The sequence below is a fragment of the Bacillus sp. BACIII genome (assembly GCF_057836745.1).
Window position 1 is genome coordinate 1,054,238 of sequence record NZ_CM174437.1, and the last position, 57,671, is coordinate 1,111,908.

Consider the following 57,671-nt stretch of genomic DNA (forward strand, 5'->3'; position numbering starts at 1 on the left):
CTTCCGCAGAAGACATCAGAGCCTTTTGCAAAGAACATATCGCCCGCTACAAGGTCCCCCGGTATGTGTTATTCACAGATAAATATCCAATGACAGCCTCAGGAAAAATTCAGAAATTCAAGCTGCGGGAAAAAACGATTGAAGAGCTCAAGTTAACTTAATGAAAAAGGAGTGCTTCACATTTGTTTACAAAAATCCTGATTGCCAATAGAGGAGAAATCGCCTTACGAATTATCCGCACCTGCAAACGTCTCGGCATCCCCTCGGCAGCTGTCTATTCAGAAGCCGATCAGAATGCGCTCCATGTAAAAGCGGCAGATGAGGCTTATCCGATCGGAAAATCGAGAGTAAATGAAAGCTATTTACATATCGACAGAATTATAGAAGCCGCTAAAGCCGCCGGAGCGGACGCCATTCACCCCGGCTACGGACTGCTGTCGGAAAACAGTTCGTTCGCCGAACGCTGCCGGAAGGAACAAATCACATTTATCGGCCCGCCCGCTGACATCATCGCCAAGATGGGCAGCAAGATAGAAGCCCGAAAAACGATGCAAAAAGCAATGGTCCCGATCGTTCCCGGTGTTTCAGAACCGTTGCCCGATGTACACTCGGCCTTAGCCGAGGCGCGCGCCATCGGCTTTCCGGTCATGCTGAAAGCGTCCGCTGGAGGCGGCGGAATCGGCATGCAGATCGTACATTCAGAAGAAGAGCTGGCCAAAGCGTTTGAAGGCAATCAAAAGCGGGCCGCATCCTTTTTCGGAGACGGCGCGATGTATATGGAAAAAGTCATTGAAAACGCCCGTCATATTGAAATTCAGATTCTCGCAGATTCTTTCGGCAATACCGTTCATCTGCTTGAACGTGACTGTTCAGTGCAAAGGCGCCATCAAAAAGTGATAGAAGAAGCGCCGTCCCCGTTTGTTGATGATGAATTAAGACAAAGACTCGGCGAAACCGCCGTTAAAGCCGCTAAATCAATCGGCTACCAAAATGCGGGCACCATAGAGTTTCTCGTCGACCAAAAGAAACAAATCTATTTCTTAGAAATGAATACAAGACTGCAGGTAGAGCATCCGGTGACAGAAGAAATTACAGGACTGGATCTTGTGGAAGAGCAGCTGAAAATTGCCGCGGGGCAGCCGCTGACTTTCTCACAGAAAGACATCACACATCACGGGCATGCGATCGAAGTGCGGATTTATGCGGAAGATCCGGTCACCTTTTATCCGTCACCCGGCACCATCTCGTCTTTCTCCGTATTACGGCATCCGTCAGTGAGACACGAATGCGCCGTTGAAAAGGGAAGCACCATTTCTCCGTTTTACGATCCGATGATTGCCAAAATGATCGTCACGGCGAATACGAGAAAACAAGCCATTGAACAACTGAAAACCGCTCTTCGCGAATACCATGTAGAAGGGATTAAAACCAATATTCCGCTGCTGTCAAAGATTGCCCATTCAGAAGCGTTTGAAAAGGGTGAAGCGACAACCGGATTTTTACAAACCATGAACGGGGAGGCGTCCAAATGAGCGAGATAAAAATTCAGATGGCGGGAAATCTGTGGAAAATTCATGTGAAACCGGGCGATGTCATCGAAGAAGGACAGGAAGTAGCTGTCTTGGAATCAATGAAAATGGAAATTCCGATTATTGCTGGAGTATCCGGAACGGTGAAAGAAGTGAAAAAAGCAGAAGGCGATTTCACCGATGAAGGAGAGGTCCTGATTGAGCTCCAATAAAACGGGAGGTGCAGCATGAACTGTCCGAAGCATGTCCGCATCAACGAAGTAGGGCCTCGTGACGGCCTGCAGAATGAGTCCGCATGGGTGGATACAGAAGATAAGATTGAGTGGATCAATATGCTGTCAAAAACAGGACTTTCCTATATCGAAGTGACTTCATTCGTGAATCCGAGGTGGATTCCGGCGCTGCGTGACAGTCTGGACGTTGCAAAGGGAATTACCAGAACAGAACATACAGTATACGCAGCTCTCGTTCCAAACCTCATCGGGCTGGAGCATGCGGCAGAAGGCAGAATTGATCAAGCCTGTGTGTTTTTATCAGCGAGCGAAACCCATAACCAAAAAAACGTCAACAAACCGATTGACCGGACCGTTCAAGAGCTCAGGCAGGTCATTTCTGAAGCAAAAGCTGAAAACATGGCAACGAGAGCTTATCTTTCCACTGTATTCGGATGCCCTTACGAACAAAACGTACCGATCGAACAAGTCATCCGGCTCACAGACACGCTTTTTGAAATAGGTGTTGATGAATTATCGCTCGGCGACACAATCGGCGCGGCGAACCCCTTGCAGGTCATAGCCGTGCTTGAAGCTCTTTTGCCGAGAATTCCCGCCTCAAAAATAGCACTCCATTTCCATGATACAAGAGGCATGGCTCTTGCAAATATCATTCCCGCCCTTGATATGGGGATTACATCCTTTGATACCTCCTCAGGCGGGCTTGGCGGCTGTCCGTATGCCCCGGGATCAGCAGGAAACGCCGCCACAGAAGACGTCATTTATATGCTTGAACAAATGGGGATTGATACCGGGACGGACATGAATAAACTACTTGAAGCCGCCGGATGGATCGGGGATAAAATCGGCAAAGACCTGCCAAGCAGAAACCTGCAGGTCTTCAGAACGAAATGAGAGAGAGGAGAAGCCATGGGAGATTGCGTATTGTTTTCCGTCTGTCAAGAAACAATCGGCCTGATCACGCTGAACCGCCCGCATGCGGCCAACTCACTGTCATCAGAAATGATTGATGATTTACAGCGTGTGATTACAGACATCAAAAATTCGCCATCCATTCGCTGTGTCATTCTCACCGGCTTCGGAAACACATTCTGCGCCGGTGCTGATTTAAAAGAAAGAGCGGGGATGAATCATGAACAAGTCAAACAAAGCGTCAGGCGTATCGGTGAAACCGCCGCCTCAATTGAAGCACTCCCGCAGCCGGTCATTGCAGCGCTGAATGGAACGGCAGTCGGCGGCGGACTTGAACTCGCCCTCGCTTGCGATATCAGAATCGCCGCCAGCCGGGCGGGCCTCGGCCTCCCTGAAACAGGCCTTGCGATTATACCCGGGGCGGGCGGAACACAGAGACTGCCTAGGCTTATCGGACCCGGTGCGGCAAAAGAGTTGATCTACACCGGCCGGAGGCTCACGGCCCAAGAGGGAAAAGACATAAAGCTGGTCGAGCATGTATGTGAAACCGAAGAACTTATGGAAAAAGCAAAAGCACTGGCCGGCCGCATCGCCGCCAACGGACCGATCGCCGTCAGACAAGCAAAATTCGCGATAAACAAGGGGCTGGAGACAGACCTCAATACAGGGCTCGAAATCGAACGAAAAGCATATGAACAAGTCATCCCGACACTTGACAGAGAAGAGGGGCTGCGCGCCTTTAAAGAAAAAAGACCCCCTGAATACAAAGGAAAATAAAACTTGGAGGGACTCGGATGGATTACGAAAAAGAACGGCAGACACGCAGTAAAACGATTGAAAAGGGAGGAGCGGCTAAATATCACGCAAGCAACGAAAAAAAGGGAAAACTTTTTGTAAGAGACAGGCTGAAGCTTCTATTCGATGACGGCATATCCGTTGAAGACGCTTTTTTCGCCGAATGCATGTCAGACGGACTGCCGGCTGACGGGGTTGTCACCGGGATCGGAACCATCAGCGGCAGAACCGTTTGTGTGATGGCAAACGACTCAACCGTAAAGGCGGGCTCATGGGGCGCGAAAACGGTGGAAAAAATCATCCGCATTCAGGAAACGGCTGAAAAGCTGCAGTGTCCGCTTCTGTACTTAGTCGATTCAGCAGGTGCAAGAATTACCGATCAGGTCGACATGTTCCCGGGCAGAAGGGGAGCCGGCCGCATTTTTTATAATCAAGTAAAGCTGTCGGGACGCATACCGCAAATCTGTTTATTGTTCGGCCCTTCCGCTGCGGGAGGCGCTTACATTCCGGCCTTTTGCGACATTGTCATTATGGTTGAAGGCAATGCATCCATGTACTTAGGCTCACCGCGCATGGCGGAAATGGTAATCGGTGAGAAAGTTTCGCTTGAAGAAATGGGCGGCGCCCGTATGCATTGTTCCGTATCAGGCTGCGGTGATCTCCTCGCCCGGACGGAACAAGAAGCAATCACGATGGCGCGGACATATCTCAGCTACTTTCCGGCAAATTATACGGAAAAAGCGCCTGTCAGCGAATCCAAGAACCCGAAAGAATTTGAAAAACCGCTCTCAGATGTCATTCCGGCACATCAAAACGCACCGTTTGACATGCTGGATTTAATTGAACGTGTCATCGATGAAGACTCTTTTTTTGAGATTAAACCGTTATTTGCGCAGGAATTAATAACGGGACTTGCGCGGATTCACGGACAGCCGGTCGGCATTATCGCCAACCAGCCGCGTGTCAAAGGCGGGGTTTTATTTCTCGATTCGGCGGATAAAGCCGCAAAATTCATCGCTTTGTGCGATGCATTTCATATTCCGCTTCTGTTTTTGGCAGACATCCCCGGATTTATGATCGGAACGAAGGTTGAGCAGGCGGGCATCATCAGGCATGGCGCAAAAATGATCTCCGCAATGGCGGAAGCGACTGTTCCGAAGCTTTCCGTTATTGTCAGAAAAGCCTACGGTGCGGGATTATATGCGATGGCGGGCCCGGCTTTTGAACCGGACTGCTGCTTAGCGCTTCCGACTGCGCAAATTGCCGTAATGGGGCCAGAAGCAGCGGTAAATGCGGTCTACGCAAACAAAATCAGCGAACTCGCTCCAGAAGAAAGGCCGGCTTTTATTCAGGAAAAGCGAGATGAATACAAGGAAGACATTAACCTTTACCGTCTTGCCTCTGAAATGGTGATTGACGGCATCGTTCCCGCTGATTCCTTGCGGGACGAACTCAATAAACGCCTCACTGCTTACATGTCTAAACAACTGACTTTCACACACCGGAAACATCCCGTATACCCGGTATAAATAAAAAAGACCGCATAGATCCGGCCCGCGGCCGTTCTTCTATGCAGTCTTTTTTTCATAGTCTTGATCTCATCTTTTTCACGACAAAATAAACAACAATAAATACAAGAGCCAATATAATGATCGGAGTCGTATACATTCCGGCATAGCTGTCTACATCTTTCCACTGTCCGCCGAGCTGATACCCGAGATAAACGAAAATGACAGACCACGGAATAATCGCAAGCGTCGTCAGGGTGAGAAACTTGGAAAGCGGCATTTTCGCGAGGCCGGCCGGGATGGAAATCGCGTGTCTGACGACCGGGATAAACCGGGCTGAGAATACTACACCCGCGCCGTAACGGCGAAACCAGTTTTCGGCAACATCAATATGATGCTTTTTCAGCAGTAAGTACTTGCCGTACTTGTCCAAAAACGGCCGCCCCCCATAACGGGCGATCCAGTAAATAAAGCACTGCGCGATCGTTCCCCCGATCACGCCGGCGATAACGGCGCCGATAAAACCGATCGTGCCTTCTGACACCATATAGCCTCCATAGGCCAAAACGATTTCACTCGGAATGATTTCGATCATTAATCCGAGCGCAATCCCTAAATAGCCCATACTTGTCAGCCAGGATAATATTTCACTAATAAAATTGCCCACACTGTTCACAACCTCTTTATCTTTTTACCCAATTATATGACTGATTGACAAGCAAAATGGTTACAAATTATTTTTTAACGCACGTTTTCTTCAGATTCTCTTTTTAATACCTCTTCTAAATAAGCTAAGAGTTTCGGTCTCATTTCCTTCCGCAGCAGCCCGATCTCCGTGCCGGCCTTAAAACAGCCGAGCTTGTCGCCTATATCAAACCGTCTTCCTTCAAGCTCCCGCGCGTAGATACTTTGGGTGCGGCACGCTTCGCGCAGCGCGTCTGTCAATTGGATTTCGTTGCCTGCGCCTCTTTCGATCGTCTTCAGCGCTTTAAAAATGGCAGGGGTTAATATGTAACGGCCCATCACGGCGATGTGAGAGGGCGCCTTTTCAACAGCCGGCTTTTCAATCAGATCCTCAACTTGGTACACATGACCGTTGTGCCGCCCTGTCTGTATAATACCATATTTGCTGACATCGGCGGGATCGACGGGCTGTACGCCGATCGTTTCTGTGCCGTGTTGGTTATAGACGTCTATGAGCTGCGAGAGCGCGGGAGTGTCAGATACCATAATATCATCACCTAGGAGAACGGCAAAAGGCTCTTCTCCGATAAAATGCTCCGCACACAGCACCGCATGGCCTAAGCCGAGCGGCTCTTTTTGTCGGATGTAATGAATATTGGCCAATTCGGCAATCTGCTGCATTTCCTTCAGCATCTCCGTCTTGCCTTTTTCCCGCAGATTGAATTCCAATTCCGCCGACCGGTCAAAATGATCTTCAATCGAGCGCTTGTTTCTTCCTGTAATAATCAGAATATCTTCAATCCCTGACTCGGCGGCCTCTTCTACGATATATTGGATTGCCGGTTTGTCCACGATCGGCAGCATTTCTTTCGGCTGCGCCTTTGTCGCCGGCAGAAATCTCGTTCCTAAACCCGCTGCGGGAATGACCGCTTTTCTCACTTTTTTTCTCATTCATCTTCACTCCTGATCCTGTATGTTTTTCAGCGTGTCTCCGAATACCCAGAGTCGGTTTCCGATAAAATTCATCATCATTCCGCCGATAGTGGCGGCGAGCTTACTCACCAAAAGCGAACAGCCGCTTTTTTGAAACGCGTACAGCAGCAAAAAGGTGATCCCCGACGCAGCAAGATTAATGATGAGAAAGCGCACGATCTCTTTCCCGTCAGCCTTGCGCTTTACACGAAACGTCCAATTCCGGTTCCACACATAGCTGTTGATGATTCCAGCCGAATAGGAGCAGATCTGTGCCGGCAGATAAAGGACATGGCAGGCGGTAAGCAGAAAGAAAACACCAAAATCGATCAGCGTATTTCCGGCCCCGACCGTGCAGAAACGGCCTAACGTCTTTATTTTTCCTTTCAGCATAACGGTGACCTCCCCTCATAATAAGATGCGGATGGCTGTCATATTTGTTGATATCGATTACTTTAGCGGACAGCGTTGAAAAAACAATGACTAAAATATGAACAAAACATGAAAACGTTAAGTTAACATATTGATAGTTTAGGTTGACATATTTCGAGAGGGACACTAATATTCTGTATAAGTGTTAACCTTTAATTATTTTGGTTAACATTATCTTTCGAGGTAAGAGAAAGGAGGGAAAAAGATTGGAGGAAGAAACCTATTACAGCGTCAGAATGAGAGCTTCCCGAAACGCCCCTCATGAACAGGGCGGGAAACACATTTCCGGCGGAGAACGGCTTATCACTTACAGCGGAATACAGGAAGCGGTGAATGGCTTATTACATAAAGGCTTCTCGCATTCAAGAGGGACACCTGATTTCATGCAGATCCAGCTTGAAAGCGTCAATGAACCGATCAAAACGATCCGCCCTTTGCCGATTACTGTACATCAAACAGATACGGCAGAGAAAGGACAAGCAATCGCCCGGACGCTTTTGCAAAAAGCAGGAATTCCTCCGCGCATGATAGAGAAAGCCTATCAAAGCATCGCGGAATATGCAGAAGCAAGAGGAGCGGTCCTGTTTGACATCCGGACAGGAAAACGTATTGATGGCAGAAGGGAAAGAGGTGTGCGGGTATCCCGAGTGGATTGGCCGGCACACGATTTTCAAAAATGGGCTTTTGAGCACAACATGCCGGAAAATTCACGAATCAAAGAAGCACATGCCATCGCGGCAAAGGTTTGCGCGCATCCGGGAATCATAGCTGAAGTGTGCTGGTCAGATGACCCTGATTACATAACGGGCTACGTTGCCGCAAAAAAGCTGGGCTATCAGCGGATTACCAAGATGAAGAATGACGGCGATGAGAGCGGCTGCCGGATTTTCTTTTCAGATGGAATCACAGATACAGAGAGCTGTATCCATTTTTTAGAGAAACAGCCTGTGTTCATTCAGCGGGAGGGGAACATATGAAACAATCCATGATTGAAAAAAGCAAAAAGCATCTTTGGCTGCCTTTCACACAAATGAAAGATTACGATGAAGATCCGTTAATCATTGAAAGCGGAAACGGAATCATGCTGAAAGACACAAGCGGCAAAGAATACTATGACGGCTTTTCCTCAGTATGGCTCAATGTACACGGCCACCGCAAAAAAGAAATGGATGAGGCGATTCAAAAACAGCTTAAAAAAATCGCTCATTCGACCTTGCTGGGCATGACAAATGTTCCCGCAACAGAACTTGCCGAGATGCTGACGGGCATTGCACCTGAAAATCTGACACGTGTTTTTTACTCTGACAGCGGAGCCGAAGCAATGGAAATCGCTCTGAAAATGGCCTTTCAATACTGGAAAAACATAGGGAGACCCAAAAAGCAGACATTCATTTCGATGCAGAACGGCTATCACGGCGATACGATCGGAGCCGTCAGCGTCGGTTCTATTGAACTCTTTCACCATGTATACGGCCCGCTGATGTTTGAAAGCTACAAAGCGCCTATTCCTTATGTATACAGATCTGAAAGCGGCGACCCCGTACAGTGCCGGGATGAATGTCTGAATGCGCTCGAACAGCTGCTTGCAAAGCATCACGAAGAGATTGCCGCACTTACGATTGAATCGATGGTGCAAGGCGCATCCGGCATGATCGTCATGCCTGAAGGCTTTCTGGCAGGCGTACGAAAGCTGTGTACGGCATATGATGTGTTAATGATCGTTGACGAAGTGGCGACGGGGTTCGGCCGCACCGGAAAAATGTTTGCCTGTGAGCATGAAAATGTCCAGCCGGACTTGATGGCCGCAGGGAAAGGAATTACGGGAGGCTATTTGCCGATCGCCGTGACGTTTGCCGCAGAAGCGATTTATGAAGCTTTTTATGACGACTATGAAAATATGAAAACATTTTTCCACGGCCACTCCTATACAGGAAATCAGCTGGGCTGTGCCGCGGCAATTGAAAATCTTCGTTTATTTGAATCAGAGCGCATCGTTGAACAAGTTGCCGAAAAATCAAAAACGGCAGCGATGCTTCTTCATGATCTGAAGCAGCTTCCTCATGTCGGCGATGTCCGCCAGCTCGGTTTCATGTGCGGCATAGAGCTCGTACAGGATAAGGGGACAAAACAGCCTTATCCGCCTGAAAAGCGTGTTGGATATAAGGTGTCTTTGAAAATGAGAGAGCTCGGTATGCTGACGAGGCCGCTCGGAGACGTCATCGCCTTTCTTCCGCCGCTCGCCAGCACGACTGATCAGTTAAAAGCCATGATCTCCATTATGAAAGAAGCGATAGCCGAGGTAACCGGCCGTGGATTTTGACGGATGGCTCTTCGAAAGGCTCGATGCGGTGAAAAGAGACGGGCTGTATCGGACGCTGCGGAAACAGGAAACCGCTCTCAAAAACGAGAGGGGAAAGATCTGGGCATCCAATGACTATTTAGGCCTGTCAAAAGATGAACGGCTGATCACAGCTGCGCAAACGGCGCTAAGCTGCTTCGGAGCGGGAAGCAGCGGTTCCCGGTTAACGACAGGAAATACTTTTTGGCATGAAACACTTGAACAAACAATCGCGGATTTTAAACAGACGGAAGCTGCTTTATTGTTTTCCAGCGGTTACTTGGCAAATATGGGCGTGCTTGCTTCACTGCCGCAAAAAGGCGATGTCATTTTAAGCGATCAATTGAACCATGCGAGCATTGTTGACGGCTGCCGTTTATCGAAAGCGGAAACCATCGTGTACCGCCATATTGATATGGCTGATCTTGAGGAAAAACTTGCCTCCGTTCAGTCCAGGAACCGCCGCTTTATCGTCACGGACGGTGTCTTCAGCATGGACGGCACCATTGCGCCTCTTGACCGCATAATGGCGCTTGCAAAGCAGTATCAGGCATTTGTGATAGCAGATGACGCGCATGCAACCGGTGTGCTCGGGGAAAACGGCGGGGGAACCAGTGACTATTTTGGTGTTTGTCCTGATGTTGTCATCGGCACGTTAAGTAAAGCGGTCGGAACGGAAGGAGGTTTTGCCGCGGGGTCAAACATTTTCATTGATTTTTTGCTGAATCATGCGCGGACGTTTATTTTTCAGACGGCCCTTCCGCCGTCAATTTGTGCGGCTTCCCATAAGGCATTTGACATCATATCAGATATGTATGAGACGCGCCGTGAGCTGCTGTCGTCTGTCAAAACGATCAAAACCCGTCTGGCCGATATGGGTTTTACCGTAAGAGGCGGAGATACACCAATCATTGCCGTCATCATCGGTGATGCAAAAACAGCGGTTTCAGTTGCTGCACTGCTGGAGAAAAAGGGAATCTGCGCCCCGGCCATCCGCCCGCCATCCGTTCCTGACGGTGAAAGCAGAATCAGGCTGACCGTCACGGCGGATCGCAGCTTACAGGACATAGACGAGCTGACAGAAGCATTTGATTCCATTAGAAAAGAGCTGAATATAAACAAATGAGAAGTTTTTTTGTCACAGGAACAGATACGGGCGTCGGAAAAACCATCGTCTCTTGCGGACTAGCCGCGGCATTCAGGCAGAAACGTGCGGATGTCGGAGTGTTTAAGCCGTTTTTAAGCGGGGTGCCGCGGACTCATCCGGACAGTGACACCTCGCTGTTGAAAAACATGTCACAAACCGCACTGTCTCATGAAGAGATTACGCCATTTGAATGGAAAGAGCCGCTTGCACCGTACACGGCCGCCATGCTTGAAGGAAAATCCGTGAGCATGGAGGAGGTCACGGCCCGCTGGAGAAAGATCAAAAATCGTCATGAGTGTTTCATCGTCGAAGGGGCAGGCGGCATTTCCGTCCCGCTTGGTGAAAATTATTTAGTCAGTGATCTGATAAAGGCCTTGGAATTGCCGGCAGTGATTGTGGCCAGGCCTGATCTCGGAACCATCAACCACACATATTTAACCGTTGAATATGCGAAAAACATGGGGATAGAGGTTCTCGGCATCATTATCAACGGCGTAAAGAGCCGGCCGGGTCTGGATGAAAAGACAAACCCGAGCATGATTGAAAGATTATGCAAAGTTCCGATTTTGGGAATGACACCGAAGCTGGATTACGTTTCAGCAGAAAACATTCAACACATGATTGAGAAACATGTAGACGTTTCCTCTTTCATGAATCTGACACAAATGGGGAGATAAACATGAATCAATGGATGAATCTTGCAGAAAGAGTGCTGGACGGGGCGGAAGTAACGAACCAGGAAGCGCTTGCCATTTTAAATTGCCCTGATGAGGATCTTTTATTGCTGATGCATGCCGCTTTTCATATCAGAAAACGATTTTACGGAAAAAAGGTAAAGCTGAATATGATTATGAATGCAAAGTCAGGCCTGTGTCCCGAAAATTGCGGGTACTGTTCACAATCTTCAATATCAAAAGCGCCGATCGAGTCTTATCGGATGGTGGATAAGCATATATTGCTTAAAGGGGCAAAACGCGCCCATGACCTGAATATAGGGACATACTGTATCGTCGCCAGCGGCCGGGGACCGTCAAACAGAGAAGTAGACCAAGTGGTTGATGCTGTCAAAGAAATAAAAGAAACGTACGGTTTAAAAATCTGCGCATGCCTCGGTCTGTTGAAGCCGGAACAGGCGGAGCGGCTGAAACAGGCAGGAGTCGACCGATACAATCATAACATCAATACATCACAAAGGAATCACGCAAACATTACGACCTCACACACGTATGACGACAGGGTCAATACAGTGGAAACGGCGAAACAATCGGGGATGTCACCTTGTTCGGGTGTCATCGTCGGCATGAAAGAGACGAAACAGGACGTCATTGATATGGCGAACAGCTTGAAAGCGCTTGATGCCGACAGCATCCCGGTTAATTTTCTGCATGCGATTGACGGAACTCCGTTAGAAGGAGTAAGCGAATTAAGTCCGGTGTACTGCCTGAAAGTGCTCGCCTTGTTCCGTTTTATCAATCCGGCAAAAGAAATCCGTATCTCAGGAGGCCGGGAAGTCAACCTGCGTTCGCTGCAGCCGCTCGGCCTGTACGCGGCAAACTCTATATTCGTCGGCGATTACTTAACAACCTCAGGACAGCATGAAACAGAGGATCATCAAATGCTCCATGATCTAGGTTTTGAAGTTGAATCCGTCGAAGAAATGAAAGCCGGCTTACAATCCGCCTGCAAAACGGAGGTATAAGATGACGGCGGGCGTATCAATTTCACATCCGTCCCTCCAGGCGGATTCGGATTTTTGGAATGACCCTTACCCGTTTTATGACAACCTGCGGGCCATTGATCCTGTTTATAAAGGAACCGTATTAAAATATCCGGGCTGGTATGTCACCGGGTATAAAGAGGCGGCAGCGATTCTGAAAGACACCCGGTTTAAAAACCGAGTTCCTCTTCCGGAAACATCAACGAAATATCAAAATCTATCGCATATCCAGCACGATATGCTGTTATTTAAAAATCAATCAGACCATAAGCGGATGCGGATGGTTATAGGGAAAGAATTCACCGCAAAGACTGCGGAATCACTCCGCCCCTGTATAAAAGAAACGGTGCATGACTTATTGGATCAAGTCCAGAACAAAAAAACCGCAGACCTTGTTTCAGAGTTTGCCTTTCCATTGGCAAGCCTCATCATTGCGAAGATACTCGGAGTGCCGAAAGAGGAGAGATATCAATTCAGACAATGGACAGCAGACGTCATTCAGGCCATTGATTTTACCCGGTCAAGAAAAACGTTAGTCAGAGCAAGCGACACCCAAGGCAGGATGACGTCATATTTCAGAGATTTGATTCACAAGCGGGAAATCCAGCCTCAGGAAGACTTGATCAGCAGGTTTATTGTGGAAGAACAGCTTTCAAAAGACGAAGTACTCGCGACATGTGTATTACTTATCATAGCCGGACACGAGACGACGGTAAACCTCATAAGCAACGGTGTGTATACTTTATTGAAACACCCTGAACAGCTTAGCGCACTGAGAGAAAACCCCTCGCTTATTGAAACTGCAGTCGAGGAATGTTTGCGTTACGACAGCCCTACACAGCTGACGGCCCGCACCGCTTCAGAAGACTGCGAAATAAATGGAAAGATCATAAAAAAAGGAGAGCAGGTATATATCCTTTTAGGTGCAGCCAATCGTGATCCAAGCATATTCGATCAGCCTCACAAAATGGACATTGAAAGAAAACCGAATCCGCATCTTGCATTCGGAAAGAATGCCCATTTTTGCGTGGGTTCACGATTAGCGCGCATTGAAGCACAAATAGCCATTCTCGCGCTGTTAGAGCGGTTGCCTAAGCTTCGGCTGGCCGCACCTAAGCTTGAATACCGCAAGCTCATTGGTTTTAGATCGCTCACAGAGCTTCCGGTTGTCGTCGGCTGAATGACCATGCAGGAGGGCCGGATTTTTCCGGTTCCTCTTGCAGGAAATAAATGAAAGAAAAAAGAATACATATTTATAAAGCAAAAATCCTCTCTCTCATATCCAAAAAAACTCACCGCTCAGCCATTCAATATAACGTAACAAGGGCTTCCTTTTCTTTCCGCCAAAACGGAAACTTCCGATTGTCCAGAATTCATTCGTCTTTTTTCGAAAAAACGAAGCATGATGTAAGCTTGGCATGGTTGTTGCATTTTCTTCCTTCGAATCAATTTGTAAGCGTTTGCTATCATGAAGCAGAAAAGAGGGGGATTTGTGGACATTATCATTATTTTATTGGCATTATGCTTGCTGATGTTTGCGGCTTATCGAGGCTTTTCAGTCATTTTATTTGCCCCGATTTGCGCGCTGTTTGCTGTGCTTCTGACAGATCCGAGCTTCGTACTTCCTTTCTTCTCGAATATATTTATGGAGAAGATGGCTGGCTTTATTAAGCTGTATTTTCCCGTATTTCTTTTGGGGGCTGTTTTTGGCAAGGTTGTTGAAATATCCGGGCTCGCCGAGTCGATCGCAAAAACAATCGTCAGGCTTGTGGGAGCAAAAAGAGCCATTCTCGCCATCGTCTTAATGGGTGCGATTTTAACATACAGCGGCGTCAGTCTCTTCGTAGCGGTGTTTGCCGTCTATCCGTTTGCTAAAAACCTATTTATGAAAGCTGATATTCCCAAACGTCTGATACCCGGAACGATTGCATTGGGCGCTTTTACATTTACAATGGATGCGCTTCCCGGCACACCGCAAATTCAAAATGTCATTCCGGCGGCATTTTTTAAAACAAACATTTATGCCGCTCCCTGGCTCGGAATGATTGGTGCAGCGTTTGTGCTTACGGCCGGGATGCTTTATTTAGAATTCCGGCGCAAGAAAGCGGCCGATGCAGGAGAAGGCTATGCTGGGTTTCCGTCTGAAGTTTCCGCTGCAAAGGAATCCTCAGGTCTGGCTTATGAAAAAAACACGCCTGATTTACCGCAGGAGGCAGAACCCCGTACCGCGCGGCAAGTACTCGCCTTTATTCCGCTTATCCTTGTCGGGGTATTGAACAAATGCTTCACGATGTGGCTCCCGGATTGGTATCCCGACGGATTTGATTTTGCGCCGCTCGGCTTAGAAGCGTTCGGAAAGATTGATCTTTCCTCCGTCACTGCGATCTGGTCAGTAGAGCTCGCACTGTTCATCGGTATCATGACAACGATTTTGTTCGATTGGAAAAAAGTGCTCTTCAATTTGAAGGAAGGACTGAATGAGGGCATCGGGGGCGCCTTGCTGGCGTCAATGAATACAGGAGCCGAATACGGATTTGGCGGCATCATTGCAGCGCTTCCCGGCTTCAAAGCAGTCAGCAGCGGCATATCGCAGACGTTTACTGATCCGCTTGTCAATGGAGCGGTGACGACCACTGCGCTTGCCGGGATTACAGGGTCGGCCTCAGGAGGAATGGGCATCGCTTTAAGTACGATGTCCGCAGCGTATACAGAAGCAATCCATACATTTCACATCCCGCCGGAAGTCATGCACCGGGTGATCTCGATGGCCTCCGGCGGGATGGACACTCTTCCGCATAATGGCGCCGTCATTACGCTGCTCGCGGTCACAGGGTTGACTCACCGCCAATCCTACAGAGATATCTTTGCCATTACCGTCATTAAAACATCCGCTGTGTTTGTCATCATCGGTATTTACAGTCTGACGGGCCTTGTGTAGCCAAAACAGAAAGGGGAAGCGAATATGGGAAAAGGGAAAATCATGGATTCGTTTAAAGAAGCTGCTGAACTGATCAAAGACGGAGACACCCTCATCGCTGGAGGATTCGGCCTGTGCGGCATTCCGGAACAATTAATTCTCGCGATCAGGGACAGCGGCGTGAAAAACCTCACCGTTGTCAGTAATAACTGCGGTGTTGATGACTGGGGACTGGGCCTCTTGCTTGCAAATCGGCAGATCAAAAAAATGGTCGCATCCTATGTGGGAGAAAACAAAACATTTGAACGGCAGTTTTTAAGCGGGGAGCTGGAAGTCGAATTGGTTCCCCAAGGAACGCTCGCAGAACGAATTCGCGCGGGAGGGGCGGGCATCCCGGGTTTTTATACATCTGCGGGCGTCGGGACATCAGTAGCCGAAGGAAAAGAACAGAAGATATTTGAAGGACGCACCTATCTTCTGGAGAAAGGGATTACAGGGAACGCCGCCATCGTAAAGGCCTGGAAAGCTGATCCTCTGGGCAACCTGGTGTTCAGAAAGACGGCGAGAAACTTCAATCCGCTCGCTGCCATGGCAGGCAAAGTGACAATTGCAGAGGCTGAAGAAATCGTCGATATCGGAGAGCTTGATCCGGATCACATTCATACACCGGGTATCTTTGTCCAGCATGTGCTCAAAAGCACCACACATGAAAAACGGATCGAACGCCGCACCGTCCGGGAAGCATGAAGAAGGGAGCTGATCTCATGAAAGATGGCAGAAAACGAATGATCGCACGGGCAGTAAAGGAAATTAAGGACGGAATGAATGTGAATTTGGGGATAGGCATGCCGACGCTTGTCGCCAATGAAATCCCGGATCATTACAATGTGATGCTTCAGTCGGAAAACGGCTTGCTGGGAATCGGCCCTTATCCCTTTGCCGGAACGGAGGACCCAGATCTTATTAACGCCGGGAAAGAAACCATTACCGAAGTCAAAGGAGCCTCGTATTTTGACAGTGCCGAATCGTTTGCTATGATTCGCGGGGGTCACATTGATGTCGCCATCCTCGGCGGCATGGAAGTGTCCGAACGGGGAGATTTGGCGAACTGGATGATCCCCGGAAAAATGATTAAAGGAATGGGCGGCGCCATGGACTTGGTTCACGGAGCAAAACGGATCGTTGTCATCATGGAGCATGTGAATAAATATGGAGAGTCCAAAGTGAAATCGGAATGTACGCTGCCTTTAACCGGCAGGCAGGTCGTCGATCGGCTGATCACAGATTTGGCGGTATTCGATTTCCGCCAAGGCCGTATGACGCTGACCGAATTGCAGGAAGGCGCGGCATTAGAGGAAGTCATCGAGAAAACCGAAGGCCGGTTCACTGTCAGTGAAGCATTAACGTCCCGGCGGAAATAAGGAGGTATCATCATGCATTCAATGCAGAAACACAAAACAGCTGTAGTGACAGGGGCAGCCAGAGGAATCGGATTTGAAATCGCTCAAGAATTCACCCGTGAAGGAGCCTCCGTTCTCATAGCGGATGTTAATGAACAGGCGGGAAAAGAAGCTGCTGCAAAACTCAGCGGAGAAGGCGCCCATGCCATCAGCATCACGTGTGATGTAACAGATGAAAAACAAACGGCCGATATGATTCAAACAGCTCTGACAGAATTCGGCCGGCTCGATATTCTCGTAAATAACGCGGGCATTCAGCATATCGCGCCCATCGAGGAATTTCCCGCAGAACAGTTTGAAAGGCTCATCCGTGTCATGCTGACTGGACCGTTTCTCACCATGAAACATGCATTCCCCGTCATGAAAAAACAGCAGTTCGGACGGATCATCAATATGGCGTCTGTCAACGGACTGATCGGCTTTTACGGAAAAGCGGCATATAACAGCGCCAAGCATGGCGTCATCGGCTTAACGAAAGTCGGCGCACTTGAAGGCGCGGCTGACGGCATTACCGTCAATGCGCTTTGCCCAGGATATGTGGACACTCAGCTTGTCCGCAATCAGTTAAAGGATATTTCCGCAACAAGGAATGTACCGTACGAAAGGGTGCTGGAGGACGTCATCTTCCCGCTCGTTCCCCAAAAACGTCTGCTGTCAGTGAAGGAAATTGCGAATTACGCCGTATTTTTGGCCAGCGACAAAGCAAAAGGCGTCACCGGTCAGGCCGTCGTCATGGACGGCGGGTATACCGCTCAATAGTTCTGATACCCATGAAAAAACAGCCGGTCTAAAGCGGCTGTTTTTTTCTGTCCAAATAAGATTGGGGTTCTTGATAAGCAAGATGGTGAATGCTGACGGAAGGTCTTACAAAACAATGTAAACAAAAAAACAGCCGTAATTCAATCGATTGAGAATGCATCAATCGGTATCGGAGCAGGATCATCCGTATGTGTTGCGCCGCATTTCACATGCAGATTTTCCTCTTCCAATTCCATTCCTGCACAACCAGTTTACAATCCTTCACAGATATACAAATGAACTTTTACAATAAACAGAAAAGATGTAATTTCTGACACAATTATGCCGATATACCCAAAAAATATGAAACATCTTGGGCGCACCTTAAGTGAAGAAGAGCCGGCAACAGGCTTCTGGACCGGCTCTCATCACCTCTCTTTAAGACTGATTTTTCAGTGTCAGCTCCATCTTATATTTTATGAACAATTATAACCAGTTCGTTTGTGAAATCGAACAATAACTCCTCCGAAAGTATTCTATACACCTTTGTTATAACCATGCTACGATGTTATATAAAGGGATATATTGTATGATATTGGATCCCTGTTCAATGCGATCGGAGGGAGCTCATGAACAATCTTGCCTTTTTATTTCCTGGACAAGGGTCTCAATTTGTAGGAATGGGCAAACAATTTTGGAATGATTTTGCGGTCGCAAAAAGATTATTTGAAGAAGCAGGCGACGCGATCTCCTTGGATATAAAAAAACTGTGTTTTAACGGAAATATAAATGAATTGACAAAGACTATGAATGCGCAGCCCGCTATTTTAACGGTCAGTGTCATTGCTTTTCAAGTGTATATGCAGGAAATAGGAGTGAAGCCCCGCTTCCTGGCAGGTCACAGCTTAGGAGAATACTCGGCGCTTGTCTGTGCCGGCGCCCTTTCTTTTCATGATGCCGTTACACTTGTAAGGCAGCGGGGGATTCTTATGCAAAATGCGGATCCCCAGCAGCAGGGGACAATGGCTGCTGTGACCCGGCTCTCTCTTCAAACATTGCAAGAAATGTGTGCGAAAGTGTCGACAGAAGACTTTCCGGCAGATGTAGCCTGCATGAATTCAGACCGGCAGCATGTCATTTCCGGACATCGGCAAGCTGTGGAGCGTGTCATCAGGATGGCGGAGGAAAAGGGGGCGGCATACACTTATTTAAATGTAAGTGCACCTTTTCACAGTTCAATGATAAGATCGGCATCCGAACAATTCCAGAGTGCATTACAGCAGTATTCCTTCCGGGATGCCGCATGGCCGATCATTTCAAATGTCACCGCGCGCCCTTACAGCAGCAAAAATTCGATCAGCGAACATCTCAAGCAGCACATGGCGATGCCGGTAAGATGGGCAGAATCGATGCATTATTTGCTTTTACACGGAGTGACAGAAGCCATCGAAATGGGGCCGAACAATGTCTTATCCGGTCTGCTGAAAAAAATAACGAACCACATTGCACCTTATCCTTTAGGACAGACATCTGATATTCACCAGCTTTCCAATTCAGCGGAAAGAAATAAACATATTGTCCGTTTACGCAAAAAACAACTGAATAAATTGATGATTCAATCCATCATTGCGCGAAATTACAACAAGGATCCATTGGCTTATTCCAACCTGACGTACCCATTATTTACGCAAATCCAAGAGCTGAAAGAGAGAATGGAAAGACATGAAAATGAGCTCTCAGAACAAGAGCTCGAACATTCGATCCATTTATGCAAATTAATTTGCGAGGCTAAACAGCTTCCGGCTTGGGAAGAATTGCGGATTTTAAAATAAAGCGCCCAGGAGGGGACCTATGTATACCAGTCAATTCCAAACCTTAGTAGATGTCATTCGGGAAAGAAGCAATATCTCTGATCGCGGGATCCGTTTTATCGAATCCGATAAAAACGAGACGGTTGTCTCTTATCGCCAATTGTTTGAGGAAGCACAAGGATATCTTGGCTATTTACAGCATATCGGCATTCAGCCGAAGCAGGAAATTGTATTTCAAATCCAAGAAAACAAATCATTTGTCGTTGCTTTTTGGGCTTGTATATTAGGAGGAATGATCCCGGTACCGGTCAGTATCGGAGAAGATGATGACCATAAGCTGAAGGTGTGGCGCATTTGGAATATATTAAATCATCCGTTTTTGATTGCCTCTGAAAAAGTATTGGACAAAATAAAGAAATACGCTGCAGAACACGATTTACAGGATTTCCATCATCAATTAAACGAAAAATCTGACATCATTCAAGATCAAACCTACGATTACCCCGCTTCGTTTTATGAACCTGATACGGATGAACTCGCCTTTATACAATTTTCTTCTGGATCGACAGGAGATCCAAAAGGAGTCATGTTAACGCATCACAACTTAATACATAACACGTGCGCCATTGGGACTGCCCTAGCCATTCATTCGAAAGACTCTTTGTTATCATGGATGCCTTTAACGCATGATATGGGGCTCATCGCCTGCCACCTTGTTCCCTTCATAACCGGAATCAATCAAAATCTAATGCCTACAGAATTATTTATTCGCAGACCTATTCTTTGGATGAAAAAAGCTCATGAACATAAAGCCAGTATTCTATCCTCTCCTAATTTCGGGTACAACTACTTCCTTAAATTTCTGAAAAACGAACCAGACTGGGATTTATCCCACATCAAGGTCATCGCAAACGGTGCAGAACCGATATTGCCGGAGCTCTGTGACGAATTTTTGACTAGATGCGCAGCATTCAATCTTAAAAGATCCGCCATTTTGAATGTTTACGGTTTAGCGGAAGCTTCGGTTGGCGCAGCGTTTTCTAAAACAGGTGAAGAATTCGTTCCCGTTTATTTACATCGTGACTACTTAAATCTTGGTGAAAGAGCTGTAAACGTCAGCAAAGAGGATCAACATTGCGCTTCATTCGTCGAAGTGGGACAACCTATTGACTATTGTCAGCTTCGGATCTCCGATGGAGCAAATGAAAGATTAGAAGACGGAATCATCGGCCATATCCAGATCAAAGGAGACAATGTGACGCAAGGGTATTATAACAACCCCGAGAGTACGGAAAAAGCGCTGACTTCTGATGGCTGGGTAAAAACGGGAGACCTCGGATTCATTAGTGAAAGTGGTAACTTAGTCGTAACCGGAAGAGAAAAGGACATTATTTTCGTGAACGGAAAAAATGTCTATCCTCACGATATTGAGCGGGTCGCGATTGAAATGGAAGAGGTTGACTTAGGAAGGGTTGCCGCCTGCGGTATATATGACCAAAAGACACAAAGCGGAGAAATCGTGCTCTTTGTTGTTTTCAAAAAATCGCCTGAAAAATTTGCCCCGCTTGTCAAAGAGATCAAAAAGCATTTATACCAGCGGGGCGGCTGGAGCATAAAAGAAGTCCTTCCGATCAAAAAGCTGCCAAAAACGACGAGCGGGAAGGTTAAGCGCTATGAACTTGCCAGACAGTATGAAGCAGGGAAATTTTCAGCAAAGTCTGCCGCCATCAATGAATGTTTGGAGAGCAGCCCGAAAACTTCCGGACAGACTCCCATTCATGAAATCGAAACGGAATTACTGTCTATCTTTTCCGATGTGCTCGATGGGAAAAAGGTTCACCTCACTGACAGTTATTTTGATATGGGCGCAAATTCATTACAGTTATCGCAGATTGCCGAGCGCATAGAACAGAGATTTGGACGCGAGCTTGCCGTTTCCGACCTCTTTACGTATCCTTCTATTACTGATTTAGCGGCACATCTGTCTGAAAGCCGTGCTGAAATCAAGCAGGACGTCACAGCGAAACCAAGCCATGTGACACCGAAAGATATCGCCATTATCGGGATGTCGCTCAATGTCCCGGGAGCATCAACTAAAAGTGATTTTTGGAATCTGCTTGAAAAAGGTGAGCACAGCATTCGAGAATACCCTGCATCCCGGCTGAAAGATGCGGCGGATTATTTAAAGTCCATCCAAAGCGAATTCAATGAGAATCAGTTTGTGAAGGGCGGCTATTTAGATGAAATCGACCGCTTTGATTACTCGTTCTTCCGTTTAGCTCCTAAAACAGCTCAGTTTATGGACCCCAATCAAAGACTGTTTTTGCAGTCTGCATGGCATGCCATTGAAGATGCGGGCTATGCCGGCGGCAGCATGAACGGGAGCCGTGTCGGGGTATATGCGGGGTACTCGAAGGTGGGCTACGATTATGAACGTCTCCTTTCTGCGAATTATCCGGAGGAGCTTCATCAATATATTGTAGGCAATCTTCCTTCCGTGTTAGCCAGCCGAATCGCTTATTTCTTAAATTTAAAAGGGCCGGCGGTCACAGTGGATACGGCATGCTCCTCATCGCTTGCCGCCGTTCATATGGCATGTAAATCTTTAATTTCCGGCGATTGTGACATGGCTCTTGCCGGCGGTATCCGGACATCGCTCTTGCCGATCCGTATCGGGCTTGATATGGAATCTTCGGACGGGTACACGAAAACGTTCAGCAAAGATTCAGACGGTACTGGCACAGGTGAAGGCGCGGCGGCTGTCCTGTTAAAACCTTTGCAGGATGCGGTTCGCGACGGAGACCATATTTACGGCGTGATTAAAGGAAGCGCGATAAATCAAGACGGAACAACCGCCGGGATTACCGCACCGAATCCGGCAGCTCAGACTGAGGTCATTGAGACGGCCTGGAAAGACGCGGGCATTGATCCTGAAACGCTGTCTTTCATCGAAGCACATGGCACCGGAACAAAGCTCGGCGATCCGGTTGAATTTAACGGGCTTTGTAAAGCGTTTGAAAAGTATACGGCAAAAAAACAATTTTGCGCGATTGGTTCTGTTAAATCGAACATCGGTCATTTGTTTGAAGCAGCAGGCATCGTCGGACTGATCAAATCTGTCCTCATGCTGAATCATAAGAAAAACCCGCCTTTAGCGCACTTTAATGAACCTAATCCGCTCATTCATTTTCACTCTTCACCGTTTTATGTAAATCAGGAAGCTGCGGAGTTCACATCGGGTGATGAGCCGCTGCGAGGCGGAATCAGCTCGTTCGGTTTTAGCGGAACGAACGCTCATGTGGTATTGGAAGAATACACTTCTCAAAATGAGGATGCACCCGCAAATGAAAATGAGCCGCACCTATTTGTTTTATCCGCTCATACAGAGAATGCACTCTATGAACTCGCACAGCAGTACCGCCAATATGTAGCAGATGACAGCCCTTCATTGAAGTCCATTTGCTATACAGCCGGCACGGGCAGGGCTCATTTGGATCATGGTATTGCCATGATTGTATTCAGTAAGCAGGAATTATGTGACAAGCTGACTTCCGTAATCCAGGGAGACAGAGATCTTCCCGGAGTATACGTTGGTTATCAGAACTTGAAGGAAATGCTGCCTGGCCATAAAGAGGAGCTGAATAAACAAGCAGCCGCTCTGATAATGCAGCGTATACGTACACATGATGAACGGATCGCATGGCTGAATCGCGCGGCCGAATTATTTGTGCAGGGAGCCGTTATAGACTGGAGCGCCATTTACGCCGGTGAAACCGTACAAAAAACGCCATTGCCTCTGTATCCGTTTGAACGGAACCGCTGCTGGGCTGAAGCTGACCAATTGCGCCTAAACGAGGGCCAAGAGAAAGGAGAAGCGGCATTGAATATGGATCAAACGAAGGCGCACATTGAATCCTTCCTGAAAACTGTCATCAGCAATGCTTCGGGAATTATAGCGGATGAGCTTGATCTGAACGCTCATTTTATCGGGCTCGGAATGGATTCCATCATGCTGTCACAGGTCAAAAAAGCTATCGCGGACGAATTTGGGGTAGACATCCCGATGGATCGTTTTTTTGATACGATGAACAACCTTCAAAGTGTCATCGATTACTTGGCTGAGACCGCTCCATCGTCTCATGCATCCGCTCCGGCTCAAGAGAATGTTCCGGCGCATGAAACACTGGTCATTCCAGAAGCACAGCCCGAATCTGGTCACAGAGAAGATCATCAAGGACATATGCTCGAAAAAATAATCGCTTCACAAAATCAATTAATCCAGGACACCTTGCAAGCTCAGTTAAATAGCTTTAATTTGCTGAGAAACGGCGGTCATCATTCCGATGTGAAAGAACACGATAAAGCGCAAGAGAAATCAATTCCTTCTGTCAAGCAGGGGCCTCCGGCCGTCACTGCAGAAAAGAAAACAGCTCAAGAAGCGAAACCCTATGTTCCTTTTCAGCCTCAGAACCTGCATGAACAGGGACACTATACCGCACGGCAAAAACAATATTTAGAAGATTTCATCGTGAAATATGCAGATAAAACGAAAGGTTCCAAACAGTATACGGACAAAACCCGATTTGCTCATGCAAATAACCGCAACTTGTCCAGCTTCCGTTCATATTGGAAGGAAATCGTGTACCCGATTATTGCCGAACGTTCTGACGGTTCCAAAATGTGGGATATTGACGGCAACGAATACATTGATATCACCATGGGATTCGGAGTTAACCTTTTCGGGCATCATCCTTCCTTTATTACACAGGTTATCGATGATTCAGTCCGTTCATCATTGCCTCCGCTCGGCCCGATGTCGGATGTCGCAGGAGAAGTTGCCGACCGGATCCGCACATGCACCGGGGTGGAAAGGGTCGCTTTCTATAATTCCGGAACAGAGGCTGTCATGGTTGCACTTCGTTTAGCGCGGGCGGCAACAGGAAGAAAGAAAGTTGTGGCCTTCTCGGGGTCTTATCACGGTACGTTTGACGGGGTATTAGGGCTTGCCGGCACAAAAGGCGGAGCCTCGTCTGCGAATCCGCTGGCTCCGGGCATACTGCAGAGCTATATGGATGATTTGATTATTTTACATTACAACAATCCCGATTCGCTCGATGTGATTCGCAGCCTCGGTGATGAATTGGCAGCCGTACTGGTTGAACCGGTACAAAGCCGCAGGCCCGATTTGCAGCCGCGGGCATTTTTGAAAGAATTGCGGGCGATCACGCAGCAATCCGGAACAGCTTTGATTATCGATGAAATTATTACAGGATTTCGGATCGGTCTCGGCGGCGCTCAGGAATGGTTCGGTATTCAGGCTGATTTAGTGACCTACGGAAAAATCATCGGCGGCGGACAGCCGTTAGGGATTGTTGCCGGAAAAGCTGAATTCATGAATGCGATCGACGGGGGAACCTGGCAGTATGGGGACGATTCCTATCCGCAAGATGAGGCAAAACGCACGTTTGTGGCCGGCACCTTCAATACTCACCCGCTTACCATGAGAATGTCGTTAGCCGTGCTTCGCCATTTACAAACCGAGGGAGAACACCTATATGAACAGCTGAATCAAAAAACAGCCTCCCTGGTTGATCGGCTAAATCGCTTCTTTGAACAATCGCAAGTGCCTATCCGCATGGTTCAATTCGGTTCTTTATTCCGGTTTGTCTCATCGCTTGATAACGACTTGTTCTTTTACCATCTCAATTATAAAGGGATCTATGTGTGGGAAGGACGCAACTGCTTCCTATCCACGGCGCATACCGCGGATGATATTGAACATATCATTCAAGCTGTTAAAGACACGGTGAAGGATCTTCGCCGAGGCGGATTTATTCCGGAAGGCCCGGATTCTCCTGATGACGGCGGCCATAACAAATCCGGGGCGTACGAGCTTTCAGATGAACAAAAACAATTGGTCATGGCATCCCATTATGGAAATGAAGCTTCTGCAGCTTTAAACCAGTCCATTATGCTGAAAGTAAAAGGCGAACTGCAGCATACACCATTAAAACAAGCCGTCCGGCATATCGTCGACCGTCATGAAGCTTTACGTACGGTGATTCATCCCGATGACGAGGTACAGCAAGTGCAGGAACGGATGACTATAGAAATACCTGTCATTGATTTTACCGGTCGCCCGGAAGAGCAGCGGGAAACAGAAATTCAGAAATGGCTGACTGAAGATGCCAAGCGGCCGTTTCACTTCTATGAACAAAAGCCCTTGTTTAGAATCCATGTGCTTACATCGGCCCACAATGAACACCTGATTGTGCTCACGTTCCATCATATCATTGCTGATGGATGGTCGATCGCCGTTTTTGTTCAAGAGCTGGAGAGCAGCTACGCGGCAATCGTACAAGGAAAACCGTTTCCGCTAAAAGAGCCCGCTGCTTCATTTCGTCAATATTTAGACTGGCAGCAGGCGCAAATTGACAGCGGCCATTATGAAGAAGGAGTCCGGTATTGGCGGCATCATTTTTCTGAACCGATACAGCAGGCAGTCCTGCCGGGCGCCGCTTCTGCCCGCCATCAGAACGGATACGAGGGAGACCGGTGTACCGTCCGGCTTGGGCGGCCTTTAAGCGAGGCCTTAAAGTCTTTGAGCATTCGGATGAAAAATAGCGTATTTGTAACGATGCTTGGTGCATTTCACCTTTTTCTGCACCAGCTTACCAAACAGACGGGCCTTGTAATCGGGATGCCGACAGCCGGTCAATCCCATATGAAACAGCATGATCTGATTGGAAATTGCGTCAATATGATTCCGGTAAAAAACACGGCTACTTCAGAAAGCACTTTATCCGGTTATCTTGATAGTATGAAAGAAAGCGTAAATCACGCCATGCGGCATCAAGCTGTTCCGATGACACTAGTAGCCAGACAGCTTCCGCACGATCAAGTGCCGGATATGCGTATTATCTTTAATTTGGACAGGCCTTTTCGAAAGCTGTATTTCGGAAAGGCTGAGGCGGAGCCCATTGCATACCCGGTGAAATGCATGCTTTACGATTTATTTCTTAACATAACAGACGCAAGCCAAGAATATGTTCTTGATTTCGACTTTAATACGAACGTTATCAGTCCGGAAGTCATGAAAAAGTGGGGAGCGGGCTTTACGACATTGCTGCAAAAGATGGTTGAAGGGGATTCAGTCTCTCTTAACGCCCTGGTCATGTTTTCCGATGAAGAACAGCATGATTTACAAGAACTGTACGCCGAACACCAAAAGCGGGTCTCCTCAATCGTAAGCAATACGGAAAACCTTGCTGATGCCTACGAGGCGCCGGCAAATGAAACGGAGCGGCAGCTGGCGCAGATTTGGGAGGGGCTTTTCGGCCTTGAGCGGATTGGCAGATCAGATCGCTTCCTGGATCTGGGGGGGAACTCGCTCCAAGCGACGCTTATGCTTTCCAAAGTTCAGAAGACATTTGATCAAAAGGTTTCTATCGGACAATTTTTCAATCACCAGACTGTTAAGGAATTAGCACGTTTCATTCAGAACGAAACGAAAGTCATGCACCTCCCGATCAAGGCTGCTGAGAAAAAAGCGTATTACCCGACATCGCCGGCGCAGCAAAGAGTCTATTTCCTCCACCAAATGGAGCCCGATCAGCTGGCTCAAAATATGTTCGGTCAAATATCAATAACAGGGAAGTACGATGAGCAGGCTCTGATTTCTTCCCTTCAACAAGTCATAGAGCGGCATGAAGCGTTTCGCACATATTTTGACATTATAGATGGTGAAATCGTCCAAAAACTTGATAACGAAGTTGATTTTAACGTTCATGTCCGGACGATGAGCCGGGACGAATTTGACGCCTATTCAGACCGATTTGTAAAACCGTTCCGCTTGGAAGAAGCTCCTTTGGTTCGTGCGGAGCTGATCAAGATTGAAAACGAGCAGGCCGAACTGCTCATCGATATGCACCATATCATTTCGGACGGTTATTCCGTCAACATCCTTACAAATGAATTGCTGGCTTTATATCATCAAAAACCGCTACCGGATATTGAATTTGAATATAAAGATTTCGCCGAATGGCAAAACCAATGGCTGAATGAGGATGCCATGAAGCGGCAGGAGACATATTGGCTGGAACAATTTCAAGACGAAATCCCGGTCCTTCAATTGCCGACAGACGGCTCAAAAGCGGCGGAGCAGTCTTCTGAGGGACAGCGCGTGACGTGCTCTTTACAGCCGGATGTCATCCGTTCGCTGCAAGATCTGGCGCAAACAGCGGGAACGACTCTCTATACGGTGATGCTGGCCGCCTACAAAGTGCTGCTTCATAAATATACGGGCCAAGAAGATATTGTCGTAGGCACGCCTGCTTCAGGAAGAAATCATCCGGATATTGAAAAGATCATCGGTATTTTCATACAAACCCTCGGAATCCGAACGAAGCCGCACGCCAATCGAAAGTTCTCGGATTACCTGGAAGAAGTAAAGCAACAGACGCTTGACGCTTTCGAAAACCAAGACTATCCATTCGACAAGCTTGTGGAGAAATTAAATGTGCAGCGGGAAACAACGCGAAAATCGCTGTTTAACACGATGTTTGTGTTTCAAAATATTGAGTTTCATGAAATCCGGCACGATGAATGTACGTTTAAGGTGAAAGAGCGAAATCCCGGAGTCTCTTTATATGATTTGATGCTGACGGTCGAAGATGCCGGACAACAGATCGAGATGCATTTTGATTTTAAACCGGGACAGTTTGAAAAAGACACCATTGAACAGATCACCAGACACTATATCAGCATATTAAACAGCCTTGTGGAGCAGCCGGAGATGACGCTGTCTTCCGTTCCTATGCTGTCTGAAACCGAACGGCATCAATTGCTGACCGAGTGTAATGACACAAAGACGCCGTATCCGCATAACGAAACAGTAACCGGATGGTTTGAAATGCAGGCGGCACAGCGGCCCGATCATCCAGCCGTTATTTTTGGCAATGAGCAGTATACGTACAGACAGCTCAATGAACGGGCGAACCAATTGGCGCGGACGTTACGGACAAAAGGCGTACAAGCGGATCAATTCGTTGCCATCCTTTCTCCGCATTGCCTTGAGCTGATTGTTGGAATTTTGGCAGTTCTGAAATCCGGCGGCGCATACGTGCCTATTGACCCTGAATATCCGGAAGATCGGATCCATTATATGCTGAGCGATTCAAGGGCGGAGGTTGTGTTGACACTGCAGAGCCTGCAAGATCAATTACCGTATGATGGTGACGTTGTGCTTTTGGATGAGGAAAGTTCATATCATGAGGACCGCTCGAATCTTGAATTGGACAGCAATGCGCATGATTTGGCCTACATGATCTATACGTCGGGTTCTACGGGAAATCCGAAAGGTGTACTCATTGAGCACCAAGGGCTGGCTAATTATATTTGGTGGGCGAAAGAGGTTTATGTAAAAGGTGAGAAAACCAACTTCCCATTATACTCTTCCATCTCTTTCGACCTGACGGTGACTTCGATATTTACACCGCTGATTACGGGTAATACCATCATCGTCTTCGATGGAGAGGACAAAAGCGCCGTGCTTTCTGAAATTATAAGGGACACAAGAATAGACATGATCAAATTGACACCGGCACATTTGCACGTCATCAAGGAGATGAATATAGCAGGCGGCACCGCCATACGGAAAATGATTGTGGGCGGAGAAAATTTAAGCACCCGTCTGGCCAAAAGTGTCAGCGAGCAGTTTAAAGGACGGCTGGACATTTTCAATGAATACGGACCGACGGAAGCTGTCGTCGGATGTATGATTTATCACTTCGACGCAAAACGGGACAAGCGGGAATTTGTACCGATCGGCACTCCGGCTGCCAATACGGATATTTATGTGGCCGATGCAAGCAGAAATCTGGTTCCGATCGGGGTAATCGGCGAAATATATATCAGCGGACCGGGTGTGGCCAGAGGGTATTGGAACCGCCCGGATTTAACGGCAGAGAAATTTGTTGAAAACCCGTATGTCCCGGGAGCGAAGATGTACAAAACAGGGGATTTGGCTAAACGATTGAAGGATGGAAATCTTGTATATATTGGGCGCGTTGATGAACAAGTCAAAATCAGGGGCCACCGAATCGAGCTTGGTGAAATCGAAGCGGCGATGCATAACGCGGAAGCGGTGCAAAAAGCCGCGGTTACAGTGAAAGAAGAAGAAGACGGCTTAAACCAATTATGCGCGTATTACGTAAGCGACAAGCCTATAGCGGCTGCGCAGCTTAGGGAACAACTGTCATCCGAACTTCCGGACTACATGGTTCCGGCCTATTTTGTCCGTCTGGACGATATGCCGTTAACGTCTAACGGGAAAATAAACCGTAAGGCACTGCCCGCGCCAGAAGCGAGTCTGCAGCAGACAGCTGAATATGTTCCGCCGGGCAATGAGACGGAGTCCAAACTCGCAGATTTATGGCAGGAAGTGCTCGGAATAAGCCGTGCGGGGATTAAACATCATTTCTTTGATCTCGGAGGGAACTCCATTCGCGCAGCGGCCTTAGCCGCCAGAATTCAAAAAGAGCTGGATGTGAATCTGTCTCTAAAAGATATATTCAAGTTTCCTACCATTGAACAATTGGCTGAAAAAACGTTACACATGGACAAAAATCAATATATACCGATCCCGGCCGCAAAAGAAATGTCCTATTATCCCGTTTCTTCAGCTCAGAGACGGATGTATTTGTTAAGTCACGCAGAAGGCGGCGAGCTGACTTACAATATGACGGGTGCCATGAGCGTGGAAGGAGGAGTTGATCCCGACCGGTTAAACGACGCTTTCCAAAAATTAATCGAGCGTCATGAAGCGTTGCGGACCAGCTTTGAATTATATGAAGGTGAGCCGGCACAGCGAATTCATCAGAGCGTCGAATTTACAATAGAACAAATTCAAGCAAGCGAAGAAGAAGCGGAAGACCGTGTGCTTGAATTCATCCAAGCGTTTGATTTAGCCAAACCGCCTCTGATGCGAGCGGGATTAATTGAAATTGAACCTTTGCGGCATGTGCTTGTGGTTGATATGCATCATATCATTTCTGACGGCGTGTCCGTCAATATTATGATGAACGATCTGAGCCGGCTCTACGCAGGGAACCAACCGGACCCGCTTTCAGTTCAATATAAAGATTATGCGGTTTGGCAGCAATCGGACATTCAGAGACGGAACATCAAGAGCCAGGAAGCGTATTGGCTGGATCAGTTTCACGATGACATTCCCGTACTGGATATGCCTGCGGATTATGAGAGACCTGCCATACGCGATTACGAAGGCGAATCATTTGAATTTCTTATACCGGAACACTTGAAACAGCGTTTAAGACAAATGGAAGAAGAAACAGGCGCAACACTGTATATGATTTTATTGGCAGCCTATACGATTCTTTTATCTAAATACAGCGGACAAGAAGATATTATCGTAGGAACGCCGTCTGCCGGGCGGACTCATTTGGATGTGGAGTCCGTTGTGGGAATGTTCGTCAATACGTTAGTCATTCGCAATCACCCAGCGGGCCGTAAAACATTTGATGCCTACTTAAACGAAGTAAAGGAAAACATGCTGAACGCCTATAAAAATCAAGACTATCCTTTGGAAGAATTGATACAGCATTTACATCTTCCGAAGGATTCAAGCCGCAACCCTTTATTCGATACGATGTTTGTGCTGCAAAATCTCGACCAGGCTGAATTGACATTTGATTCCCTGCAGCTCAAGCCATATCCATTTCATCATCCGGTTGCCAAGTTCGATTTGACCTTGTCGATTCAAACGGATCACGACAACTATCACGGGATGTTTGAATATTCGAAAAAATTGTTTAAGAAAAGCAGAATCGAGATTCTATCAAACGACTATTTACACATCCTATCAGCGATTCTGGAACAGCCGGACATTCTGATCGATCAAATCGGATTGAGCGGAAGTATTGAGGAAGAAGAGAACGCGCTTGATTCTATTCAATTGAACTTTTAGGGAAAAGCATTATTTCTTTAAATTATATAAAATGAGGTGCTCCAATGTCGGTATTTAAAAACCAAGAAACGTACTGGGACAACCTGTTTGATGAAGAAGACGGACTAAGCGCATTCCCTTACTTTAAAGCAGCGGATAAAGCGTCATTGGCCCGTACCGGCTACCAGGAAAAATACATCTGCCGTTCCTTATCTCCGGAAGTATCTCAAAGAATCATGACAATGGCGAATCATTCCGATATGGCGGCCTATCTGATTTTATTGGCAGGTATTGAATGCTTGCTGTATAAATATACCGATCGAACGAGCCTGATTCTCAGCATTCCAACGGTATCGAAGCAAAAAAGCAATCAGTCAGCTGTTAACTCCGTTGTTCTTTTGAAAAATACGCTTTCAAACGAGAGTACATTTAAAACCGTGTTTGAACAGCTGAAAGAAGCCGTTAATGATTCACTGAAAAATCAAAACCTGCCGTTTAGAAAAATGGTTCAGCATCTAAACGTGCAATACAATGATGAGCGTCTGCCGCTGATTCATACCGTCGTTTCGCTTAACGAAATTCATTCTTTGCAATTTAAAGAAGACATTGCATCCGATACGCTGTTTCACTTTGATTTGGAAAACAACGGAGTTCATTTAAAGCTTTTTTATAACGGCAATCTGTACGATGAGCGCTATATGGATCAAATGACAGCCCATTTGGATCAGCTGCTGTCTGTGATCCTGTTTCAGCCTGAAGCGGAGATCCATACGGCAGAAATGATACCCGAAGCGGAAAAGCAGAAACTATTGTTTGATTTTAACGATACCGGCAGAGATTACTCCGGGAGCAGAACCGTCTATCAATTATTTGAAGAACAGGCAGAAAGAACGCCTGAGCACGTGGCGGTCAAGTTTAAAAACGCCCATTTGACGTACAGGGAATTGAACGAAAAGGCGAACCGTTTGGCAAGAACATTGCGTAATTGCGGGGTTCAAGCCGATACATTGGTCGCCATTTTGGCTGATCGTTCGTTAGAGATGATCGTGTCAATCATAGCCGTTTGGAAGGCGGGGGGCGCTTATGTGCCCCTGAACCCTGAATATCCAAACGAGCGGCTTCAATATTTGCTTCATGATGCGAATGCAGACGTTCTCCTTGTTCAGCATCATTTAAAAAACAGTCTCACCTTTGACGGACCGGTGATTGATTTAAATGACAAAACATCATACCATGCGGATGGCTCATTGTTATCACCGATAGCGGAACACAGCCATTTAGCCTATGTTATATACACCTCGGGCACAACAGGAAAGCCGAAAGGAGTCATGGTTGAACACGGCGGCATTGTGAATTCGCTCCAGTGGAAGAAGGCGTTTTTCAAGCATTCTTCAGCGGATCGCGTGCTTGTCTTGTACCCGTATGTTTTTGATGCGTTCATTTTAAATTTCTTCGGCCCGCTTATCTCGGGTGCGACTTTGCACCTTTTGCCGAATGAAGAAAATAAAGACCTTTTCGCCATTCAAAATGCCATAAAACAAGAGAGAATCACCCATTTCTCAACTTCTCCCCGTCTTCTGAAAACGATGATCGAACAGATGAACGCGGACGACTTCATTCATGTTCAGCATGTTGTTGTAGGCGGAGAGCAGCTGGAAACAGATACAGTTGAGAAGCTGTATTCTCTGCAGCCTCACATTCGGATCAATAATGAATACGGACCGACAGAAAACAGCGTGGTATCGACCTTTCACCCTGTTCAGTCTGCTGATGAACAGATCACAATCGGCAAACCGGTGGCCAACCATCAAGCTTATATTTTAGGAGCGCACCAGCAAATCCAGCCGATCGGCGTACCGGGAGAGCTGTATGTCGGAGGAGCGGGAGTGGCCCGCGGCTACCTCAATCGGCCTGAGCTGACGGAGGAAAAATTTGTTCAGCATTTGCATCTCTCCGGTCAAAAGATGTATAAAACGGGGGATCTCGCCAGATGGCTGCCAGATGGAAGAATCGAATATGCAGGGCGGCTCGATCACCAAGTGAAAATCCGCGGCTACCGAATCGAGATCGGCGAGGTAGAGGCGGCCATGTTCAATCTGGAAAACGTTCGTGAAGCTGCAGTCATTGCGCGGGAAGGCGCAGACGGAGCCAAGCAATTGTATGCCTATTATGTCGGCGAGCCTTCTGTGGCTGCGCAGTTCAGAGCCGAATTATCCCGTAAACTGCCGGATTATATGATTCCCTCCTACTTTATCCATTTGGAACGCATACCGCTCACTTCCAATGGAAAAATTGATTTGAAAGCTTTGCCTGCTGATGAAGAAAATACGCGGACAGATAACGAATACATAGCCCCGCGGAACACAACAGAAGAACTGCTGACGTCCATCTGGCAAGAAGTATTAGGGGCAGAACGTATCGGAATTATGGATAATTTCTTTGATTATGGCGGAGATTCGATTAAATCAATTCAGGTGTCATCCAGATTGTATCAAGCCGGATACAAGGTTGATATGAAACATCTGTTTAAATATCCCGCGATTGCAGAACTAAGTCAATTTGTCGTGCCGATCGGCAGGATGGCTGATCAAGAGGAAGTGACCGGCGGCACAAACCTGACCCCGATACAGCATTGGTTTTTTGAACAAAAAATGCCGCAAGCTCACCATTACAATCAGGCCGTCATGTTATATTCGGCGGAAGGCTTGAAAGAGGCTCCGCTTCGCCGGACGATGGAACTGATCGCATCACATCACGATGCCTTGAGGATGATTTTTGAAAAAACACCGAACGGGTACGCTCCGCGAATTACAGGAACGGATGAAAGTGAATTATATCATCTGGAAGTGATGAATTATAAAGGCGAAACCGATCCGGCTCAGGCAATTTCCGATAAAGCGAATGAGATTCAAAGCAGCATGATATTAGACAAAGGGCCTTTGATGAAGCTTGGTTTGTTCCAATGCACCGACGGAGATCATTTGCTGATTGCAATTCATCACTTGGTGATTGACGGAGTATCGTGGCGCATTTTACTCGAAGATTTTGCAAGCGGTTATGAGCAGGCAGAGCGCGGACAAACGATCCGCCTCCCGCAAAAAACAGATTCGTTTCCATACTGGGCCGATCAATTGTCCAAATATGCGAAAGAAACCGACATGGAAGAGGAGATTGCTTATTGGGCCGAGCTTTCAAACACGGAGCCGCAGCCATTGCCTAAAGACAAAATAAGCGAAGGCTCATTATTAAGAGACAGCGAAGAAGTGACGATTCAATGGACAAAAGAGGAAACGGAGCAATTGTTAAAACAAGCGAACCGCGCCTACAACACGGATATCAATGATCTGCTGCTGACTTCGTTAGGTCTCGCCGTTCACAGGTGGACTGGCATGGAAGACATTGTCGTAAATTTGGAAGGCCACGGGAGAGAACCGATTATTCCGGATGCGGATATCTCCCGCACGATCGGATGGTTTACAAGCCAGTACCCTGTCGTCCTGAGAATGGAAGCCGGAAAAGACTTGTCATGGCGGATTAAGACCGTGAAAGAAGGGCTGCGCCGTATCCCGGATAAAGGCATGAATTACAGCATCATCAAATATATATCCGGACATCCCGAAGCCGACAGCCTGCAGCTGAATCCGGAAATATCGTTTAATTATTTGGGTCAGTTTGATCAAAACCTGAATCATCAGGCTTTGCGCATATCGCCTTTTTCCACAGGGTTATCGATGAACGAAAACCAAGAGAGAACAGCCGTGCTTGATTTAAACGGCATGATTTCTGAAGGGACATTATCACTGACACTGAGCTATAGCAGCAAACAATACGAAAGATCGACTATGACGCAATTTGCCAAAGGTTTAAAAGAAAGTCTGCAAGAAGTCATTGCGCATTGCGTAAGCCGGCAGCAGACTTCCCTCACACCAAGTGACATCCTGTTAAAAGATATCTCAATCGACGAACTGGAACAGCTTTTGAAGCAGACACTTGAATTAGGCGAGGCGGAAAATATTTATCCATTAACACCGATGCAGAAGGGCATGCTGTTTCACAGCTTATTTGATCCGAATTCAGGTGCTTATTTTCAGCAAACGATGTTTGATCTGCACGGAGATCTGGAGATTGATTCATTTTCAAAAAGCTTGGATGTCTTATCGCAAAAATATGATATACTCCGGACGAATTTTTACAGAGGCTGGAAAGACCAGCCGCTGCAAATCATATTCAAAACGAAAAAGATCGGTTTTGAATTCATTGACTTACGCGAGATGAAGGAATCACAAAAAGAAGCGATGATTCAGCAGTATGCCAGAGAAGATAAGATGCGGGGGTTCGACTTAGAAAAAGGCGCGTTAATGCGGTTATTCATTCTCCGTACGGATGAAAAGACATACCGTTTTATCTGGAGCTTCCACCATATTTTGATGGACGGCTGGTGCCTGCCGCTGATTACAAAAGAAATATTCGAGAATTACTTTGCCTTGCTTCAGCAAAAGCAGCCTGAACAATCATCAATTACTCCGTACAGTCAATATATTGAATGGCTCGGCCGGCAAGATGCGAAAGAGGCCACGGCTTATTGGGATCAGTACTTGGAGGGATATGAGGAGCAAACCGGCCTTCCTAAGGATCACCATGCAGCGGAAGACGGACGATACGTTCCTGAAAAAGTGACGTGTGACATAAGCTCCGATCTCACTTCGAAAATGAAGCGGACGGCAGGCAAGCATCATGTCACGCTGAACACGCTGCTGCAGACGGCATGGGCGGTTTTGCTGCAGAAATATAACCGAAGCAAGGACGTTGTGTTTGGGAGTGTCGTATCCGGAAGACCGGCTGGAATTCCAAACGTGGAAACGATGATCGGCTTATTCATTAACACCATTCCCGTCCGGTTCCGGTGTGAAGCGGGGACAACGTTTGCCGGGCTTATGAAAGAGGCGCAGGATAGGGCTGTAGCGTCTCAACAATTTGAGACGCACCCGTTGTACGATATTCAAGCGCGTACAACGCAAAAGCAAGATTTAATTACACATTTAATGATCTTCGAAAATTATCCGGTTGATCAGTATATGGAGAGCATAGGCCGGCAAAACGGATCATCCATCACCATTTCCAACGTACAAATGGAAGAGCAGACCAACTATGATTTTAATTTGACCGTCATACCGGGCGACGAGATGAACATCTCTTTTGAATTCAATGCCAATGTGTATGAGCGGGCAAGCATAGAGCGGATTCGGGAACATTTCATGCAAATCCTGCATCAAGTCGTGACAGATGCAGATATCCGGGTGGATCAAGTAGATTTGTTGACGGAAGGCGAAAAAAGAACCCTTCTGCAGACGCTTAACGACACGGATACACCGTTTCCGCAGACGCCGGTTTATCAATTATTTGAAGAGCAATCGCAGCGTACGCCCGATCAAGCGGCCGTCATTGATAAGGACAGGCAGCTCACGTACGGAGAGCTCAATAAGCGGGCAAACCGGCTGGCGCGAACGTTAAGAGCGAAGGGCGTGCAGGCGGATCATCCTGTGGCCATCATCAGCAGAAACAGCATTGAATCGGTGGTCGGGATCCTTGCTGTTTTAAAATCAGGCGGCGCCTATGTCCCGATAGATCCGGAATATCCGCAAGACCGCATCGGGTATATGCTGAATGACTCCCAAGCCGGAATCGTTTTGACGCAGCGAGATGTCAAGGAACAGCTTTCCTATGAAGGCGTCACGATTTTACTGGATGATGAAGAGTCGTATCACCAAGATGACTCTGACCTTGCACCGATAAGTGATGCAAGCCATTTGGCGTATGTCATTTATACGTCAGGCTCCACAGGGCGGCCAAAAGGCGTATTAATTGAGCACAGCGGCTTGACTAATTATATTTGGTGGGCGAAAGAAGTTTATGTAAAAGGCGAGAAAGCCAACTTCCCGTTGTACTCGTCCATCTCTTTTGATCTGACGGTGACTTCTATTTTCACCCCGCTTGTCACAGGCAATACGATCATCGTCTATGACGGAGAGGATAAAACAGCTCTGCTTGAATCGATTGTGCGGGACCCGAGGGTGGATATCATTAAATTAACCCCGGCCCATTTGCAGGTTTTGAAAGAAATGAACATTGCCGATCAAACGGCTGTCCGAAGAATGATTGTGGGCGGGGAAAACTTAAGCACCCGGTTAGCCCGCAGCATTCATGAACAGTTCGAAGGCCGGATTGAAATATGCAATGAGTACGGACCGACGGAAACCGTTGTCGGCTGCATGATTTACCGTTACGATGCCGCAAAGGACAGACGGGAATCGGTACCGATCGGAACCGCTGCGGCTAACACGAGCATTTACGTTCTTGATGAAAATATGAAACCCGCGCCGATCGGTGTCCCGGGAGAAATCTATATCAGCGGCGCCGGTGTAGCAAGAGGATATTTGAACCGTCCGGAATTGACGGCAGAGAAATTCGTCGATGACCCGTTTGAACCCGGAGCCAAGATGTATAAGACCGGAGATTTGGCGAAGTGGCTGGCTGACGGAAACATTGAATATGCGGGCAGAATAGATGAACAAGTGAAAATCAGAGGCTATCGTATCGAATTAGGCGAAATTGAGGCAGCGCTGCTTCAAGAAGAAGCGGTCAAGGAAGCTGTCGTTACAGCCAGAGAGGACGTCCACGGGTTTAAACAATTGTGTGCATATTACGTAAGCGGCGGGCAAACAACCGCAGCCCGGCTCCGCAAACAATTGTCTCACAGCCTGGCGGGTTATATGGTTCCGGCTTATCTTATCGAGCTTGATGAAATGCCTTTAACGTCTAACGGAAAAATAAACAGAAAAGGACTGCCGGCTCCGGATTTCGAGCTACAGGACAGAGCAGAGTATAAAGCTCCCCGAACAAAAGCGGAAGAAATATTAGTTTCTGCCTGGGAATCGGTATTAGGCGCTGAAAACGTCAGTATTCTTGATAATTTCTTTGACCTTGGCGGAGATTCCATTAAGTCAATCCAAGTGTCATCCAGATTAAAACAGAGCGGATACAAAATGGAAATCAAAGACTTGTTTCAATATGCTACGATTGCCGAATTGAGTCCGCATATCAAGCAGAATCTGCGTACAGCCGATCAAGGTGAGGTCAAAGGAAAAGTCAGCCTGACTCCTATACAGCATTGGTTTTTTGAACAAACAACAATAGATCCGCATTATTATAATCAAGCCGTCATGCTGCATGCGCCGGAAGGTTTTCAGGAAACTCCGCTGCGTCAAACCCTGCAAAAGCTTGCAGAACATCACGATGCGCTCCGGATGACGTTCCAGACTGCGGAAAATGGATACGAGGCACAGAATGCAGAGATCGCCCAAAGCGGACTGTACAACCTTGAAGTCCTGAATCTGAAAGCAGAATCCGACCCGGGGCAGACCATTGAAGCCAAGGCTGATGAGATACAAAGCAGTATGCATTTAAGTGATGGCCCGTTAATGAAAGCCGGATTGTTTCAATGCGCAGACGGGGATCATTTGCTCATCGCCATCCATCATTTGATTGTAGACGGGGTGTCATGGCGCATTTTACTGGAGGATCTCGTGACCGGCTACAGGCAAGCCGAGAACGGGCAAGTGATTCAACTGCCGCAAAAAACAGACTCTTTCCAATTATGGGCTAAGAGACTTTCAGAATATGCGCAAAGTGAAACGATAAAACAAGAACAGGAATATTGGACAAAGATCGAACAAACCGAAGTAAAACCGCTGCCTACAGATTTTCAGGAAACCCATACAACTGCAAAAGACAGTGAAACAGCAACTGTGGAATGGACGAAAGAGGAAACGGAGCTCTTATTAAAACAAGCGAATCGCGCTTATCACACGGAAATAAACGATTTGCTTTTAACTTCTCTTGGTCTTTCAATATCCCATTGGTCGGGGCTTGACCGGATTCCGATTCATTTAGAGGGACACGGAAGAGAACAGATCATTCAAGATATGGATATCTCCCGCACGGTCGGCTGGTTTACTAGTCTGTATCCGGTTGTGCTGCACGCGCAGCCAGGCAAAGAAATCTCTGATTATATTAAAACGACCAAAGAAGAACTGCGCCAAATTCCGCATAAAGGGATCGGATATGGCATAGCAAGATACTTAAGCGGCGGACTGCCATCGAAACTCAATCCTGAGATCAGCTTTAACTACTTGGGACAGTTTGACCAAGATTTACAGCAGCATGGGGTTCAATTATCTTCTTACTCTTGCGGTTCAGACTCAAGCGGAAATCAAGAAAGACCGTATGTATTGAATATAAACGGAATGATCACCGAGGGCCGGCTGAAGTTTACGATCAGCTACAGCAGTAAACAGTACGCAAAAGAAACGATCATGCGGTTGTCGGAAACGATTCAAAGCCGCCTGCGGACAATCATTACGCATTGCGTTCATAAAGAACAATCGGAACTGACGCCAAGCGATATTTTGTTAAAAGGCATGTCCATTGACGAATTGGATCAGCTTCTCATTCAACTTCCGCATACAGGTGAGATTGAAAACGTGTATCCGCTCACTCCAATGCAGAAAGGAATGCTCTTCCACAGCTTGCTGGACGAGGCCTCACATTCTTATTTTGAACAAGCATCGTTCGATTTGCAGGGAGAGTTAAAGATTGATTGGTTTAAACAAAGCTTGGAGCGATTGTTTGAAAGATACGCCGTGCTCAGAACCCGTTTTTACAGCGGCTGGAACGATATTCCTTTGCAAATTGTCTATAAAACACAAAAACCGCAAATTCATTTTACAGATTTGCGCGACATAGAGGAGCACCGTCGTGAGAATGCAATCGCAGCCTATCAAAGAGAAGACAAGGCAAAAGGATTTGACCTGACTCGCGATCCGCTGATGCGCATAGCGATTTTCCGTACGGAAGACCGCAACTATCATTTGATTTGGAGCTTCCATCATATTGTGATGGACGGCTGGTGCCTGTCTCTTATCACGAAGGAAGTGTTTGATCATTATAGCGCCTTACAAGAAGGAAGGGGAACAGAAACGTCAGCTGCAGCTCCTTACAGCGACTATATCGAGTGGCTTGACCGCCAAGATCAGGAAGCGGCCAAACGGTACTGGAGCGGGTATCTTGAAGGATATAAAGGTGAAACCACGCTTCTTCATAAAATAGCGCAGCATGAACAAAAAGAATACGCTTATGCCAATGTGATCTGCCGATTTGATCACGAACAGACAAAACAATTACAGCAGATCGCAAATCAGCATCAGGTTACGTTAAATACTTTGATCCAAACGTTGTGGGGAATTTTATTACAGAAATACAGCGGGTCCGCAGACGTTGTCTTCGGCAGTGTCGTGTCAGGAAGGCCGGCGGAAATTCCTGATGTGGAACAGATGATCGGCCTGTTCATCAATACCATTCCGGTTCGCATCCGCTGCGATGAGGACAGCACTTTTGCCGAAGCGATGCAAATGGTTCAACAAAACGCGCTGGCTTCCCAATCGTATGATACCTATCCTTTATACGAAATTCAGGCCCAAACGGAACAAAAGCAGAACCTTATTGACCATATCATGATTTTTGAAAACTATCCGATCGGGCAGCAGGTCGAAGAGGTAGGCCATGATGCTGCAGATTTAAATATCGTGAATTTCCATATAGAAGAACATACCCATTACGATTTTAATGTAGTTGTCATCCCTGGCGAACAACTTACCATTCATTTTGATTTTAATCAAAATGAATATGGACAATCAGAAGCAGAGCGGATTCGCGGACATTTCGAACAGCTCATTCACCAAATTTTGCAGCAGCCGTCTGTCAAAATAGAAGAAATGGAACTTCTGACGCAGAAAGAAAAAGAACAGCTGCTCACTCCGCTTTCCGGGGAAACAGAGAAACCTGAATACGAAACGATTCATACTATGTTTGAACGCCAAGCAGCACAAACGCCGCAAAAAATCGCAATTCAATACGAAGAGGCGGAGATTTCTTACAAAGACCTGAACGAAACGGCCAATAAACTGGCGCGGATTCTCAGAAAGCGGGGTGTGAAGCATCAAGAGCCGGTAGCTGTAATCGCCGGGCGTTCACCATCATTAGCGGTTGCTGTTCTAGGTATTTTAAAAGCGGGCGGTGCCATTGTTCCGATTGATCCAAGCCATCCTGCCGAACGAATCCGCTATATCATTGAAAACAGCGGCTGCGCTCATGTTGTAACAGAGAAAGACCGGTCAGTCCCTGAGGCAGAAACGCAGCTTGTCACATTCATAGAAGAAGCTCAGACAGAACCGGACGGGAGCAATGTGCAGACGATAAACACGGCGGAGGATCTGCTTTACGTCATTTATACATCAGGAACGACGGGGAAACCAAAGGGTGTGCTGCTAGAACATAGAAATATGGCCAATTTGCTGTATGACCAATTTACAAACTCTGGCATCGATTTCAAAACCAATGTTCTTCAATACGCATCTCCGGCATTTGACGTCTGCTATCAAGAGCTGTTTTCAGCCCTGCTCAGCGGCGGCACACTCCACATCGTGCCTGAATCAATAAAGCGGGACGCGGCTCAGCTGTTTTCGTTTATAAATAAACATCAGACTGACGTTGTCTTTTTCCCGACTGCTTTTGTCAAAATGCTTTTTAACGAGGAGAGCTATGCATATTCATTTCCGCGCTGTGTGAAGCATTTGATTACAGCAGGAGAACAATTGACCGTATCCCGTTTATTTCAGCAAGTGCTCCGCACACACGGCTTGCATTTGCACAATCATTACGGTCCGTCAGAAACTCATGTAGTGTCGACGTATACAATTCAACCGGGAGATGATATTCCTGAGTATCCGCCGATCGGCAAACCTATATGCCATAACAATATGTATATCATCAGCAAGAACAAACAGCTTCAGCCCTTGGGCATTGCGGGAGAACTGTATATTTCCGGAGCAAATACCGGGAGAGGCTATGCGAATAACCATGCTTTAACGGAAGAGAAATTTTTGCCTGATCCGTTCAGAAAGGGAGCCGTCATGTACCGCACAGGAGATTTGGCAAGGCTGCGTGAGGACGGGCAAATCGAATACATCGGCCGCATTGATGATCAGGCGAAAATAAGGGGCTACCGGATCGAACCGAAGGAAGTCGAGGTCATATTGGCCAATCACCCGGCGGTGAAAGAAGCAGCCGTCCTTATTCAAAAAAACGCTTTGGGTGAAAATGAATTGTGCGCTTACTGCAGCGTCTCAAAAGCGACTGATCCTTCAGCGTTACGGACAGATCTGGCCAAAGACCTTCCTGACTATATGATTCCCGTAAAATGGGCTTTTGTTGAATCGATTCCGCTCACAGTAAACGGAAAAGTAGACCGCAAAGCCTTGCCAGCGCCAGAAGGAGGCGTGCAAACGGGAGTCGAATACGTGGCTCCCCGTACAGCGGCGGAAGCACAGGTGGCACATATCTGGCAAGAGGTGCTCGGACTTCCGCGTATCGGCGTGAAAGACAACTTCTTCGACATCGGCGGTCACTCGCTGCGGGCAACGACCCTGACAGCCAAGCTGCACAAAGAGATGGGGGTCAGCCTGCCGCTGCGGGAAGTGTTCCGGTCGCCGACAATTGAAGAAATGGCAGAAACGATTACCGGAATGAAACACACAGCATATACATCTATCCCGACCATTGAAGCAAAAGAATACTATGCCGTCTCCTCGGCGCAAAAACGGCTGTACATTTTGAATCAGCTGAAAGGCGGAGAGCTGAGCTACAACATGCCGAGTGTCATGAGAGTCGAAGGAGCTCTGGATCGGGAACTTGTCGAGAATGCGATCGACAAGCTGATTCAGCGCCATGAAACGCTGCGAACCGGCTTTGAACTGATAGACGGAGAACCGGTACAGCGAATTTATGCCGACGTCCAATTTGCAGTGGAATTCACCCAGGCGAAAGAAGAACAGGCGGAAGACCTCGTTCATGAATTTGTGAGGGCATTTGACTTGGAGAAAGCGCCTCTGCTGCGGGTAGGACTGATTGAGCTTGCAAAAGACCGCCATTTGCTGCTGTTTGACATGCATCATATCATTTCAGACGGCGTATCTATCAAGAATTTGATTGAAGAGTTCGTTTCATTATATGAAGGAAAAGAATTGCCGCCATTGCGGATTCAGTATAAAGATTATGCGGCGTGGCAGCTGTCGGATATGCAAAGCGAACGGATGAAGAAACAGGAAGCGTACTGGCTGGATGTGTTCAGCGGAGAGGTTCCGGTGCTGGATATGCCGACCGACTATGGAAGACCGGCTGCGCGGAGCTTTGAAGGAGGACAAATCGAGTTTGTCATCGGACCGGCGTTGACGGAACAGCTGAAAGGCTTGGCGGTAAAGAGTGAAAGCACGCTGTACATGGTGCTGCTGGCTGCTTATACGACCATGCTTGCCAAATACAGCGGGCAAGAAGACATCGTAGTAGGCAGCCCGATTGCCGGAAGGACCCATTCGGATTTGGAAAGTTTAATCGGTATGTTCGTGGGCACGCTGGCGATACGAACGAATCCGCTTGGGGAAAAAACATTCTGGGAGTACGTACAGGAAGTCAAAGAGCATACATTAAAAGCGTACGAAAACCAGGAGTATCCATTCGACGAACTGGTGGACAAGCTGAATGTGTCCCGGGATTTCAGCCGCCATCCGCTGTTTGACACGATGTTCATATGGCAAAACACAGAACGGGGAGAATTAAGCCTCGATGATGTGCGTTTTACCCCTTATCCGGACAACCATGCTATGGCGAAGTTCGACCTGACGTTCCAAGCGGCAGAGAATGAAGACGGAATTACGGGTATGATCAGTTACTCGGCGGCGCTGTACAAGCAGGAAACTGCGGAACGCATGGCCAAGCACTTTATCCAATTGATCGAGGCGATTGCGAATGATCCGCAGGCGCCGCTTTCATCGCTGGAGATGATCACCGCGAAGGAGAAAGAGCAGATTGTGGAGAGATGGGGCCAACCGGCGATAGACTGCCCGAGGTCCAAAACAATTCACCAATTGTTCGAGGAGCAGTCGGAGCGCACGCCGGAACATACAGCCGCAGTTTACGAGAAAAGCCGATTCACATACCGTGAGCTGAATGAGCGCGCCAACCGCCTGGCGCGGATTTTAAGAAGCGAAGGCGTGCAGCCGGACCAGCCTGTGGGTATTCTGGCAGAACGTTCTCTGGAAATGATCGTGGGTATTCTGGCGATCCTGAAAGCCGGGGGCGCGTATGTGCCGATGGATCCGGACAGCCCGCAGGAACGCATCCGCTATATTCTGGAGGATTCAGGAGCACAGGTTCTGCTGGCACAGCCTCATTTACAAGATCGTGTATCGTTTGCCGGAGAGATTTTACTGCTTGATGACGAACAAATGAACAACGGGGATGGCTCGAATCTGGTGACGGCAGCCGGACCGGATCACTTGGCGTATGTGATCTACACATCAGGCACAACCGGCAAGCCAAAAGGCACGCTGATTGAGCATCGCCAGGTACTTCATTTGATGGAGGGGCTCCGCGGACAAGTGTACGGTGCTTATGATTCGGGATTGCGTGTGTCTCTGTTGGCACCGTACTATTTCGACGCATCGGTCAAGCAAATTTTCGCGGCACTGTTAGGGGGACACGCACTGTATATCGTCCCTAAAGCATCGGTATCAGACGGTTATGCCCTGTCAAACTATTATCGCACCCACCGCATTGACGTAACAGACGGAACACCGTCACATTTGCAATTGCTTATCGCTGCAGATGCCCTTCACGGGGTAACGATCCGGCACATGCTTATTGGAGGAGAGGCGCTCCCGCAGGCGGCGGTGGCGCAATTGCTGGAATTGTTCGCTTCGAACGGGTCATCAATGCCGCTCATAACCAATGTATACGGTCCGACGGAAACCTGCGTGGATGCATCGGTCTTTCATATCGTACCGGAGACATTGGCATCTGCTGACGACGGCGGTTACGTGCCGATCGGCAAGCCGCTGGGCAACAACCGTGTGTATATTGTGGATTCCAGTGATCGAATGCTGCCTATAGGTGTAAAGGGTGAGCTGTGCATCGCCGGAGACGGAGTAGGACGAGGGTATCTGAACTTGCCTGAATTAACGGGTGAAAAGTTTGTGGCCGATCCGTTTGTAATCGGAGAGCGGATGTATAAAACAGGCGATCTTGCCCGTTACCTGCCGGATGGAAACATTGAATATGCCGGAAGAAAGGATCATCAGGTCAAGATTCGCGGTTACCGGATCGAACTTGGCGAGGTGGAAGCCGCTCTTCTCAACATCGAGCATGTACAAGAAGCGGTAATCCTGGCCAGAGAAAATGCAGAGGGGCAAAGCGATTTGTATGCCTATTTTACAGGGGAGAAATCACTGCCGATCAATCTGCTTAAAGAAAAACTCTCCGATCAAATACCAGGCTACATGGTTCCTTCATACCTGATGCAACTGGAGCAAATGCCGTTAACCTCCAATGGAAAAGTGAATCGCAGTGCGTTACCGCTGCCTGAAGCAGGCTTGCAGACCGGCATTGACTATGTTGCTCCAAGGACAAAACCGGAAGAGCAGCTGGTTCACATCTGGAAAGAAGTATTGAAGTTAGAACAAGTTGGCGTCAAAGATAACTTTTTCGATCTCGGCGGGCATTCGTTACGGGGGATGACGCTCGTTACCAAGATCCATAAGCAATTCAACAAAAGCATTTCATTGAGAGAAGTGTTTCAATACCCGACGATTGAAGAAATGGCGAGGGTCATTACAGGCGCGGAAACTAGCGGACCGGATGAAATCCCTGTTGCAGAAGCCAAAGATGCTTATCCTGTATCTTCTGTACAAAAGATGGTTTACCTGTCTACACAAATTGAAGGCGGAGAACTAAGTTACAACATGCCTGGGATTTTGTCATTGGAAGGCAGGATCGACATGAACCGTTTACAATCTGCATTCCAAAGTTTGATCCAGCGCCATGAATCGCTCCGAACCGGATTTGAAATGGTCCGCGGAGAGCTGATGCAGGTGATCAAGCCGCAGGCGGATTTCTCTATAGAAAGGTACAAGGCAGCTGATGAAGAGGTCGAGGAGCTGTTCCGCAATTTCGTGCGGCCTTTCGATATCAGTCAGGCTCCATTGCTTCGGGCCGGACTCATCGAATTAGAACAGGACAGACATGTTTTCATGTTTGACATGCATCATATCGTTTCAGACGGCGCTTCTATGAATATTTTTGTTGAAGAACTGATTCAATTGTATGACGGCAAAGAATTAGCCCCGCTCCGGATTCAATACAAAGATTACACTGTATGGCAGCAGCAGGCGGAGCAGAGGGACCGCATCAAAAGGCAGGAGAGCTATTGGCTGAATGTATTTCATGAGGATCTCCCGCCATTTGAGCTGCCGAAAGATTTTGCCAGACCGCGAATTCGAAGCTTTGAAGGCAAGCGATACAATTTCACTCTCGATGAGACAGTGGTCCAGGGTATAAAACAGATGGAAGAATTGACCGGATCGACCGCTTACATGATCTTGCTGTCAGCCTATAACATACTGCTGGCCAAATACAGCGGGCAGGAAGATATCGTCGTCGGTACGCCTATTGCGGGAAGAATACATGAAGATTTACAGCATATTATCGGGATGTTTGTGAATACGCTGGCCATCCGTACGGCCCCGGTTGGAGAAAAGACCTTTATGGACTATGTAACAGAAACGAAAGAAACGATGCTGAAAGCTTATGAAAATCAAGAATATCCTTTTGAAGAATTAGTTGAGAAGCTTGGAGTGAAACGGGACTTAAGCCGTAATCCGTTATTCGATACGATGTTTGTTCTGCAAAATACGGAACAAACGGATATTGAATTGGACTCTCTCGCGGTCAGACCATATGAACAAACGAATACGGCGGCCAAATTTGATTTGCAGCTGACCTTCGTGATGAATCCGTACGAGATTCAAGGAAGCTTTGAATACTGCACGAAGCTGTTTAAACAGAAAACCATCGCTACGCTGAGCAAGGATTACGCCATGATTCTATCGGCGATCATAAAAGACCCATCGATTCCTTTAAAAGAAATTCAATTAAGTGAGAAAGTAAACAAAAATGAACACTTTGCAAGCGAAATCGAATTGAATTTCTAAAAGCGGCCGGTACCGGCTGTCCCCGGCATGATGTTTTTACGGGGACAGCCATCAGCCGGCTAAAACTTACTGGAGGGATATTAATGTCAGAATTTAAGCAACAGGAGTTGTTCTGGAGCAGCATGTTCGATGCGGAAGATCGTCCCAGTGCAATCCCTTCGTTTCAAATGTCGGACTCAACAATAGAGCAAGATGCGCCGAGTGCACCCAACTGTATTCACAGTTCATTGAGCTCAGATGTATCCCTGCGCATCATGAAGATGACGAATAAATCGCCAATGGCCGTTTATATGGTTCTCCTGATCGGAATCGAATGTCTTTTGTACAAATATACGGGGGAAGAGGACGTTATAGTAGGTGTTCCTACCTTTGAAGACGAAGCCGATGAAGACCTTCGTTTAGATCAAGTCATGTTAATCAAACAAAACATAAATGCGGACAGCACATTTAAATCCATATTTAATGAATTCAAGCATACGCTGAACGGAGCCATCTTAAATCAGCACGTTCCTTTCGATAAAATGGCCGGTCCATTAAATCTGAACTACGATTCAAATCATTTGCCAATGATCCATACGATCGTATCACTAGATCAGCTTCACCCCATTCGTTTTATAGAAACGGCTGCTGCTGATACGTTATTTCAGTTTTCCATAGAAAATAATTCGATTCATTTAAAGTTAACTTTTAATGAACAAGCTTATGATCGCCAGTATATGATGCAAGTGATCGAACATGTAAACCGGATTTTTTCGAGCTTGTTATTCCAACCCGACCTTATGATCCGCCAGCTTCATATTTTGTCAGACTCAGAGACAAATAAACTCATCGCCTATAATCAAACGGCTGCCGAGTATCCAAGAGAAAAAACGATTCATCAGTTTTTGGAGGAACAAGCGGAACGTACTCCTGATCAAACAGCTGTTGTATACGAGGATAGCCGGCTGACGTACCGGGAATTGAATGAAAAGGCGAATCAACTCGCTCGGACGCTGCGATCTGAAGGCGTGCAGCCGGATCAGCCTGTTGGGATTATGGCCGAACGCTCCCTGGATATGATTGTAGGGATCTTTGGGATCTTGAAAGCCGGCGGGGCGTATGTACCGATTGACCCGGGCTATCCGGAGGAACGGGTTCGATACATATTGGAGGATTCGGATACGAAGTTGTTACTCGTGCAGAATCATTTGCGAGAGAGAGTACCTTTTACGGGGAAAGTGCTGGATATGAAAGATCCGCAAAACTTTTGTGAAGACGGGTCGAATATAGAGCCTGCTGCTGGTCCGGATCATCTGGCCTATGTTATTTATACATCAGGCTCAACAGGCAAGCCGAAAGGGGTTATGGTTGAGCATCGATCAGTCATCAATCGGCTGGTGTGGATGCAGGAAAAATACCCTCTGGATGAGCGGGATGCGATTATGCAAAAAACTGCGATCACCTTTGATGTATCAGTGTGGGAACTGTTCTGGTGGACGATGTCGGGTTCTAAACTGGTGCTGCTGCCAAGCGGAGGAGAAAAGAATCCCGAACTTATTTTAGATACAATTGCACAAAAAGGTGTCAGCACAATGCATTTTGTACCGGCAATGCTGCATGCCTTCCTGGAATCCATGGATCAGAAGCCAAGCGGGATGTTGAAACAAAAATTAGCGTCATTAAGACATGTGTTTGCAAGCGGCGAAGCTCTGAAGCCTGTACATGTCGCAGGCTTCAAACGCATCATCACCTCGGTGAGCCAGGCTCAAATCATCAACTTGTACGGACCGACTGAGGCAACAATTGATGTATCATACTTTGAATGCCAGGCGGAAGAAACGTATGCGTCGATTCCGATAGGCAAACCGATTTCCAACATTCAATTGTATATATTACACGCCGATTTGGAACATATGCAGCCGACCGGTGTGGCGGGAGAACTGTGCATAGCTGGCGTTGGGCTTGCAAGGGGCTACTTGAATCGTCCCGAACTGACGGCAGAGAAGTTTGTAAACCACCCGTTTGCGGGAGGAGAACGGATATACCGGACGGGAGACTTGGCAAGGTGGCTGCCGGACGGCAATATCGAGTATTTGGGCCGGATTGATCACCAGGTGAAAATCCGCGGTTACCGCATTGAAATCGGCGAAGTTGAGGGCGCTTTTTTTCAGCTGCCGGCGATCAAAGAAGCCATCGTTATCGCCCGGGAAATCGATGGGGAAACATCCTTATGCGCCTATTATACCGCACAACATGCTTTAACTGCAGGCGAGCTCCGTGAAGAGCTGTCCCGGCAGCTTCCATCCTATATGATACCTGCTTATTTCGTTCAGCTGGAAGAGATGCCGCTTACTTTCAACGGTAAAATAGACCGAAAAGCCCTTCCTTCTCCAAGAGAGAATCTTACAGGTATGAACTATGAACCTCCGCGCACAGAACTGGAAAAAATACTGGCCGCGGTATGGGAGTCGGTCTTAGGCTTAGAACGGGTCGGAATCTCAGATCATTTCTTCGAATTGGGGGGCGATTCCATTAAGTCGATTCAAGTGTCCTCAAGATTATACCAAGCCGGATATACGTTTGAAATCAAACACTTGTTTAAATATCCAACGATCTCCGAGCTTGTTCCATACGTAGAGCCGGTCACCCGAATCGCAGAACAAGGAGAAATCAAAGGACGGTCGCTGCTGACACCGATTCAGCATTGGTTTTTTGCCCAGAAATACCCGGAATTACACCATTATAATCAAGCCGTTATGCTTTATTGGAAAGAGGGACTGGATGAATCGAAGCTTCGGGACGTCATGAAGAAGATCACAGAGCATCACGATGCTTTGCGCATGGTCTATGTTCCGGAAGAAGATGGATACGAAGCCCGAAATCGGGGGATCGATGAAGGTGATCTGTTCAGCCTTGAAGTGATCTCATTACGCGAAGAAAAAAATGTGTCCCAGACGATAGAAACCATCTCCAATGAGATTCAGCAATCCATTCATTTAGCTGAAGGACCGCTCATGAAACTGGGATTGTTTCAGTGTCAAGAGGGAGATCATTTGCTGATTGCGGTTCATCATCTGGTCATCGACGGCGTATCGTGGAGGATTTTACTTGAGGATATAGCGGCAGCTTATGAGCAGCTTCAAAACGGCGAAGCGATCCGGCTTCCGAAGAAAACGGACTCTTACCTGTTATGGGCTGAACAGTTGAATCGTTATGCAGAAAGTCAGGAATTCGAAGCGGAAAATCAATACTGGTTCAGGCAGAAACATAATCCGCAGCATACATTGCCAAAGGACAATGAACGGGAGACCGGTCTGGCCAAAGACCGGGAAACGGTCATCGTTCAATGGACCGTTGAGGAAACCGAACGGTTATTAAAAAACGCTCACCGGGCTTATTCGACCGAAATGAACGATTTATTACTGACCGGTCTGGGAATTGCTATTCATCGTTGGACCGGATATGAAGACATTCTCATTCATCTCGAAGGACACGGCAGAGAGTCTGTCATTCCGGAAATCGATATTTCGCGTACGGTGGGATGGTTCACAAGCCTATATCCGGTTTCGCTTCAAATCAAAGCTGATCAGGATATCTCGCAGCGGATTAAAACAGTAAAAGAAAATTTGCGTCAGATCCCCCAAAAAGGAATAGGTTATGGCCTGATCAAATATTTGACCGATCATCCGAAGGCTCATGAATGGATCAGACATCCGGAAATACGTTTCAATTATTTGGGGCAATTTGATCAAGATGTCCGGAACGGCAAGATGGAGGTATCCCCTTACTCAAGCGGGAAAACAGCCAGTGACAATCGCCCCTTGACCTATACACTTGATATCAACGGGATGATTTCAGACGGCCGATTGTCGCTGGCCATCAGCTATTGCGGTAAACAATATCAAAGAGAAACAATGGAAGCCTGTGCCGATCTCTTAAAAAGCAGCCTGCAGCAAGTCATCGCACATTGCGATGCTCAAGATCAAATTCACCTGACGCCAAGCGATATTTCGTTAAAAGGTATAACGATCGGTGAACTGGATCAATTTGTGCAAGAAACGCGGCATCTCGGTAACATTGAAAATATATACCCATTAACCCCGATGCAGAAAGGAATGTTGTTCCACAGCTTGATCGATTCGGCTTCCGAAGCTTACTTTGAACAAGCCGCTTTTGATCTGAAAGGTTTCTTGGATATCGATGCATTCAGGATGAGTTTGGCGCATCTGGCCGAAAAATATGATATTCTTCGGACTCTTTTTTATACAGAATGGAAAGATCAGCCTTTACAGATCGTATTCCGGCAAAAGCCGATTGAAACGGCCGTTGAAGATATTCGCAGCATGAACAGTCATCAACGCAGCGAGTTTATTGCCGATTTTGCAAGAAGAGATAAGGAGCGGGGATTCAATCTCACCCGGGATGCTTTAATGCGCGTATCGATCCTGCGGACAGAGGAAGACCAAGCGCGATTGATATGGAGCTTTCATCATATTTTGATGGATGGCTGGTGTTTGCCTCTTGTTACGAAAGAAGTGTTTGAAACCTATTATGCGATACTCGAGCAAAGGCAGCCGAAGCGGGGAGCCGTCACTCCATACAGCCGATATATCGAATGGCTGGATCAACAAGATCACAACGAGGCATCAGCTTATTGGCGTAATTACTTGGAAGGTTATGAAGGGCAAACTGTTTTGCTACAAGAACAATCTTCCAGCCAGGCGAAAGGATACGAAAAAGGAGAGCTTGCGTTTCGTTTAGGAAAGCGGCTCACAGACGAAATCAAACGGGCCGCAAGCCGCCAGCAAGTCACCGTCAATACATGGATACAAACCGCATGGGGCTTATTGCTGCAAAGATATAACGGGAGTCAGGATGTCGTCTTCGGCACGGTCGTATCCGGCAGGCCGGCAGAAATTCCGGGAATTGAAGCCATGGTCGGTTTATTTATCAATACCATTCCCGTACGTATTCATACGCATCCTGAAATGACAGCTGCACAAGTATTGAAAATGAACCAGGAGCGGGCACTGGCTTCTCAAGCATATGATACATTTCCGTTGTATGACATTCAGGCTCAAACTGAGCAAAAGCAGCAGTTGATCAATCATATTATGGTATTTGAGAATTACCCGGTCGATAAACAAATAGAACATATGAAGCAGGATGATAATGCATTAGACATTCTCGATTTTCATATGGAAGAACATACTCATTATGATTTTACTTTCATCGTGATGCCGGATGGAGAAATTGAAATTCGTTTTGTATACAATCGCGATGTTTACGATCAACCAAGTGTCGAACGGATGCAGATGCATTTCATGCAAATCATGAAGCAAATGGCGGACGATCAGGAAATTCGCGTTCAAGACCTTGATATAGTAACAGCGGATGAGCGATCACTTCTGATAGACAAGTTCAACGATACGGCGGCTGAGTATCCAAGGGATAAGACGATTCATCAATTATTTGAAGAACAAGCGGAGCGGACGCCGGAGCACACGGCGATTGTTTTTGAAGATAAGGAGCTGACGTATCGGCTATTGAATGAACGCGCCAATCAGCTGGCCCGAACCTTGGTTGCCAAAGGACTTCAGGCTGAGGAACTTGTCGGCATTATGGCGGAACGTTCACCGGAGATGGTGATAGGCATCCTCGCTATTTTGAAAGCGGGAGGCGTTTACGTACCGATCGATCCGGATTATCCGAAGGAACGCATCCATTATATGCTGGAGGATTCTAATGTCTCTATCTTATTATTGCAAAATCATCTTCTGAAAGGTACCGATTATCAAAGTCATACTATCTTCCTTGACGATCCTTCATCATACGGCGCCGAAGCATCTAATCTCAATCTGAAAGTGATGCCAAATCAATTAGCCTACGTCATTTATACATCAGGAACAACCGGGAATCCGAAAGGCACGCTCATTGAACATAAAAATGTGGTTCGTCTGTTATTTAATAACAAAAACGTTTTTGATTTCAACGCATCGGACACATGGGCTTTGTTTCATTCCTTCTGCTTTGATTTTTCAGTGTGGGAAATCTACGGAGCGCTGCTGTATGGAGGCAAATTAGTGATTGTTCCGAAACAAATAGCAAAAAACCCGGAAAGGTATTTGCAATTGTTAAAATCGGAAGCTGTGACCATTTTAAATCAAACGCCAAGTTATTTCTATCAACTGATGCAGGAGGAGAGAGCAGATCCCAAGTCCAATTTAAACATCCGAAAAATCATATTTGGCGGAGAGGCGTTAAATCCATCCTTCTTGAAAGACTGGAAGCTTAAATATCCTTTCACGCAACTAATCAATATGTACGGCATCACCGAAACCACCGTTCATGTCACATATAAAGAAATCACGGAACGGGAAATCAACGAGGGCAAAAGCAACATCGGACAACCTATTCCTACTCTGCAAGCGTATATTTTGGACGAATATCAACGCATTCAGGTAATGGGCATACCGGGCGAGCTTTATGTTGCAGGAGAGGGACTGGCCAGAGGATATTTGAACCGCCCGGAATTAACGGCCGAGAAATTTGTTGAACACCCGTTTGCCGCAGGCGAAAAAATGTACAAAACGGGAGATGTCGCCCGATGGCTTCCCGACGGCAATATCGAGTATTTGGGAAGAATTGATCATCAGGTGAAAATCCGGGGCTACCGGATTGAAATTGGCGAAGTCGAAGCGGCTTTATTGCAACTGGAATCTGTCAAAGAAGCGGTCGTCATCGCGATTGAAGAAGAGGGCTCAAAGCAGCTGTGCGCCTACTTGTCCGGAGACGAGCCATTAAATACGGCGGAGCTGAAGCGTCATATGCTGAACAAACTGCCCGCTTATATGATACCGGCTTATTTTGTACAAATAGAGAAGATGCCGATAACCGCTAACGGGAAAATCGATCGAAAAGCTTTGCCGGCTCCTGAGGGAAATAGGCTCACCGGAACCGAATACGAAGCGCCCGGAACGTTAATTGAAAAGCAGCTGGCCGAGATATGGGTGAACATTTTAGCTCACAGTGATCCGGGAATTAAAGATAACTTTTTTGACGTTGGCGGCCATTCGCTCAAAGTGTTGCAAGTGATTCATCAAATCAACGACCGTATGGGAATAAAAATGCATTATCAAGCCGTCTACGATTTTCCTACCATCGAAACAATGGCACGCGCCATTCAAGCGGCAGTTTTCGAGTCCAAGACGGATAACGTATTCGTCAAGATGAATCAGAACGGTTCAACCCCTGTGTTCTGTTTCCCGCCTTTAATCGGGTACGGGCTGGTCTATAATGAAATGGCGAAAAGACTTGACGGCCGCTGCACCGTCTATGCCGCTGATTTCTTAGAAGAGACGTCTTACGAGAAAGAGATCGTTGACCGGTATGCAGAAAGCATGATAGACATTCAGGAACAAGGGCCTTTTGTTTTACTTGGTTACTCCTCGGGGTCGAATTTGGCTTTTGAGGTTGCCAAAGCCTTAGAGAAGCGCGGGCGCATCGTATCGGACATTATGATGCTTGATTCAAAAAGAGCCGTTTCGGTGAATGATTTTTCGGAAGAGGAAACCGAAGAGATCATTCATCGGAATCTGGATATCATTCCGGATTATTATAGAGAATTATTAACCATTCCTTCCATTAAGGATAAAATCAGAAGCTTCCTTACGTATCACAATAAACTGATCAATTCCGGCGCGGTGAACGCCAACATACATCATTTGTTGTGTGGCGAGTTGACCGATAGAGGATGGACGCAATCAACCGCACAGCATTACCTTGAGTACAAATTAAAAGGAGACCATGTGACGATCTTTGACCCTCACAATATTGAAGAAAATACAGATACAATTCGATCTATTATCAAAAGGATTGAAGAACGGCATCATCACGGACTTGTTCTTGAAGAACAACTGTCAATGGGATCGTTTGCTGGCGACACGAAGTTTGACAACATGTAAATGATCCAGGGCAAAATGCCGCTGACTGCAATCGGCGGCATTTTTCATAAAAGAGGGTCAGATATTTGCAACGTTTTCACTCTAAAAAAATCATTCATTTTACGCATTCTTCATGACCTGTTGTTATCATATTTTTTAAAAGCCTAATATGCGGAAACAGGAGGGTGTTAAGCTGATGAAAAAGTGCAGCGTATGTTTATTGATTCTTGCTTTATTATTGAGTTGTTTACCTGGGGAATATGCGAATGCTGTAAGCACTCCAATTGCAAAACATGCAGGGAATTCAAATCCGCTTATAGACCATCATCTGGGCGCAGATCCGTTTGCACTGACTTATAACGGAAGAGTCTACATCTATATGTCAAGTGATGATTATGAATATAACAGCAACGGAACGATTAAGGATAATTCATTTGCCAATTTGAATAGAGTATTCGTCATATCTTCAGCGGATATGGTGAACTGGACAGACCACGGAGCCATTCCGGTAGCAGGTGCCTATGGCGCTAATGGCGGCCGGGGAATCGCAAAGTGGGCAGGTGCGTCCTGGGCTCCGTCAGCCGCCGTTAAAAAGATAAATGGCAAGGACAAATTCTTCCTTTATTTCGCAAACAGCGGGGGAGGTATCGGGGTTCTCACCGCAGACAGCCCGACCGGTCCGTGGACAGATCCGATCGGAAAACCGCTGGTGACGCCAAGTACACCAGGAATGTCCGGCGTTGTATGGCTTTTTGATCCGGCAGTATTCGTAGATGACGACGGTACCGGTTACCTGTATGCCGGCGGAGGCATCCCTGGAGGTTCAAATCCGACGCAGGAGCAATGGGCAAACCCTAAAACAGCAAGAGTCATGAAATTAGGGCCTGATATGACCAGTGTTGTGGGAAGTGCATCTACGATCGATGCGCCTTTCATGTTTGAAGATTCGGGAATGCACAAATATAACGGGACATATTACTATTCCTATTGCATCAATTTCAGCGGCGCGCACCCGGCCGATAAACCCCCAGGTGAGATCGGCTACATGACCAGCTCAAGTCCCATGGGTCCCTTTACATATAGAGGGCACTTCCTGAAAAATCCGGGTGCATTTTTCGGAGGCGGCGGAAACAACCATCATGCCGTTTTCAATTTTAAAAACGAGTGGTACACGGTGTATCATACTCAAACTGTCAGCTCCGCTCTGTTTGGGGCCGGCAAAGGATACCGTTCTCCCCATATTAATAAGCTTGTGCATAATCCAGACGGATCGATTCAAGAGGTGGCGGCAAATTATACAGGCGTAAAACAGCTTTCTAACTTGAATCCATACAACCGGGTAGAAGCTGAAACGTTTGCCTGGAATGGACGGATTTTGACCGAGAATTCCTCTGCACCCGGCGGGCCGTTCAATAATCAACATGTCACAAACATTCATAACGGAGACTGGATTGCTGTAGGAAATGCAGACTTCGGGTCAGGCGGTGCCAGAACGTTTAAAGCAAATGTAGCATCCGCTCTTGGCGGGAAAATAGAAGTGCGTCTCGATAGTCCAACCGGTAAGCTTGCGGGAACACTGAATGTCCCTTCCACAGGCGGAACACAAAATTGGAGAGAAATAGAAACTGCGGTAAGCGGCGCAGCAGGTGTGCACAACGTATTCTTTGTATTTACCGGAACAGGTTCAGGAAACTTGTTTAATTTTGATTATTGGCAATTTACGCAAAGATAACATCAGTTTTGTGATATAAAAGCAGGACAGAACACATTTTTCTAATACGGTAAAAGACAGATAAAGGAGAGGAAAAAATGATGTCGAGCGTAAAAAAAACAATTTGTCTATTATTAGTATGTTTCACTACGCTGTCAGTAATGTTAATGGGCCCAGGCGCTGCTGAGGTGTTGGCGGCAAATGATGTAACAGTTAACATTTCCGCAGAAAGACAAGTGATTCGCGGTTTTGGAGGGATGAACCACCCGGCTTGGGTTGGAGATTTAACAGCTGCTCAAAGAGAAACTGCTTTTGGCAATGGACAGAACCAGTTAGGCTTTTCGATCTTAAGAATTCATGTAGATGAAAATAGAAATAACTGGTACAAAGAAGTAGAGACTGCAAAGAGTGCGATCAAACATGGAGCAATCGTTTTCGCTTCCCCTTGGAATCCGCCAAACGATATGGTCGAGACTTTCAATCATAATGGTGACACATCAGCTAAGCGGCTGAGATACGATAAGTATGCCGCATACGCGCAGCATCTTAACGATTTCGTTACCTTCATGAAGAGTAATGGTGTGAATCTGTATGCGATTTCCATCCAAAACGAGCCTGATTACGCTCACGAGTGGACGTGGTGGACGCCGCAAGAAATACTTCGCTTTATGAGAGAAAACGCCGGCTCGATCAATGCCCGCGTCGTTGCGCCTGAATCATTTC

At 47.1% G+C, this 57,671-nt stretch carries 23 protein-coding genes and 2 pseudogenes (2 of these 25 running past the window's edge); 22 read left to right on the forward strand and 3 right to left on the reverse strand.

Features of this window, described 5'->3' with window-relative positions; genetic code table 11:
* The 6 genes and pseudogenes from ACXN9U_RS05340 to ACXN9U_RS05365 form a co-directional block, all read left to right on the forward strand.
* A pseudogene (locus ACXN9U_RS05340) lies at window positions 1-161 on the forward strand (AMP-binding protein) (its annotated part extends 1,492 nt beyond the left edge of the window); the annotation flags it as partial.
* 21 nt (window positions 162-182) lie between these two features.
* Window positions 183-1,532: an acetyl-CoA carboxylase biotin carboxylase subunit gene (locus ACXN9U_RS05345; RefSeq protein WP_489202263.1), complete on the forward strand. Its 1,350-nt coding sequence runs from the start codon at window positions 183-185 to the stop codon at window positions 1,530-1,532.
* Window positions 1,529-1,741: an acetyl-CoA carboxylase biotin carboxyl carrier protein subunit gene (locus tag ACXN9U_RS05350; protein WP_489202264.1), complete on the forward strand. Its 213-nt coding sequence runs from the start codon at window positions 1,529-1,531 to the stop codon at window positions 1,739-1,741. Before ACXN9U_RS05345 ends, ACXN9U_RS05350 begins: the two co-directional genes overlap by 4 nt.
* 15 nt (window positions 1,742-1,756) lie before the next feature.
* Window positions 1,757-2,656 carry a hydroxymethylglutaryl-CoA lyase gene (locus tag ACXN9U_RS05355; RefSeq protein ID WP_489202265.1) on the forward strand — a complete coding sequence of 300 codons (900 nt, stop codon included), beginning with the start codon at window positions 1,757-1,759 and terminating at the stop codon, window positions 2,654-2,656.
* Window positions 2,657-2,671: 15 nt separating this feature from the next.
* Window positions 2,672-3,451: an enoyl-CoA hydratase gene (locus ACXN9U_RS05360; protein WP_489202266.1), complete on the forward strand. Its 780-nt coding sequence runs from the start codon at window positions 2,672-2,674 to the stop codon at window positions 3,449-3,451.
* 17 nt (window positions 3,452-3,468) lie between these two features.
* Window positions 3,469-4,998, forward strand: coding sequence for an acyl-CoA carboxylase subunit beta (locus ACXN9U_RS05365; protein WP_438422082.1), 1,530 nt, complete (start codon window positions 3,469-3,471; stop codon window positions 4,996-4,998).
* A 55-nt stretch (window positions 4,999-5,053) separates the two neighbouring features.
* Here the strand turns inward: ACXN9U_RS05365 and uptA are convergent, their stop codons facing one another.
* The 3 genes and pseudogenes from uptA to ACXN9U_RS05380 form a co-directional block, all read right to left on the reverse strand.
* Window positions 5,054-5,644: an undecaprenyl phosphate transporter UptA gene (gene uptA, locus ACXN9U_RS05370; protein WP_489202267.1), complete on the reverse strand. Its 591-nt coding sequence runs from the start codon at window positions 5,642-5,644 to the stop codon at window positions 5,054-5,056.
* Between the two features lie 74 nt (window positions 5,645-5,718).
* Complete coding sequence (gene galU / locus ACXN9U_RS05375; RefSeq protein WP_060962652.1) at window positions 5,719-6,612, reverse strand: UTP--glucose-1-phosphate uridylyltransferase GalU; 894 nt, start codon at window positions 6,610-6,612, stop codon at window positions 5,719-5,721.
* A gap of 6 nt (window positions 6,613-6,618) precedes the next feature.
* Window positions 6,619-7,068, reverse strand: a pseudogene (locus ACXN9U_RS05380) (GtrA family protein).
* A gap of 203 nt (window positions 7,069-7,271) precedes the next feature.
* Here ACXN9U_RS05380 and ACXN9U_RS05385 point away from each other — a divergent pair.
* The 16 genes from ACXN9U_RS05385 to xynC all read left to right on the forward strand — a co-directional run.
* Window positions 7,272-8,042, forward strand: coding sequence for a 6-carboxyhexanoate--CoA ligase (locus ACXN9U_RS05385; RefSeq protein ID WP_489202269.1), 771 nt, complete (start codon window positions 7,272-7,274; stop codon window positions 8,040-8,042).
* Window positions 8,039-9,385 (forward strand): adenosylmethionine--8-amino-7-oxononanoate transaminase, encoded by a 1,347-nt coding sequence (gene bioA / locus ACXN9U_RS05390; protein WP_366970847.1) that lies wholly within the window; start codon window positions 8,039-8,041, stop codon window positions 9,383-9,385. The genes ACXN9U_RS05385 and bioA overlap by 4 nt, the downstream gene beginning before the upstream one ends.
* Window positions 9,375-10,529 (forward strand): 8-amino-7-oxononanoate synthase, encoded by a 1,155-nt coding sequence (gene bioF, locus ACXN9U_RS05395; protein WP_489202270.1) that lies wholly within the window; start codon window positions 9,375-9,377, stop codon window positions 10,527-10,529. Before bioA ends, bioF begins: the two co-directional genes overlap by 11 nt.
* Window positions 10,526-11,227, forward strand: a complete 702-nt coding sequence (gene bioD / locus ACXN9U_RS05400) for a dethiobiotin synthase (protein ID WP_489202271.1) — start codon at window positions 10,526-10,528, stop codon at window positions 11,225-11,227. Before bioF ends, bioD begins: the two co-directional genes overlap by 4 nt.
* Before the next feature lie 2 nt (window positions 11,228-11,229).
* Complete coding sequence (gene bioB / locus ACXN9U_RS05405) at window positions 11,230-12,249, forward strand: biotin synthase BioB (RefSeq protein ID WP_489202272.1); 1,020 nt, start codon at window positions 11,230-11,232, stop codon at window positions 12,247-12,249.
* Between the two features lies 1 nt (window position 12,250).
* Window positions 12,251-13,447, forward strand: coding sequence for a cytochrome P450 (locus ACXN9U_RS05410; protein ID WP_489202273.1), 1,197 nt, complete (start codon window positions 12,251-12,253; stop codon window positions 13,445-13,447).
* A 312-nt stretch (window positions 13,448-13,759) separates the two neighbouring features.
* On the forward strand, window positions 13,760-15,205 hold the full coding sequence (locus ACXN9U_RS05415) for a GntP family permease (protein ID WP_489202274.1): 1,446 nt from the start codon (window positions 13,760-13,762) through the stop codon (window positions 15,203-15,205).
* Window positions 15,206-15,229: 24 nt separating this feature from the next.
* Window positions 15,230-15,931, forward strand: coding sequence for a CoA transferase subunit A (locus ACXN9U_RS05420; protein WP_060962661.1), 702 nt, complete (start codon window positions 15,230-15,232; stop codon window positions 15,929-15,931).
* Between the two features lie 17 nt (window positions 15,932-15,948).
* Window positions 15,949-16,605, forward strand: coding sequence for a 3-oxoacid CoA-transferase subunit B (locus ACXN9U_RS05425; protein WP_060962662.1), 657 nt, complete (start codon window positions 15,949-15,951; stop codon window positions 16,603-16,605).
* A 12-nt stretch (window positions 16,606-16,617) separates the two neighbouring features.
* Complete coding sequence (locus tag ACXN9U_RS05430) at window positions 16,618-17,403, forward strand: 3-hydroxybutyrate dehydrogenase (protein ID WP_489202275.1); 786 nt, start codon at window positions 16,618-16,620, stop codon at window positions 17,401-17,403.
* A 608-nt stretch (window positions 17,404-18,011) separates the two neighbouring features.
* Window positions 18,012-19,214 (forward strand): ACP S-malonyltransferase, encoded by a 1,203-nt coding sequence (gene fabD / locus ACXN9U_RS05435; RefSeq protein ID WP_489202276.1) that lies wholly within the window; start codon window positions 18,012-18,014, stop codon window positions 19,212-19,214.
* Window positions 19,215-19,233: 19 nt separating this feature from the next.
* Window positions 19,234-31,179 carry a non-ribosomal peptide synthetase/type I polyketide synthase gene (locus ACXN9U_RS05440; RefSeq protein WP_489202277.1) on the forward strand — a complete coding sequence of 3,982 codons (11,946 nt, stop codon included), beginning with the start codon at window positions 19,234-19,236 and terminating at the stop codon, window positions 31,177-31,179.
* A 44-nt stretch (window positions 31,180-31,223) separates the two neighbouring features.
* On the forward strand, window positions 31,224-47,315 hold the full coding sequence (locus ACXN9U_RS05445; protein WP_489202278.1) for an amino acid adenylation domain-containing protein: 16,092 nt from the start codon (window positions 31,224-31,226) through the stop codon (window positions 47,313-47,315).
* 83 nt (window positions 47,316-47,398) lie between these two features.
* Window positions 47,399-55,258, forward strand: a complete 7,860-nt coding sequence (gene bamC / locus ACXN9U_RS05450) for a bacillomycin D non-ribosomal peptide synthetase BamC (RefSeq protein WP_489202279.1) — start codon at window positions 47,399-47,401, stop codon at window positions 55,256-55,258.
* 172 nt (window positions 55,259-55,430) lie between these two features.
* Window positions 55,431-56,969 carry a glycoside hydrolase family 43 protein gene (locus ACXN9U_RS05455; protein ID WP_060965036.1) on the forward strand — a complete coding sequence of 513 codons (1,539 nt, stop codon included), beginning with the start codon at window positions 55,431-55,433 and terminating at the stop codon, window positions 56,967-56,969.
* Window positions 56,970-57,046: 77 nt separating this feature from the next.
* A protein-coding gene (gene xynC, locus ACXN9U_RS05460; protein ID WP_060962668.1) for a glucuronoarabinoxylan endo-1,4-beta-xylanase XynC crosses the window boundary here: on the forward strand, window positions 57,047-57,671 show its beginning. Its footprint extends 647 nt past the window's final position; only the first 625 of its 1,272 coding nucleotides appear in the window; its start codon is at window positions 57,047-57,049; its stop codon lies off the right edge, out of view.

Excerpts from the sequence above, each read along its gene's own strand:
- ACXN9U_RS05350 (WP_489202264.1), top strand. The coding sequence starts at position 1,529 with ATGAGCGAGATAAAAATTCAGATGGCGGGAAATCTGTGGAAAATTCAT.
- ACXN9U_RS05355 (WP_489202265.1), top strand. The coding sequence starts at position 1,757 with ATGAACTGTCCGAAGCATGTCCGCATCAACGAAGTAGGGCCTCGTGAC.
- ACXN9U_RS05360 (WP_489202266.1), top strand. The coding sequence starts at position 2,672 with ATGGGAGATTGCGTATTGTTTTCCGTCTGTCAAGAAACAATCGGCCTG.
- ACXN9U_RS05365 (WP_438422082.1), top strand. The coding sequence starts at position 3,469 with ATGGATTACGAAAAAGAACGGCAGACACGCAGTAAAACGATTGAAAAG.
- galU (WP_060962652.1), bottom strand. The coding sequence starts at position 6,612 with ATGAGAAAAAAAGTGAGAAAAGCGGTCATTCCCGCAGCGGGTTTAGGA.
- bioA (WP_366970847.1), top strand. The coding sequence starts at position 8,039 with ATGAAACAATCCATGATTGAAAAAAGCAAAAAGCATCTTTGGCTGCCT.
- bioD (WP_489202271.1), top strand. The coding sequence starts at position 10,526 with ATGAGAAGTTTTTTTGTCACAGGAACAGATACGGGCGTCGGAAAAACC.
- bioB (WP_489202272.1), top strand. The coding sequence starts at position 11,230 with ATGAATCAATGGATGAATCTTGCAGAAAGAGTGCTGGACGGGGCGGAA.
- ACXN9U_RS05410 (WP_489202273.1), top strand. The coding sequence starts at position 12,251 with ATGACGGCGGGCGTATCAATTTCACATCCGTCCCTCCAGGCGGATTCG.
- ACXN9U_RS05420 (WP_060962661.1), top strand. The coding sequence starts at position 15,230 with ATGGGAAAAGGGAAAATCATGGATTCGTTTAAAGAAGCTGCTGAACTG.
- ACXN9U_RS05425 (WP_060962662.1), top strand. The coding sequence starts at position 15,949 with ATGAAAGATGGCAGAAAACGAATGATCGCACGGGCAGTAAAGGAAATT.
- ACXN9U_RS05430 (WP_489202275.1), top strand. The coding sequence starts at position 16,618 with ATGCATTCAATGCAGAAACACAAAACAGCTGTAGTGACAGGGGCAGCC.
- fabD (WP_489202276.1), top strand. The coding sequence starts at position 18,012 with ATGAACAATCTTGCCTTTTTATTTCCTGGACAAGGGTCTCAATTTGTA.
- ACXN9U_RS05440 (WP_489202277.1), top strand. The coding sequence starts at position 19,234 with ATGTATACCAGTCAATTCCAAACCTTAGTAGATGTCATTCGGGAAAGA.
- ACXN9U_RS05445 (WP_489202278.1), top strand. The coding sequence starts at position 31,224 with ATGTCGGTATTTAAAAACCAAGAAACGTACTGGGACAACCTGTTTGAT.
- bamC (WP_489202279.1), top strand. The coding sequence starts at position 47,399 with ATGTCAGAATTTAAGCAACAGGAGTTGTTCTGGAGCAGCATGTTCGAT.